Origin of the sequence: Nonomuraea composti (genome assembly GCF_012034275.1) — a bacterium.
Taxonomy (GTDB): Bacteria; Actinomycetota; Actinomycetes; order Streptosporangiales; family Streptosporangiaceae; genus Nonomuraea; species Nonomuraea composti.
In genome coordinates this window covers 56,967-112,936 of the sequence record NZ_JAATEP010000016.1, presented here as the reverse complement: position 1 = coordinate 112,936, position 55,970 = coordinate 56,967, and the positions used below count along the sequence as shown (strand labels likewise).

Sequence of the window (55,970 nt, the reverse complement as noted above, 5' to 3'; positions counted from 1 at the left end):
TGTGGCCGATCGGCGGCCGGCGCCTGGTGCGGGTGCTGCACTGCCTGTTCGCGGTGACCCTCGCGGTCGTCGCCATGCTCGCCTTCTGGACGGGCTCAGGAGCCGGCGACGCAAGCCCGGGCATAGGCATGGGCATGGGCATGGGCATGGGCATGGGCATGGACGGGGGCATGGACGGGGGCGCGGAGCAGGCGCTCACTCTCGCACTCATGACGTCCTGGGTGGGAATCGTGACCGGCCTGTCGTGGTCGTCGTGGCCGGCGGCGGCGGGCGGGCGCACGAACGTCCCTCACCGGCGCCGCCTGACGGGCGCGCTGCTCGGCGCGCTGGCGGGCCTGCCCGTCGGCGTGCTCGGCGGCCTGGCCGGGCTGCTCCTGACCGGCGGCCGGGTGTTCGACCTGAGCTTCGCCGTCGTCGCGGGCGGCACCGGAGGGCTGACGCTCGGCACGGCCATCGGGCTGACCGCCGCCGGCCGGCTCGGGGCCGAGCGGATGACCGTCTCCGAGGCGATCCGCGCCGAGCCGATCACGCTGACGGGCTTCGGGTTGTGCGGCGCGCTCACCGGGCTGGCGCCGCTGCGCCTGGCCCACGCCGGACCGGCGGCGCTGGTCGTGGGGGTGAGCGGCGCGTTCGTGCTGGCGTTCGCGCTCGGGGTGGTCTTCAAGATCGCCACCGGCGGGTGGAGCATGGACGCCGAGCTGGCCCACCCGCGCGAGGCCCTGCACCGCAACCCGGTGATCGGGCTGGTGTTCGGCCTGACCGGCGGCGTCGCGGCCTTCCTGGTGTTCGTGATGAGCCGGGGCCTGGCCGAGTCGCTGGCGTGCGCGCTGGTCGGCGGCGTCGCGTTCGGCCTGAGCTTCGGCGCCCTCGCCTGGACCCGCACCATGATCGGCCTGACCGTCGCCGCCACTCGCGGCCTGCTGCCCCTGCGGTTGTGGAGCTTCCTCGACTGGGCCTGCGAGGCCCGCCTGCTGCGCGTCAGCGGCGCCACGTACCAGTTCCGCCACCGCGAGCTCCAGGACTTCCTGACACCTCCCGAGGAGGGGTGACGCGTCGGCCATCAGCCCCCAGACGCTCGATCACGGTAAGTGATTGACCGATGATTTTCCGTGATGCTAATTTGCTGGATGCCGCCGAGACGTCCCGCTTCCCCAGGTGGAGGTGAGGTCTGTCCGGCGCCGGGCACCATCACGGCGGCACGCCTTGACCCGAGAGGAAGCATGCACACCGCCTACCTCGTCGTCACCGTCATCACGATCGTCGCCAACGCCGTGATCGCCGTTCTCGACTTCGCGCGGGCTCCCTGGGTCCTGGCCAACTCCACCGCCGTGAACGTCGACCCGTCCTGGGTCCCGCTGCTGGGGGCGCTCAAGGCCGCCGGCGCCGCCGGCCTGGCCCTCGGGATCATGGGAGTCCCGTACATCGGCCTCGCCGCCGCGATCGGGCTCGTGCTGTTCTTCCTCGGCGCGCTCGTCGCCCACGTCCGTGCCGGGGTCTTCCACAACATCGCCGCGCCAGGGGCCTATTTCGCCCTGGCCGCCGCGTCCGCCGTCCTCGCCGCAAGACAGTGACGAGGCGGTTCCCCCAGCGCTGCTCGCTTGGTGTCGTCGCCCGGCCCCCGGCGCAGTCCTGACTCAGTCGCCGTTCGGCGTCTCCAGCCGCTCGGGGATCTTCGCGAGCGGATATCTGCGCCAGAAGAACGCGTCCGCCGCATGCTGGTCGGCGGCGAAGTTGACCGCTTCGACGATGCGGCCGGCCCGGATGCGGAAGGCCAGCGCCCAGAGAATGTCCAGGCCCTCCGGCTGCGTGCTCCAGCCCCGGTGCAGGTCGATCACCCAGTCGCCGTCGGCGGCGAGGGCTATCGGGTCGGCGCGGAAGCCCGCGCGGGCGAGCTGGGCGAAGAACGCCAGCACCTCGTCGGCGCCTCGCTTGGTTCCGGCGAGCGGATGGTGCCCCGGGATGGTCCACACGATGTCGGCGGCGAAGAAGCGCTCACGCAAGGCGGTCAGGTCGTTGCGCGCATATGCCGCGTAGTAGTCGCGGATCAGCTTGACGTTGGGGTGCTCCTTGGCGGGTTTCGCCTCGGCCGAAGAGGGGCTGCCCACGGCCGCCAGGGCCAGGCCGGCGGCGCCGACGCCCACGGTCCGCAGCAGGGTGGCTCGGCTCAGTTCGGTCACAGAAACCTCCTGGTGTGAAGTTTCTTCATGGTGGCGAGGCCGGCAGGCCGGTGGCCAATACCTGTGTCCATAGCCATCGGCTATGGCTCCATCACCGTCAGCCGGCCACCCGGCCCTGTCTGGCGGAATTCGCGCACACGTTCGGAGGATCGCGGATCCCCCGACAAGCGGTCTCTGCACCCGCGCCCGCCGGCACGGCACCCTCGAAGCATGAACATCTCCGGAAACACCATCTTCATCCCCGGCGCCACCAGCGGCATCGGTCTCGCGCTCGCCCTCGCCCTCCAGGCCAAGGGGAACACCGTCATCGTCGGCGGCCGGCGGGCCGACCTGCTGGAGCGGATCGCCGCCGAGCACCCCGGCATCGACACCGTGCGGATCGACACGACGGACGCGGCGAGCATCGAGGCCGCCGCCAAGCACGTCCTGGCCCGGCACCCCGAGCTGAACGTGCTGGTCACCATGGCCGGCATCATGCGGGTCGAGGACTGGCACCGGCCCGAGTCGTTCCTGGCCTCCGCCGAGGAGGTGGTGACGACCAACGTGGTCGGCCCGATCCGACTCATCGCCGCGTTCGTCGAGCACCTGCAGACGCGGCCGGACGCCACGATCGTCACCGTCTCCTCCGGGCTCGCGTTCGCGCCGCTCAAGGTGACGCCCAGCTACAACGCGTCCAAGGCGGCGATCCACATGCTCAGCGAGTCGCTGCGACTGCAGCTCGCCGACACGAACGTGAAGGTGACGGAGCTGGTGCCGCCGTCCGTACGGACCGCGCTGCTGCCCGGGCAGGAGAGCAGCGAGTTCGCGATGCCGCTGGAGGAGTACGTGGCGGAGGTCGTCGAGCTGCTGGAGACGCGCCCGGACGCGAAGGAGGTGCAGGTCGAGCGGGTCAAGTTCCTGCGGTACGGAGAGGCGCGCGGCGACTACGACCAGGTCGTCGCGACCCTCAACGCCGCCGACCCGCACGGCAAGTAGCCCCTCCCCTTCCTGTTCCTGTTCCTGTTCCTGTTCCTGTTCCTGTTCCTGTTCCTGGACGAGCCCGCCTGCCCGGACAGCCTGCCCCGGACCGCGTCACAGTGGCCCCTCACAGGGCCAGCGCCGCCATGAACGCCATGCTGGCCGCCATCCCGGCCGAGCACGCGTCCCGGCCCAGCGCCCTGCGGTCCCCGCCCCGTTCCAGCAGGACGCGGGCCAGCCGGGCACCGGTCCAGCCCAGGCCGATGAGCAGGGCCACCGCGCCCAGCGACCCGCCCGCGTGGGCGTGCCCGGACCACGAGCCGTCGAGCCCCGGCCCGCCGAGCGCCGCCAATACCAGGAGCACCGACATGAGCACGAAGTCCTGAAGGTGGTGGCCGACCTCCGCCCGCCGGGACGGAGCGCCGCACAGCCAGCCGGCGACCAGCAGCGCGAGCACCGCGACGACGACGAACACCCCGTCCAGGTGCCCGGCCGCCATGCCGAACGCCATGACGACGTACGGCCACCTCTTCCCGGCGCCGGCACGCCAGGACGGCAGCAGGGCCGGGGCGAGGGCCAGCACGCAGCCGGCCCCCACCACCATCGCGTGGAGGACGGGGTCCGAGCCGAGGTCCGCCCAGCGGGTGTCCACGGTGCACTCCTTGCCGTCGCCGATGGTCACACCCCTAGGACAGGACGAACGTACCGAGCCGTGACGGGACGGCGCGCGACCGGATCACCATGATCCAGCATCGCGAGGCCCTCTGCCTCGCCTACCGGCCGCCCGGCAGCCGCGCGTCGTCCGGCCGGCGCTCGCGCATCGCGGCGATGGCCTGCCGCACGTCGGGCTCGATGACCAGGGCCTGCCGCACGCCGGTGATCTCCAGGACGCGTGCGGGCAGCTCCTGCACGTCGGCCAGGCGCAGCACGCCGCCCTGCGCGCGCACGGCGGCCTGCAGCCGCAGCAGGACGTGCAGGCCCCGGCTGTCCAGGAACGTCAGCCCGTGCAGGTCCAGCACCATGCCGGCGCCGAGCCGGCAGTACCGCTCGGCGTAGGACTGCAGCTTGTCGGAGTTGCTGGAGTCGAGCTCGCCCGCCACGGTGATCAGGACTCCTCCGGGCAGCTCCCGGCAGCTCAGGATCAGGGGAGACATGACGCCCTTCCGGCCCGCGATCGTTGCTCCTGGAGCCCAAGACTGAACGCGGTCGTGCCTGTCGGATCTTCCAGCATGGGCTCCATCGTGACGATCTCGCGGCGGAACCCCGGACGGTTCCTCTGACCTCACTCTTGGCCTTACGGCCCCGCCCCGTCTGCACACCAGACGAAGAACGCGCCCCGCTGCCTGTCCAGCAAGCGAAGTCGGCCACCTCGTTTCACGGCTATCCGACCGGGGAGCATACGGCTGTCCGGGCGCGCGGCCAGCCGTACGGGGGCGCGCCGCCAGCCGTACGGGGCGCGGGGCTAGCCGGCCGAGGAGCGCAAGGTGTCGCTGGGCGCGCGTCCGTACGCGGCCTTGTAGGACAGCGCGAAGCGGCCCGGGTGGAAGAAGCCCCAGCGGGCCGCGACCGCGGCCACCGTCGTCGCCGCCGGATCGCCGGCCAGCAGCTCGGCGTGCGCGCGGGCCAGCCTGGCCTGGCGCAGGTAGCCCAGCGGGGTGGTGCCCAGGTGCTGGCGGAAGGCGTACTGCAGGGCGCGGGCGCTGACCCGGGCGGCCGCGGCGATGTCGTCGATGCCGATCGGCGTGCCGGCCCGCTCCTCGATGAACGCGATGGCGCGGCGCAACGTCTGCGAATGGGCGTCGCGGCGGTCGGCGCCGGTCGCGTCGGAGGCGGCGTCGGTGGCGGCGGTGCTGGGCAGGGCCGTCAGGACGCTCGCGGCCAGGAGCTGCCCGGCCGCCGAGACCACCAGGGGCTCGCCCGCCACCGCCGCGTTCCCCAGGACGTCGTCACGCAGGTAGGCGATCGTGCGCTGCAGGTGCCGGCCGGCGGCGGCGGACACGGGCCGGTGCCCCAGCAGCCGCACCGGCCCCGGGCCGTGCTCCGGCGACGTGCCGGCCACCGACTGCAGCAACGCGTCGTCGAACATCACGATGTTGTACCGCGACCGGCGGACCTCGCCCGCGTAGGGCCGGTCCGGCGGCGCGAACAACACCGCGTCACCCGGCCCGAACACCTCCTCCTCCTGGCCCGCGACCTGCTGCACGATCGACCCCGACTCCACCACGCACAGGCACACCTTGCCCAGCGGGTGCACGTCGTAGCTCATCGCGCACTCCAGCCACAGCCGGTCGACGCTGACCGAGCCCAGCACCTCACGCGAGATCCGGGTACGCGGCCCGGCCACGTCGGACCCGATGCTCATCCTGGCGTAGGCCTTGCTGAGGAACTCCTCGGTCTGCCCGAGATCGCGGCTGTCGAAGGTCAACGGCTCCATGACACGCTCCGCTCGCCGTCCTCATTACGGCCGTGGCAGCCGCGACCGCCTCCCGGGGGCGCGAGGTCGGCTGCACGAACGGCCATACGGTGATGGTAGTCCGGCCACGACGCCACGGTCAGGAGCACCGCTCGGGGACGTACTCGCCACCGGGATGTACTCGGCACGGCGGTCAGGGGCACCGCTCCAGGACGTACTCGGCGACCTGGGCGTGCGTGGCGTACCAGACGCCCTCGTGCGCGTCGATGTGCTCCAGCAGCTCACGCAGCGCCACCATGCGGGAGCGGTGCCCGATGACGTGCGGGTGCATGGTGAGCTGGAACAGCCCGCCCTCCTCCAGCGCGGCGTCGAACTCGTCGCGCCAGACCCCGGCCACCTGCCGCGGCGGCGTGGACCACCGTAGCCCGCCCCGGTGCTCGATCGTCAGGTACGGGACGTCGTCCCTGATCCACTCCACCGGGATCTCCACCACGCCGGTCGGCTCACCGTCGGCCAGCAGCTCGTACGGGTCGTCGTCCGCCATCAGGGACGAGTCGTAACGCAGCCCCAGCTCGCGCGTGATCGCCAGCGTGTGATGGGAGAACTCCCACGCGGGGGTGCGGATGCCGACGGGCCGGGTGCCGGTCAGCTTCTCCAGGGTGTCGGCGGCGCGCAGGGCCAGCTCGCGCTCGTCGGCCGGGTCGAGCATTGTGTTGCTCTCGTGGATCCAGCCGTGCATGCCCACCTCGTGCCCGGCGGCCACGTAGCTCCGTACCTCCTCCGGGTGCAGGAGCGCCGAGACCGCCGGCATGAAGAACGACGCCGGGACGCCGAAGCGCTCCAGCAGGCGCAGCACCCGTGGCGCGCCGACGCGCGAGCCGTACTCGCCCTGGGCCAGCTTGCCGGGGCCGGTCTCGCCGTGACGTAACGGGATCGTCTCGTGATCGGCGTCGAACGACAGCGCGACGGCCACCCGGGCCCCGCCCGGCCAGGACGCGGGTCGCAGGGAACGCCCGGCACGCACCCGCGCCACATGGGCACGCCAGGTCGGCTCGTCCCACTGCCAGGGCTGCTGGTCGGCGGTCATGCGCGTTCTCCGTTCCGTGCGGCACACCGGCCCCGCGGGCCGCCACCATCGACGCCCCGCGGGCTCGCAAGGGAGCTTACGTGCCCGGCCCCCGACGCAGAAGCCACCCCGAAACGGCAGGGCGGTGCCGCACACCCCGGCGTGTCCCGCAGCACCACACCACCCAAGGACGGGCGCGCGTCAGCGGGCCGGCATCAAGGTCCGCTTCCGCGACGCGTAGACGTCGTCGATCAGCCGGTATGCGCGTGCCTGCTCGGCCGTGAAGATGCGATCCCGTTCGATGTCCTTCCTGATCTCCAGCACGCCCCTGCCGGTGTGCCGGGCGAGGATCTCCTCCTGCTGGTCGCGCATCCGCAGGATCTCGCGGGCGTGGATCTCCAGGTCGCTGCCCTGGCCGCGCCCGCCCTCGGTGCGCGGCTCGTGCAGGAGCACGCGGGCGTGGGGCAGGGCGGAGCGTTTGCCGGGCGTGCCGGCCGCCAGCAGGACCGCGGCCGCGGAGGCGGCCTCGCCGATGCAGACGGTGTGGATCTCGGGGCGGACGAACTGCATGGTGTCGTAGATGGCGGTCATCGCGGTGAACGACCCGCCGGGCGAGTTGATGTAGAGGCTGATGTCGCGGTCGGGGTCGAGCGACTCCAGCGTCAGGAGCTGCGCCATCACGTCGTTGGCGAGGGTGTCGTCGATCGGCGCGGCCAGGAACACCACGCGGTCCTCGAACAGCTTGTTGTACGGGTTGACCTCTTTGGCCCCGTAGGAGGTGCGTTCGGTGAACGAGGGCAGCACGTATCGGCCGCTCATGTCAGTTCATCCCTTCGGCGATGTGGTCGACGATGCCGTATTCGAGGGCCTGCCGGGCGGTGAACCAGCGGTCGCGGTCGGAGTCGGCCTGGATGCGTTCGAGCAGCTGGCCGGTGTGGTGGGCGATGATCTCGGCCATCCGCCGCTTGGTGTAGAGCATGTTCTCGGCCTGGATCTGGATGTCGCTGGCCGAGCCCCCGATGCCGCCCAGCGGTTGGTGCATCACGACGCGGGCGTTGGGCAGCGCGTAGCGTTTGCCTTTCGTGCCGGCGGTCAGCAGCACCTGGCCCATCGACGCGGCCAGGCCCATCGCCACCGTCCGCACGTCGCAAGGAATGAACTGCATCATGTCGTAGAGCGCGAGGCCCGCCTGCACGCTGCCGCCCGGTGAATTGATGTAAAGCGTTATGTCTTGCCGTGGGTCTTCGGCGGCCAGCAAAAGCAGCTCCCCGCACAGCCGGTTGCAGATCTCGTCGTCGACCTCCTGGCCGAGGACGACGATCCGCTCCTTCAGCAGGCGCCGGCCGAGCTGGTCTGGCCAGGCCGCACGCTGGGTCTCCGTCATGACGGGTGCTTCCTTTCTCCGCGTGCCTTTCTTCGGAAAACGCTAGACCCGGCCGGCCGTGACAAAGGAAAGCTTTCGCTGGCGGCGCATTTCCCTGAAAGCGCATTACTCCCAGAGCGAATTTCCGTCGACATACAATCGCGGATGTGAGAAGGAGCCTTGCCCGTCGCTGGACGTGCCTCGTCCTGGGCGGGGCGCTGCTGATGCCGTACATGATGGTCGGCGTGCTCGTCGCCGGCCTCGCGCGCGGCGAGTCGGCGAACCTGCTGCTGCCCGTCCAGGTCGGCGTGTTCGCCGCGGTGCTGCCCGTGGTGGCGGTGACCGGGCTGTTCCTGCCGGTGCGCGGGCTGTCGGTGAACGCGGCGCAGGGCCTGCTCGGGGCACGCGTGGAGACCCCGCCGCCGCGGCAGCAGGGGCGGTCGTGGCAGGAGCGGCGGCGCACGGCGGCCTGGTTCACGCTGCACCTGGCGGTCGGCGGGGTGGTGAGCGGGTTCACGCTGGCGGTGGTGCCGTTCACGATGGTCACGCTGGTGCTGCCGTTCACGGGGCAGTCGACGCCGGTGCTCGGCCTTCCCGTCACGCCCGGGTGGAGCGCCATCGGGTGGGCGGTGGCGGGGCTCGCGCTGCTGGCGGCCCTGGTCGCCATGGCCGCCGGCGCGGGTGAGCTGCTGGCGCGGCTGGCGCCCGTCCTGCTCGGCCCCACCCCCGCCGAACGGCTGGCCGCCGCCGAGGAGCACGCCCGTACGCTGGCCGAGCGCAACCGGCTGGCCCGCGAGCTGCACGACTCGGTCGGCCACGCGCTCAGCGTCGTCACCTTGCAGGCCGCCGCGGCGGGCCGGGTCCTCGACCGCGACCCCGCCACCGCCAGGACGGCGCTGGCCGCCATCGAGCAGTCGGCCCGCACCGCCTTGGAGGACCTCGACCACGTGCTGGGCGTCCTGCGCGACGACGGCGCCGGATCGCGCGGCGGGCCCGCGCCGCAGGGGACGCTGGAGGACCTCGACGAGCTCATCGCCTCCTCCGGTGCCCGGGTGCTGCGAGAGGTGGGCGACCTGTCCGGGGTGCCCGCCGTCGTCTCGCGCGAGGCGTACCGCATCGTGCAGGAGGCACTGACCAACGCCCTCAAGCACGGCCGCGGCCCGGTACGCCTGACCGCCGCCGTCGAAGGGGACGACCTGCGCCTGGAGGTCACCAACGACGGCGGGAGGAGCGCCCGCGCCCGCACGGGCGGCAGGGGCGTGGCCGGGATGCGGGAGCGGGTCCGGCTGCTGCGCGGCACGCTCGACGCCGGCCCCACGGAGAGCGGGACCGGGTGGCGGGTCGCGGCCCGCCTGCCGCTACGGTCGCACTCATGACCCTGCGCGTAGTGATCGCCGACGACGAGGACCTCATCCGCGCCGGCCTGCGCATCATCCTTGACAGCGAGCCGGACCTGGAGGTGGTCGGCGAGGCGGCCGACGGCGCCGCCGTGCTGCCCGTGGTACGCCGGGAGCGGCCCCACGTGGTGCTGATGGACGTGCGCATGCCCGCCCTCGACGGCATCCGCGCCACCGAGCGCCTGCTCGCCCTGGACGACCCGCCCAAGGTGCTGGTGGTGACCACGTTCGAGAACGACGACTACGTCTACGACGCGCTGCGCGCCGGCGCGTCCGGTTTCCTGCTCAAACGCACCAGGCCGGACGATTTGGTGCAGGCCGTCCGGCTGGTGGCGGCGGGTGAGTCCTTGTTGTTCCCTGCCGCGATCCGGGCGCTGGCAGGCCGCCGCCCCCAGGCCCGGGTGCCCGGCATCGACCGGCTGACCGGTCGCGAGGGCGACGTGCTGCGGCTGATGACCAAGGGCCTGTCCAACCACGAGATCGCCGCGGAGCTCGTGGTCAGCCAGGAGACGGTCAAGACGCACGTGGGCAACGTGCTGGCCAAGCTGGGTGCGCGCGACCGCACCCAGGCGGTGATCGCCGCGTACGAGTCGGGGTTCGTCTCCCCCACCGGGTAGCCCGTCACCCCCACCGGTCGGTTCGTCTCCCCACCGGTCGGTCCGTCCGGCCCACCGGTCGGTTCGTCTCCCCCACCGCCCAGCGGGCTAGAGGGTGATGCCACCGCGCCGCAGCAGCTCGGCGGCGGGCAGCAGGGTCGCCTCCGTGGCGGTCAGCCCCGCCCCGGCGAGGGCGCGGTCGACCAGGTTCAGGCCCACCGCGTATCCCGCCATGTCGGGAATGCCGCGCGGCTCCTGCCCGAACCTCTGCATCGGGCCGTCACCCAGCACGTACGCGGACGTGTGCTGCATCCCCTCCAGCCAGAAATCGGCGGTGATCTTCTCGTACGCCCTCTCGTACGCCTCACCGGTCACCATCCCCGACCACGGCCCCATCGCCTCCGGCCCCGACAGCTCCCGTACGAACGCCTCGGCCAGCCCCTCGGCGATCACGTGCTCGCCCACGGTCACGGTCACCGGGTTCCACTCCACGTTGGTGAAGCGGATCTTGTGGTGGAACTCGTGCACCGCCAGGTGCCCGATGCGCCCGATCACCTCTTCCGACGGCCAGGCCAGCAGGTACAGCCACTCGGAGCCGCCGCCCATGCCGTAGTAGCCGCGGGAGGTCTTCATGAGGTGCTCGTTGTCGGGGTTGCCCATCATGAACATGACCTTGATCACGTCGGGCTGCTTGGCCGCGCTCAGCCGCTCGGAGGCGCGCTCCAGCTCGCGCCGCACCTGGCCGAGCACGTCCTGCTCGATCATGGCGCGGACGGCCGGCAGGTAGCGCGGGTCGTCGACGTCGACCCGGAAGCCGCCGCCGGAGTGGTGGATGTCGACGAGGTCGCCGGGCATAGGGATCGCCGCGCGCGTCGGCGCCATGATCTCCCGCAACGCGTCGGGCCGCCGGTCGAGCGGCAGCTCCAGCAGCTCGGCCATCGCCGTCAGGGTGTCCTGAATGATGATTTCCATGCCGGGGACGCTAAAGCCTCACGTTACGTGAGGCTCAAACCATTTACGCCTCACAGCGGCGACTCCTCGCCCGGATCCTCCCCCGGCGACCGTCCCGGCGTGTTCTGCCCGCTCTCCGACGGCGACGGCGACTGCGACGGCGAGGGCTGCGGCACCGGCGTCTCCGGCGTCGGCGGCGGCGTCGGCACGAAGACCGTCGGCGGCAACTGCCGCGGCTGCTGCTCGGTGTCCTGCCGCCCGAACAGCAGCAACAGCAGGATCGCCGTCACGAGCAGGAGCAGCAGCACCAGCGCCAGCGCCGCCAGCAGCACCCGCTTGCGCGTCTCGGTCAGCGGCAGCCGCCGCCTGGCCGGCCCCGGCAGCGCCGGCGCGCGGTCGGTCAGCCAGTACGGCACGAAGTCCGGCCCGTGCGCCTCCCCGATGAACGTCCCGCCCACCATGACCGGCTCCAGGAACCACTCGGCCCCCGGCCGCCCCGGCGCGTACGGCACCGCCACCCACGGCGCCCGCCCGCCCTCGAACGCCAGCACCTCGGGCGCGCCCTCCAGCACCGCCCCCCGCTGCCGCCCGGACCGCCCTAGCCAGCCCCGCATCCCGGACCGCTCCCGGCCGCCCGCCTCCCGGATCGCGGTGACGAACCGGTCGCGTGCGGCGGCGTCGTAGGCCGCGCCCCGCGTCAGCACCGCCAGCGACACGGCACGCCCGTCGGGCGCCTGGCCCAGGTACACGAACCCGGCCGGCGCCGCGTGCAGGCGGGCCTGCACCACGTAGGGCCCCAGCCGGGGAGGATCACCGAACTGCAGGGGACTTGCCACGTTTGCCATGAAAGCACAGACGTGGCGTCGTGCACGTTTGCGGCGCGTTTGGTGGAATGGCGTCATGAGCGTCGCCGAAGAGTTGCCAGGCGGAACCGACGCGGCACTGCTGCGTCAGAGTCTCGACGAGGTCCGGCGGGTCATCGTCGGGCAGGACCACATGGTCGAAAGGCTCCTCGTGGCCCTGCTGGCGCGGGGGCACTGCCTGCTCGAAGGCGTCCCCGGCGTCGCCAAGACCCTCGCCGCCGCCACCCTGGCCACCGTCGTGGGCGGTACGTTCGCCCGCATCCAGTTCACCCCCGACCTCGTGCCGAGCGACATCGTCGGCACCCGCGTCTACCATCCCTCCAACGAGAAGTTCGATGTCGAGCTCGGCCCCGTCTTCGTCAACTTCCTGCTGGCCGACGAGATCAACCGCGCCCCCGCCAAGGTCCAGTCGGCGCTGCTGGAGGTGATGGCCGAGCGCCAGGTCACGCTCGCCGGCGTCACCCACCCGCTGCCCAGGCCGTTCATCGTGCTCGCCACGCAGAACCCGATCGAGTCCGAAGGCGTCTACCCCCTGCCGGAGGTGCAGCGCGACCGGTTCCTGTTCCGCGTGCGCGTCCCCCACCCCAGCGCCCACGAGGAGCTGGAGATCCTGCACCGCATGAGCGTCCGGCCGCCCGTCCCCGAGCGGGTGCTCGACCCCGACAAGCTGCTGGCCCTCCAGGAGGCGGCCGAGCAGGTCTCGGTGCACCAGCTCGTCGCCGACTACGTCGTCCGGCTCGTCATGTCCACCCGCGCCCCCGCCGAGTACGGCCTGGCCGACCTCACCGAGACCATCGAGATCGGCGTCAGCCCCCGCGCCACCCTCGGCCTGGTCTCGGCCGGCCGGGCGCTCGCCCTGCTGCGCGGCCGCGACTACCTGCTGCCCGACGACGTACGCGACGTCGCCGTGGACGTCATGGCGCACCGCCTGATGCTCACCTTCGACGCCCTGGCCGACGGCGTCGACCCCGAGACCGTCGTCAAGCAGATCCTTCAGGCCGTGCCCCCGCCCCTCGTCGTCTGGAACCAGAACCGTTGAGCCCCACCACCGCAGAGCAGGCCCTGCGCCGCCTGGAGCTGACCGTCACCCGCCGGCTCGACGGCCTGCTGCACGGCGCCCACCAGGGCCTGCTGCCCGGCACCGGCAGCGAGGCCGGCGACAGCCGCGTCTACGTGCCCGGCGAGGACGACGTGCGCCGCATGGACTGGAACGTCACCGCCCGCACGACCGTCCCGCACGTGCGCGACCTCATCGCCGACCGCGAGCTGGAGACGTGGGCCCTGGCCGACCTGTCGCCCAGCATGGACTTCGGCACCGCCGAGACCGACAAGCGCGACCTGGTCGTGGCCGCCGTCGGCGCGATCGGCTTCCTGTCCAGCCGCATGGGCGACCGGTTCGGCGCGCTGGTCATCCACGACGAGTTCGTGCACCGCATGCCCGCCCGCACCGGCCGCCCCGCCCTCTACGGGCTGCTGCACTCCCTCATGGACGCCCCGCGCGGCAGCGTCGTCCCCGACCCGCCCGACCTCGCGGAAGGCATCGAGATCCTGTCCGCCACCCGCCGGCGGCGCGGCATGCGGCTGATCGTCTCCGACTTCCTCGACGCCCGCCCCGACCTCGACCCCGACGCCGAACGCCCCTGGGAGCGCCCCATCCGGCGCCTGGCGGCCCGCCACCAGGTGCTGGCCGTCGAGGTCATCGACCCCCGCGAGCTCGAGCTGCCCGACGTGGGCCGGGTCGCGTTCGCCGACCCCGAGACCGGGAACGTACGCGAGGTGCACCTTTCGCCCAAGATTCGGCGCGCGTACGCGGAGGCCGCCGCCCTGCAGCGCGAGGGCACCCGCCTGGCCCTGCGCCGCGCCGGCATCGCCCACCTCGTGCTGCGCACCGACCGCGACTGGGTGTTCGACGTCGCGCAGTTCGTGCTGCGCCAGCGCCGCATGAGCCACCTCGCCCACCGGAGGCCCACCGCATGACATTCCTCGCCCCTGGGTGGTTGTGGCTGTTCGTGCTGGTGCTGCTGCTCGTGGCCGGCTACATCGCGTCGATGTTCGCCCGCCGCCGCTACACCGTGCGCTTCACCAACCTCGCCCTGCTCAACCTCGTCGCCCCCGCCGGCCCCGGCTGGCGCCGCCACGTCGCCCCCGCCCTGTTCCTCGTCATGATGTCGCTCCTGGTCATCGGCGCCGCCAAGCCCGCCGACCAGGTCCGCGTGCCCCGCGACCGCGCCACCATCATGATCGCCCTCGACGTCTCCCTGTCCATGGACGCCGACGACGTCCAGCCCGACCGCATCAGCGCCGCCAAGTCCGCCGCCCAGGCGTTCGCCAAGGAGCTGCCCGACCGCTTCAACGTCGGCGTCGTCTCCTTCGCCCGCTCCGCCAACGTCGTCATCTCCCCCACCACCGACCACCAGGCCGTCGTCACCGCCATCGGCAACCTCACCACCCGCCCCGGCACCGCGATCGGCGAGGCCGTCTTCAACGCGCTGGAGTCGGTGCGCTCCTTCGACCAGCAGGCCGCCACCGACCCGCCGCCGGCCGCCATCGTGCTGCTCTCCGACGGCGACAACACCTCCGGCCGCTCCGTGAACGAGGCCATCGAGGCCGCCCAGCAGGCCCGCGTCCCCGTCTCCACCATCGCGTACGGCACCCAGGAGGGCACCGTCGACATCGACGGCCGGCCCGTGAACGTCCCGGTCAACAAGCAGACCCTGCAGTCGCTGTCCGACGGCACCAGCGGCCGCGCCTACACCGCCGAGTCCGGCAGCGAGCTGCGCGAGGTCTACGAGCAGATCGGCACCTCGCTCGGCTACAAGCTGGTCAACCAGGAGATCACCCAGTGGTTCATCGTGGCCGCCATCCTGGCCGGGCTGCTGGTGGCGGGCGCGGCGGTCCTGTTCGGCTCGCGGATCCCGTAACGTTTGGCGACGTGGCCCACTATTTCTCCGAGCAGCCGTCGACCGCGAGCAGGCCGGGCTCCGTCGATCTCGTCCTGCCCGACCTGCACCTGCGGCTGGAGACCGACAGCGGCGTGTTCTCCCCCGACCGGGTGGATGTCGGCACGCGGGTGCTGCTGGAGAGCGTCCCGCCGCCGCCGCAGGAGGGCGACCTGCTCGACCTGGGCTGCGGCTACGGGCCGATCGCGCTGACCATGGCCAAGCGGGCGCCCAGGGCGACGGTGTGGGCCGTCGATGTGAACCGGCGCAGCCTGGAGCTGACCCAGCGGAACGCCCAGGCCGCTGCCCTTGACAAAGTAAGGTCAGTACATATTGATGAAGTGCCAGATGAAGTGAAATTTCGGGCCATCTGGTCTAATCCTGCGATCCGGATTGGGAAGCAGGCACTGCACGACATGCTCACCAGGTGGCTCACCCGGCTCACGCCCGACGGCGTGGCCTACCTGGTCGTCCAGAAACACCTCGGCTCGGACTCCCTGCAGCGCTGGCTCGGCGAGCAGGGCTGGCAGGCCTCCCGCGAGGCCAGCCGGGCCGCCTACCGCATCCTGAAGGTGACCCGATGAGAAGGCAGCTGCGCCCCACCGACGTCAAGCGGCTCAACCGCACCTGGCGCAGGAACACCCACCACCGTCTCGGCCTCATCATCGAGTCCGTCACCGGCCCGTTCAACATCGGCTCGATCTTCCGCAGCGCCGCCGCGTTCGGCGTCGACGAGATCTGGCTGGCCGGCAACGCGACCCCGCCCACCAACCCCAAGGCGGGCAAGACCGCGCTCGGCACCGAGCGCCTGGTCGACTGGCACGAGGCCGTGCCCGCCGTCGAGGCCGTCAAGGCCGCGCGGGAAGAGGGCTACGCGGTGCTCGCGATCGAGCTGACCGCCGAGGCCGTGCCACTGCACCGCGCCGACCTGGCCCGCGACGTGTGCCTGGTCGTCGGCAGCGAGGACCACGGCTGCTCCCCCGCCCTGCTCGACGCCGTCGACGGAGCCTGCTACATCCCGCAGGTCGGGCGGGTCGGCTCGTTCAACGTCGCGGTCGCCGCCGCCATCGCGCTGGCCGAGGCCCGCCGCCAGGAGTGGCAGAATCTCCCTGATTCGTAACCGCACCGTTCACCCGGGAAGGGCATACTTCAGGACGTGCTGAGCCGTCGTTTCGCCTTCCTCGACCACCCCGGCCCGCTGCCCTTCGCCCACCGCGGCGGAGCGGCGGAAGGCGCGGAGAACTCCGCCGCCGCGTTCGAACGGGCGGTCGCGCTCGGCTACACCTACCTGGAGACCGACGCGCACGCCACCTCCGACGGCGTGCTGCTCGCCTTCCACGACCACACGCTCGACCGGGTGACCGACCACCGCGGCCGCATCTCCGAGCTGCCCTACAAGACGGTCAAACGCGCCCGCATCGCCGGCGTCCACGAGATCCCGCTGCTGGAGGACCTCCTCGGCACCTGGCCGGAGATCCGCTTCAACATCGACGTCAAGGAGGCGGCCGCCATCGCCCCGCTCGCCGAGGCGATCAGGCGCACCAACTCCTACGACCGGATCTGCCTGACCTCCTTCTCCGACGAGCGGCTCGTGCTGGCCAGGGCCGCGCTGGGCCGGGAGGTGTGCTCGGCGCTCGGGCCGCGCGGCGTGGCCGCGCTGCGGGCCGCCGCCACCACCTCCGGCTACGGCCGGCTGCTGACCCGCCTGTCGCGCGCCGGCGTGCCGTGCGCGCAGGTGCCGGTCGGCTTCCGCGGGCTGCGCGTCACCACCCGGCGCCTCATCCGTACGGCGCACGCCATCGGCATGCAGGTGCACGTGTGGACGGTCAACGACACCGCCCGCATGGAGCACCTGCTCGACCTGGGCGTCGACGGCATCATGACCGACAACGTCACCGGCCTGCGTGACGTGCTGGAGCGCCGGGGCCAGTGGCATCCCGGCCGCCTGGCCGCCTGAGCATCCCCCCTTACCGCGCAGAGGAGCGACCCGTCACCATGCCCGTATCCGCACCCCCCGCGGCCCTCGACGACTCCCCCGGCGCGCGCCGGCGCGAGCAACGCGGCTGGTACTTCTACGACTGGGCCAACTCCGCCTTCTACACGGTGGTCATCTCGGTCTTCCTCGGCCCGTACCTCATCCCGGTCGCCAAGACCGCGGCCTGCGCCAAGGACTTCCCCACCGTGGCGTCCGGCACGTGCCTGGACACCTTCGACGCGCTCGTCCTCCGCCATCCCGACCTCGGCTACGTGGACGTGCTCGGCGCCGACATCAGGCCCGCCGCGTACTTCGGGCTGATCACCACGATCGCGGTGTTCCTGCAGATCCTGGTGCTGCCGGTCGTCGGCGCGCTGGCCGACCACACCGGCCGCAAGAAGGAGCTGCTGGGCGGCTTCGCCTACGTCGGCGCGCTGGCCGCGATGTGCCTGTTCTTCGTCGAGGGCGACCGCTACCTGCTCGGCGGCGCGCTGTTCATCCTGGCGAACCTGGCCTACGGCGCCTCCGTCGTGGTCTACGACTCGTTCCTGCCGCAGATCTCCACGCCGGAGGAGCGCGACGGGGTCTCCTCGCGCGGCTGGGCCATCGGCTACCTCGGCGGCGGCCTGCTGCTGGCCCTCAACCTCGTGCTCTACCTCCAGCACGAGAGCCTCGGCCTGGCCCAGGGCATGGCGGTGCGGATCTGCATGGCCTCGGCGGGCCTGTGGTGGGCGACGTTCACGATCATCCCGTTGCTGCGGCTGCGCAACCGGCCCGTGCCCGCGCACGAGAGCACCGCCTTGCGCTCGGTCGGCGGCAGCTTCCGCCAGCTCGGCCGCACCCTCGCCGAGCTGCGGCGCTACCCGCTGACGCTGCTGTTCCTGATCGCCTACCTCGTCTACAACGACGGCGTGCAGACGGTCATCGGCAACAGCGCCGCCTTCGCCTCCGAAGCGCTCAAGCTGTCGCAGGACGTGCAGATCACGGCGATCCTCATGGTGCAGTTCGTGGCGTTCTTCGGGGCGCTGCTGCTCGGCCGGCTGGCGCGCAGCTTCGGCACCAAGCGGACGGTGCTGGCGAGCCTGGTGCTGTGGACGGCGATCGTCGCCATGGCCATGTTCGTGGCCGAGGGGCAGGCGCTGCAGTTCTACCTGATGGCGTTCGCGATCGCGATCGTGCTGGGCGGCACGCAGGCGCTGTCGCGCTCGCTGTTCTCGCTGGTGATCCCGCGGGGGCGGGAGGCCGAGTACTTCAGCCTGCTGCAGATCAGCGACAAGGGGTCGGCGTTCATCGGCTCGCTGACGATCACGCTGGCGCTGCAGTTCACCAACAGCTACCGGATCGCGATCCTGTCGATGGTTGTCTTCTTCGTGATCGGGTTCGTCCTCCTGGCCGTCACGAACCTGCCCAGGGCCATCCGGGCGGCGGGCAACGAGGTCCCCGGCCGCATCTGAGGAGAGTCCACCCATCCGAACAGAGAGCACCGCTCTTGACTTCACCACGCCCTTGGCGAGAGCATTGCTCACATAACGGAGCAACGCCCTCTTCAAGGAGCATTGATGTCCCCCAAGCTCACCTCCGCGGCCTTCGCCGCCGGCGGCCTTCTCTTCCTCCTCTACCCCGCCCTCCGCCCCTCCGGCGACGACGCCACCGCCATGGCCTCCGCCGGGTGGGTGGCCGGGCACGCCGCCGCCATGATCGGGTTCATCCTGCTCGGGCTGGCCGTGCTCGGACTCCACCAGGCGCTCGGCGACCGTCTGTCGCTGCGCGCCGCCATGGTCACGTGGATCGGTGCAGGGCTGACCCTGCCGTACTACGGAGCGGAGGACTTCGGCCTGCACGTCATCGCCCAGCGCTCCCTCCGGGACGGCACACCGGCGCTGATGGAGCTGGCCGCGCAGTTCAGGTACGGGCCCGTCCCCATGACCATGTTCGCCGCCGGACTCCTTCTCTTGGCCGTGGGCACCGTCATGGCCGCCGTCGCCATCGGACGCTCCGGGGTGCTCACGAAGTGGAGCGGCACGGCACTGGCCCTCGGCTTCGTCCTGTTCATCCCCCAGTTCTTCGGCCCTTACCCGCTGCGCGTCGCCCACGGCGCCCTGGTCATGGTGGGCGGGTTGTGGGCGGCGACCGCCCTGTGGCGAGCCAGCGCCACCACCGACCACTGAGCCCCCTCAGCGCCTACTACGGCAGGCCGACCGCCGGCTCAGGCCGCGCTGCGGCACGCCGCCCCGCCCGTCGAGAACGCGCACTGCGGCGGGCCGACCGCCCGCAGGCCGGGCTACGGCGGGCCATGCCCCGGCCCAGGCCCACTACGGCAGGGCGCCCCACCCGCGCAGGCCCCACTGCGGCAGGTCCACCCACCCACTCAGGCCACACTGCGGCAGGCTGACCCGCCCGCGCAGGCCGCCCCACCCCCCGGCCCGCTGAGACCGAGCGTCACGTGGGCCGGTCACCCCGCTCAGGGCCGGGCTGGAGCGGGACGGGTGCCGCAAGCAGGCGCTCGTGGGCTCAGGTGACGTTGAGGACGATCTTGCCGCGGTTGCGGCCCTGCTCGCCGCGGCGGTGGGCCTCGGCGGCGTCCGCGAGGGGGAAGACGTCCTCGACCTCGACGTCCAGCTCGCCCTTGTCGATCAGCTCGGCGATCCGGGCGAGCGCCGCGCCGTCGGGCTCGACCAGGATGCCGGTGGCCCGCACGCCCCGCTCGCGGGCACGGCCGATCAGCTCGGGCGCCACGCCGGACGGCACCGCCACCAGCAGCCCGCCGGGGCGCAGCACCTCCAGCGACCGGGTGCTCGTCCGGTCGTGCCCGTCGCCGACCAGGTCGATCACCACGTCCACGTCCCGCACGGCGTCCTCGAAGCGCGTGGTGGTGTAGTCGATCACCTCGTCCGCGCCGATGGAGCGCAGCCAGTCGTGCTTGGGCGCGGAGGCCGTGCCGATCACGTACGCGCCCGCGTTCCGGGCGATCTGCACCGCCAGATGGCCGACACCGCCCGCCGCCGCGTGGATCAGCACCCGTTGCCCGCTCGCGACGGCCGCGGTGTCGACGAGCGCCTGCCAGGCGGTGAGGGCGGCCAGCGGCGGGCCGCCGCCTGGACGTGGCCGACGGTGGCGGGCTTGCGGGCGAACTGCCGGCTCGGCGCGGTGACGTACTCGGCGTACGCACCCGCCTGGCGGGGGAACCAGGGCATGCCGAACACCTCGTCGCCCGGCTCGAAGATCGTCACCCCGAACCCGGTCTCCTCGACGACGCCGGAGACGTCCCAGCCGAGGATGAACGGCGGCTCGCCCAGCACCCCGGCCATGCCGCCGCCCGCGCGGGTCTTCCAGTCCACGGGGTTCACGCCGGCGGCGTGCACCCGGACCAGGATCTCGGTGGGCAGCGGGACGGGCTTGGGCACCTCGGCGAGACGCAGCACCTCCGGGCCGCCGTGGGAGTCCTGGACGATCGCGCGCATGGTGGCTGACATGGGTGATGCTCCTTGCTCGTTCAGTACGGCCAGGCTCCGTTCCGCCTGGCCGCAGCCGAAGCTACCCAACAGGTGGTAGTAACTCGCAAGGGCGACTGCTATCTTTTGGAAAGTAATATCCCCCTGAGGAAAGGTTCCGGCCATGGCGTTGACCTGCGGCTCCGGCCTGCACGACCGGCACGACGTCTACGCGGCGCAGTGCCCGTGCAGAGACGTGCTGGACATGCTGGCCAACAAGTGGTCGGCCCTGGCCGTGGGCGCTCTGGAGGAGGGGCCGCAGCGCTTCGGCGCACTGCAGCGCCGCCTCGAGGGCGTCAGCCCCAAGGTCCTCACCCAGACGCTGCGCCGCCTGGAGGAGCACGGCTTCGTCGACCGCACGATCTACCCGGCGGTCCCGCTGCACGTCGAGTACTCCCTCACTGACCTGGGCCGCGGCGTGGCCGCCCCGCTCGGCGCACTGCGCTCCTGGGTGGAGTCCCACCTCGACGAGATCCACCACGCCCGAGCGACCCCGAGCTGACCCCGCAGCAACCACCCCCTTGTCCACCGTCGGAACCCCGGTACGGCGTGGACCGCGGCCCTCGTCCTCCGACGGAACCCGACCACGGGGCGACCTGCCACCTCGTCGACCCTCGGCGATTACCTACGAGGCGGCCGGCCACTTTGCCCTCAAGCGAACTGGCTACGGGGCGACCGCCCCCTTGTCCACCAGCGGGAGCGTGAACGAGCGTGCCGCCGCCGTCCCGGCCGCGCCCGCGTCCGGTCCGCACACCGCCTCCAGGAGGTGATCGGCGAACGCGTAGTCGATGGGGTGCAGGATGATCTGACCGTTCTCGTCCAGGCGCTGGTAGTGCCGGAGGTTGGTGCCGAGGGAGACCTGGCGGGTGCTGTCGGGGTTGTAGAACGAGAAGGTGTCCATGCCGGGAACGCTCCCGTCATGCCCCCAGAACCGGCCGCACGGCAGGTCGAGCGGGAAGAGCCCGAGCCCGTACTGGGCCAGCCCTCCGGCCAGCGTCCGCACGGGCACCGTCGTGCGCATCTCGGCCAGCAGCCGCGCGTCGAGCAGTTCGCCGCGCAGCAGCAGCCGGAAGAAGCGACTCAGGTCCTCCATCGTCGAGGTGAGGGCGCCCGCCGTGCCCGCCCACGACATGGTGTAGACGCTGTACTCCTTCGGCGGGTCGAAGAGCCCGTACAGCGCCTCGTACGCCTTGGAGTGCGGGCCCGGGATGTGCGGCGTGCGCGGGAACGCGGTGTGCCGCAGCCCGGCGGGACGGATCACGTGGTCGGTGATGTACCGCTCGGCGCTGACCCCCGTCACCCGCTCCAGCAGCAGGCCCGCGATGGTGTAGTTCGTGTTCGAGTACGCGCCGGGCAGCGCTCCCGGCTCCCCCGTCGCGGGCGCCTCGAGGCCCAGCCGTGCCAGCTCCTCGGGCGGGAAGGTGCGGAAACGGTTGGTGTCGAGGCTCTCGACGGTCGGGAACACCACGTCGGTGCTGTTGGCGATGTGACTGGTGTGGTTGAGCAGCATGCGAACGGTGATCCGCTGCCCCCGCTCGCCCGGCACCACATCCGGTAAGTAGCGGCCGATGGGAGTGTCGAGGTCGATCCTGCCCCGGCCCACCTGCTGCAGGACGGCCACGGCGGTGAACGTCTTGGTGATGCTGCCGACCCGGTGCACCATGTCAGGCCGCACCGGCCGGCCGGTCTCGACGTCGGCGACCCCGGCGGCACCCTTCCAGCTCTCGCGGCCGTGCACGACATGGGAGTAGATGCCGTACATGCCGGCCGCATGCACGGCCTCCAGGGTCTCGCGCAACCGCGCCCGATCAAGCCCGCCGTCTTGAGGGGAGGCGTTCCGCGCGGCGCCGTTCTGCGTGGCGGTGTCCTGAGCATTGGTGTCCTGAGCGGTGGCGGCCGTGGCCGGCACGGCCGTGAGCAGTGCGGCGGCGAGGGTCGCGGCCCCGAGCCGCGAGGCGAATGTTCTGCGTCGGAGCATGGTCATGCGGCCAGCATGGACCTCGGCCCGCGCGCAGGTCAGTGTGCTCTGTCACCGGTGCGACATGACAGCGGTCATGCCGCCTCTCGGCACGCAGGCCACTGGGCGAGCGCGCCCATCGCGAAGCCAGCGCGCCGAGGCGATCGTCAGCGCCACGCACGTCTGGCCGCCACGACCACCAGGGCCGCTCCTGCCAGGGTGAGGAGGCCGGTGAAGAGCCATTCGCCCGAGCCGTCCGGCCCGTACACGCGGCTCGCGCGTCCCGTGTCGACGGCCTGGATGGTGCGGCCGGCGGCGAGGGTGGTGCGGTCGCTGCCGTACAGCTCGACGTCGTGCCGCACGACCCGCCCATCCCCCGAGGCGAAGTCGCCCGCCCAGACGCACGACTCGTGTCCGGGATGCTGCACGCAGCGCAGCTCCCGTGCGGTGAACACGCCGTTCACCCCGTCGGCGCGGGCGGCGCGGACGGTGGGGCCGAGCTCGGGCACCGACCAGAACAGCAGCAGCAGCCCGAGGCCGGCCAGGACGAGGGTGAACGCGCTCAGGCGCCGTTTGACCCGCACGGCCTAGTGCGCGACCGCGCAGGTGCAGGTGGCGCCGGCGTGGGCCCGGCGGTGCAGCACCATCGCCACGACCATGGGGGCGAAGACGATCGCGTTGTAGAACAGGTGCAGCTCCATTCTGGGCCAGACGAGCTGGAGGATGCTGGTGGGGACGGGCCGGCCCATCAGGTACACGCCGCTGAGCTTCTGCAGGAGCAGCAGCAGGTGCTCCAGGTGGTGCCACACCTGGATGCCGAGGGAGACGTTCCACCACGTGCGGGCGCTGCCGGTGAACCCTTTGCGCAGGAGGATGAGGCCGACGAGCATGAGCAGCGCGTAGCCGTAGTGCATCCACTCGGAGGTCACGAGCCAGGGGAAGGGCAGGCCGAGCACGCCGCGGGCCTCGGCCAGCGGCCAGCCCCAGGCGTAGACCTGCACGGCCTGCACTAAGTGCTCCGCCCAGTGGGCCACCACGATGACCATGAAGACCGTGAGCGCGGCCTTGTGGTGGCGGCCGTTGAGCGTGGCCGCGTTGATCCCGGTCGTGATCGTCGCCATGTCTCACCTCGTGTTCTCGTCGCGATGGGCGCTGCTTGCGCGTGGCCGCGGTGGCGTCCGTCGCGCACCGCGGCCCAGATGATCTCGGTCCGCACTGGGAGCCGGCTTGCCGCTGCCTTGCAAGCCGCTGAACGGCCTGCCCGGGGCGAGCGGGCGGCGACGGTGAGAGCGATCCCCGAACTCCGAAACCCGGCGGGCGACGGAAGCGCGTCAAACCTCGTCCCGACTCTGGAAAAGAGCCCTTGACAGGACGCATCGAAGAGGCGGACGCTGCGGGAGAGCGCTCTCCAACCCCCTCCCCCCAACGGAAGGAGAGACTCCCGTGCGAGCCTTCAGCATCCCGGTCGTCCTCGCGCTGGTAGCGGCGCTGGCGGCGGCCGTCACCCCGGCGTTCGCGGCCGACGCGCTGCTCTCCGGCGGGCGCCCCGCCACCGCCTCCTCCGCCGAGAGCGCGGGCAACGGCGCCGGCGCCGCCTTCGACGGCACCCGTACCACGCGCTGGTCGAGCGCCGCCGCCGACCCGCAGTGGCTGCAGGTCGATCTCGGCGCGCCCGCTGCGATCTCCCGGGTCGTGCTCGACTGGGAGGCCGCGTACGGCAGAGCGTTCAAGATCCAGACCTCCGCCGACGCCACGACCTGGACCGACGCCTATTCCACCACCACCGGCACCGGCGGCACCCAGAGCATCGGCCTGAGCGCGAGCGGCCGCTACGTGCGCCTGTACGGCACCGCGCGCGGCACCGGCTACGGCTACTCGCTCTGGGAGTTCGAGGTGTACGGCACCGGGGGCGCCACGACCACCCCGCGCCCCAGGCCGACCTTCACCGACGAGGTGACGCACCACGAGTTCCAGGCCAACTGCTCGGTGACGGCGAACCGCCCCGACGACCCCATCGTCTACCCGGGCCTGCCGGGCGCCTCCCACCTGCACACCTTCATCGGCAACCGCACCACGAACGCGCACAGCACGACCGCCTCGCTGCTGGCCGGCGGCACCTCGTGCACGAACCCGCACGACAGGTCCGCCTACTGGTTCCCGAGCTTCTTCGTCGGCGACCGGCTGGTAGAGCCGGCCGGCAACCAGGTCGTCTACTACAAGTCCGGCATCCTGGAGTACTGGCGGGTGCAGCCCTTCCCCCAGGGCCTGCGTTTCGTCGTGGGCAGCCCGGGCGCGACGCTGGAGCAGTTCCGCGACTCGCCCGGTGCCGTCGAGGGTTTCGAGTGCGGCGACCTGACGCGGAGCTGGGACCTGCCCGTTTCGTGCGTGCGGGGCAGCCAGGTGAACGTGCGTTACCAGGCGCCGAGCTGCTGGGACGGCGTCCATCTCGACAGCGCCGACCACAAGAGCCACATGGCCTACCCGGCCGGCGGCTACTGCCCGGCGGGTCATCCGGTGGCGGTGCCGATGCTGGAGTTCAAGATCGCCTTCCCGGCGGACGGCGACCTGTCGCAGGCGCGGCTGTCCAGCGGCCGGGGCTACTCCTGGCACTACGACTTCTTCAACGCCTGGGACGATCCCGCCGTCCTCGACGCGCTGGTGACGCACTGCATCAACGGCGGCCTGCAGTGCGATCCCCGTGGCTACGACCAGTACAAGCCGCACCGTGGCGCCGCACTGACCCCGGACTTCCAGCTCCCCGGCTGACGCAGAGGGAGAGCGCTCTCCAACCCCTGTGCTATAAAGGCGCCATGAGGCAGGAACCCCCGCCGCCCTCCCCCACGCTGGAGGACGTCGCCAAGGCGGCGGGGGTCTCCCGGGCCACCGTCTCCCGGGTTGTCAACGGCATCCGCAACGTCGACTCCGCCCTCCAGGACGCGGTCCGGCAGGCCATCGCCGCCACCGGATACGTCCCCAACCGGGCGGCCCGCTCGCTCGTCACGCGCCGCGCCGGCAGCGTCGCCATGGTCGTCTCCGGCGCCGACGACGAGAGCGCTTCCTTCCCCGTCGAGGTGTTCACCGACCCGTTCTTCGGGCGGGTCGTCGGCGGGATCGTCGGCTTCCTGCGGCCGCGCGGCATCCATCCGCTGCTGATGTTCGCCGAGACGGCCGAGGCCCGCGCGCAGGTGCTCACCGCCCTGCGGCAGGGCGAGGCCGACGGGGCGCTCCTGGTCTCCACGCACGCCGCGGACCCGCTGCCGCGGCTCCTCTCCGAGGCCGGGCTGCCCGCCGTGCTCTTCGCCCGGCCCGCCGAGCCGGTCCCGATCAGCTACGTGGACGTCGACCACCGCGCCGGCGCCAAGCTCGCCGCCGACCATCTCGTCGCCCGGGGCAGGAAGCGGATCGCGACGATCTCGGGGCCGCTGGACGTCCCGGCCGCGCGGGCCCGCCTGGCCGGGTTCCGCGACGCGATGGCCGCCCACGGCCACCCCTTCGTGCCCAGCGCCGAGGGCGGCTTCACCTCCGGCAGCGGCGAGCAGGCCATGGAACGGCTGCTCGCCGAGCATCCCGGCCTCGACGGCGTCTTCGTCGCCAACGACCTGATGGCCCAGGGGGCCCTGCCGGTGCTGCGGCGCCACGGGCTGGCCGTGCCGGACGACGTCGCCGTGGTCGGCTTCGACGACAGCAGCGCGGCCACCGCGTGCCGGCCCCCGCTGACCACCGTCCGCCATCCCGTGGAGGACATGGCAGCAGAGATGGCCCGCCTGCTGCTGGAGCATGTCGAGCAGCCGGAGCACCGCCCCACCTCGATCATCTTCGAGCCTGCCCTGGTGGTCCGCGCCTCGTCCTGACCGCCCCGGGCGGGCATCTCGCCGGATCAGGTGCGGGACGTCGGCGTGGTGGTGCGGTGGCGCAGGCGGGTCAGGGCCAGGCCGCCCACGGCCGTCGCGGCCAGCCCCACCAGCACGGCGAGGTAGCCGCCGACGATGCCGTATCCGGTGCCGGGCCCGCCCTTGGCGGCGGCCACGACCACCGCGCCGATGACCGCGCCCGCCACCCCCGTGGCCAGCGCCGCGACGGACCACGTCCGCGCGGAGCCGCCGCCCGTACGGCGGGCGCGGGTCAAGGCCAGGCCGCCCGCCACCACGCCCACCACCCCCAGCAGCGCGGCGACCAGGGACCACAGGCGGCCGCTGGTCATGCTGTAGGCGGCGACGGGCTCCGGCTGGGCCAGGAGGTTCGCGTCGGTCGCGGCGAGCAGGGAGAGAACGGACATCGGGGGCTCCTTCTCTGGCTGAACGTGACTCCGATGATGTCCGCCGCGCCCACGGCCGGTCGTCCGGCGCGGGTCGGCTTTTCGCGCTGCGGCGAGGGCGGCAGCGGCCTACCGCCGCCACGGCAGGAACGGCCCGGATACCGCGGTCGTGGTAGCCGGGCGGTCGTCCCCCCGCAGGAGTCGCCCGCGCCGCCGTCCCGCTAGGGTGCGCGCATGAGTGCGGTGCGGTCCGGTATCAGGGCCGATGTCTTCGACTGGGCGATCGCGGCCTGCGTGGCGGCGGCGCTGCTGGTCACCGGGCTGTCCGGGCGTCCTTCCACGACGGGTCTCGACCTGCTCGGCCAGGTGCTGCTGGCCGGTGGCGGCCTGGCGCTGGCCGCGCGGCGGCGGGCCCCGGTCGTCGTGCTGGCCGTCACGGGGCTGTGCGCGGTGGGTTACCAGGCGGCCGGTTTCGACGTGCCCGCGGTGGCGTACCTGTTCGCCGTGTACGCGGCCGTACGGGCCGGGCATCGCGTGGCCACGGTGGCGGCCAGCGTCGTCGTCCTGGCGGCGCTGCCGCTGGCGGCCATGGCCGCCGGCCTGCACGACACGGGAGAGGCGTTCGCGCAGGCGCGGGGCGCGCTGGAGCTGGCCTGGCTGGTCGCGGCCGGGGCGGCGGGCGAGGCGCTGCGGCAGGCAGAGCGGCGCGCGGAGGAGGCCGAGCGGACGCGCGAGGAGACCGCGCGGCGCCGCGCCGACGAGGAGCGGCTGCGCATCGCCCGCGAGTTGCACGACTCGCTCACCCACCAGATCTCGATCATCAAGGTGCAGGCCGAGGTCGCCGTGCACGTGGCCCGCCGGCGCGGCGAGCAGGTCCCGGACGCGCTGCTCGCCATCCAGGAGGCCGGGCGGGAGGCCACGCGCGAGCTGCGCGCCACCCTGGAGGCGCTGCGCGAGGACGGCACGAGCCCGCCCCGGGGCCTCGACCACGTGGCGGAGCTGGTCGAACGCGCCCGCACCACGGGCCTGGACGCGACGCTGACGATCGAGGGGCAGCGGCGGCCGGTGCCGGCCGCGGTGAGCCGGACGGTGTACCGCATCGTCCAGGAGTCGCTCACGAACGTCGCCCGGCACGCCGCCGCCACGACCGTGTCGGTACGCGTCGACTGCCGCCCGGACGCGCTGGCGATCCGCGTCGACGACGACGGCAAGGCGACCCCCGCCGCCGCCCCGGTGCCCGGCGTGGGGCTGACCGGGATGCGCGAGCGCGTCACGGCCCTCGGCGGCCGGCTGCGCGCCGAGCCACGTCCCGAGGGCGGGTTCACGGTCCAGGCCGAACTGCCGGTGGAACAGGCACCGCTGGAGCGGACGCCCGGGCTGCCGGTGGAGCAGGGGTCGTGATCCGGGTCCTGCTGGTGGACGACCAGCCGCTCCTGCGCAGCGGGTTCCGCGCGCTGCTCGACCTGGAGAACGACATCGAGGTGGTGGCCGAGGCCGGCGACGGCCTGGAGTGCCTGGCCCTGGCGCGGCGGCACCTGCCCGACATCGCGCTCATCGACATCCAGATGCCGGTGGTGGACGGCATCGAGGCGACCCGCCGCATCGCCGCGGACCCGGCGCTGGCCGGGGTCCGGGTCGTCATCCTGACGAACTACGGCTTCGACGAGTACGTCTTCGACGCCCTGCGCGCCGGCGCGGCCGGGTTCCTCGTCAAGGACATCGTGCCGGAGGACCTGCTGCACGCCGTCCGCGTCGCCGCCCGCGGGGACGCGCTGCTCGCCCCGTCGATCACCCGCCGCCTCATCGACCGGTACGTCACCCAGCCCCTCAGAGCCGTCCCCGGGCCGGGCCTGGAGGAGCTCACCAACCGGGAGCGGGAGGCCGTGGTGCTGGTCGCGCGCGGCCTGTCGAACGACGAGATCGCCGCCCAGATGGCGATCAGCCCGCTGACCGCGAAGACCCACGTCAACCGGGCCATGACCAAGCTGCGGGCCCGTGACCGCGCCCAGCTCGTCATCCTGGCCTACGAATCCGGGCTGGTGTCGCCCGGCTCCTGACCCTGATGCATCAAATGGGTTTGATGTATTATCGGGGCATGGCGAGCTCGCCCACCCCGGCCTTCCTCCGGCTGGCCGCCCACCCGCTGCGGTGGCGGCTGCTGAGCGAGCTGGCCGCGAGCGACTACCGGGTCCGGGAGCTCGTGGGCCTGGTCGGCGAGCCGCAGAACCTCGTCTCCTACCACCTGCGGCTGCTGCGCGACGGCGGGCTGGTCAGCGCGCGGCGCAGCACCCACGACGCCCGCGACAGCTACTACCACCTCGACCTGGCCCGCTGCGCGGACGCGCTGGCAGCCGCCGCCAACGCCCTCCACCCCGCCCTCGCCCCCCTCCTGCCCGGCTCGCCGTCCGCATCCCTGCCCGCGCGTCCGCCGCGCGTGCTGTTCGCCTGTACGGGCAACAGCGCCCGCTCCCCCATCGCCGAGGCCCTGCTGCGGCACCGCACCGGCGGCCGGGTCGAGGCGGTCAGCGCCGGCAGCCATCCCCGGCCCCGGTTGCATCCCGAGGCCGTGGCGGTCCTGAGCGAGCGCTACGGCATCGACGTGGGCGACCGGCGCCCGCGCCACCTCGACACGGTGACCGGCCACCGGTTCGACTACGTGATCAGCCTGTGCGACAAGGTCCGCGAGGTCTTCCCCGACTTCCCCGGCCACCCTCGCCGCCTGCACTGGAGCATCCCCGAGCCGGCGACGGGCGCCGGTTTCGTCCGTACCGCCGAGGAGATCGAGGCCCGCGTCCACCACCTGCTGCCCATCCTGACGTCATCACAGGAGGTCCCGTCATGACCACCGCATCCGACCAGCTGGCCGGCGTCCGCTACCTCGTGGACGACGTGGCCGCCGCCGTCGCCTTCTACACCACGCACCTCGGCTTCACGGTGCGCATGAACGCCGCCCCCGCCTTCGCCGACGTCGTACGCGGCCCGCTGCGGCTGCTGCTGTCGGGCCCGGCCAGCTCCGGCGCCCGCGCGACGCCCGAGGGCACCGCCGCCGGGCGCAACCGCATCCATCTCATCGTCGACGACCTCGACGCGGAGATCGACCGGCTGAAGGGCGCCGGGCTGTCGTTCGTGGGCGACGCGGTCTCCGGCCCCGGCGGGCGGCAGATCCTGCTCACCGACCCCGCCGGCAATCTCGTCGAGCTCTTCCAGCCGGCCCAGGCTCAGGCTCCGGCGGGGCGGTAACGCTCCGTTCTCAACTGAATTGTCGCCCGCCGCATCGGCACTCGTGCTCGAATGGGCGCACTACCGCAGGCCGCGAGCTTGCCCGCCGATCATGTGAAGAACCGAAGCCTCAAGCGCGATTGGATCACCCCGAGGGTGGGAATCCCATCACGGTACCAAGCGTTAGACACCGTGGGAGACAGACCCCCCACGCAAGGGGGCCCTGTAGGAGGCATTTAAACATGGGCGAGCGCGCGCTTCGTGGCACCCGGCTCGGGGCAACCAGCTACGAGAACGACCGTAACACGGATCTGGCCCCGCGCCAGGAGGTGTCCTACACCTGTCCTAAGGGCCATCGCTTCGAGGTTCCGCTTGCCGCCGAGGCTGAGATCCCCGCGACCTGGGAGTGCCGCATGTGCGGCGCGACCGCGGTGCGCGTGGACGGCGAGCAGCCGGAGTCCAAGAAGACCAAGCCCCCACGGACACACTGGGACATGCTTCTGGAGCGGCGGTCCATCGAAGACCTTGAGGAGGTGCTCAACGAGCGGCTCGCGGTATTGCGCGCGCAGCGTCGTAAGAGCGCCTGACTTCCTCTCACGGTGAAACCCCCGGGCCACTGGCCCGGGGGTTCTGCTTTCCCGCCACCAGGTCGGCGAGCTAGCTGACCAGCGGCTGGGTGGCCGATTCCTTCAGCCGGGCGTTGGCCCAGCGGAGCTGGCGCAGCGTCTGGGGGTGGCAGCGCCGGGCGAGCTCCAGCAGCCCGGCCCGCCGGGCGCCCTGGGCGGCCTGGGCGAGCAGCTCCCAGTCGAGGGAGACGCCGGACGCGACCCGGTAGAGGTGCCGCAGATCGGCCAGCAGGACCAGGCCCGGGCCCGGGTCGCGGCCCAGCCAGCCGCCCGCCGCCTCCAGGTCACGCTCGGCGGCGGCCAGGTCGGGCGGCGGGGCAGGATCCAGGTCGAGGCCGTGCTCGCGGGCCGCGACGGCCAGCTCCCGCACGTGATCGTGGCACCAGCGGGCGAGGTCGTGCGCCACGTGGTGCGTCTCGTGGTCGGCCTTGTGCCGTTCGGACAGGCTCAGCAGGACGGCGGCCAGCTCGCTCTCGGAGCGGTGCAGCTCCCGCAGCACCAGGTCGAACTTCATCACGCACCCCCTCGCGCCCCGGAAGCGACGGGGCCGGAGGTGCCGGTCGTGGGCGGCACGCCCGGGGAGGCCGGGCGGGCCGCGGCGGTCGTCGGGGCCGCCGACGGGCGGTCGCCGCGCGCCACCAGCGTGACCCGCGCGGCGGCCGTCTTGAACAGCGGCTGCTTGCTGACCGGGTCCCAGTCGGTGATCGTCAGCTCGTTCGCCGCGCTCCCCGTCCCGTCCCCGGGCTCGTACCCGCCTGGCCCGTCCCAGTAGCCGTAGTGGAACGGCAGGAAGACCACCCCGTCCCGCATGGCGGTGACGCGCAGGCGGGCGCGGGTGCCGCCCCGCGGGGTGGTGATCTCCAGCAGGTCGCCCTCGGCGACGCCGAGCCGGGCCGCCTCCCCTGGCGACAGCTCGGCCCACACCTCGGGCGCGGCCTGCTGGAGCTGGGGTGCGCGGGCCGTCTTCGTCCGGGTGTGGAAGTGGTAGAGGGTGCGGCCGGTGATGAGCCAGAAGGGGTACGGGCCGCCGGGCTCCTCGTGCGGCGGGACGTACTCGGCGGCCTTGATGATCGCCTTGCCGCCGGGGTTGAGGGCCCGGTACTCGGTCTCCGACAGCGGCGCCCCGGTGACGAGGTCGCGCCCGTAGTCCTCGCACCGGTCGGGCGCGCTCCAGAAGCGGCCGTCCTCGTACAGCCGCTCCGTGCCTCCGGGACGGGCGTCGTCGCAGGGCCACTGGATGCCGCCGCTGCCGCGCAGCAGCTCGTACGACAGCCCGCTGTAGTCGCACGGCCGGCCGCGCGAGCACTCCTTCCAGCCCTCGAACGCGCCCTCCGGGTCGCTCCACTTGACCAGCGGCGCCCCGTCCTTGTCCGTCAGCTCCATGCGGCGGGCGAAGTCGAGCAGGATGTCCAGGTCGGAGCGGGCCTGCCCGGGCGGCTCGACGGCCTGCTCCGACAGGTGGACGGTGCGGTCGGCGTTCGTGAACGTGCCGGTCTTCTCCCCCCAGGTGGCGGCGGGCAGCACCACGTCGGCGAGCTGCGCGGTCTCGCTGAGGAAGATGTCCTGGACGACGAGGAACAGCCGCTCCTGCCCCAGGATCGAGCGGATCCGCCGCAGCTCGGGCAGCGACACGGCGGGGTTGGTGCCGATCACGTACAGGAACCGGATCGACCCCTCCTCGCAGTAGCGCAGCATCTGCATGGCGTGCGTGGGCGGCGCGTAGTGCGGGATGTCGAGGGGGTCGACGTTCCAGACGCGGGCCAGGTCGCGCACGTGCGCGTCGTTCGACCAGTTGCGGAAGCCGGGCAGGTCGCCGTCGGCGCCGCACTCGCGAGTGTTCTGGGCCGTCGGCTGGCCGTTCATCTGCAGGACGCCGCAGCCGGGCCGGCCGAGCATGCCGCGTACGAGATGCACGTTGTTGACCTGGACGGCGGCGGCGGTGGCCTGGTGGGACTGGTAGAAGCCCTGAAGGACGGTGGACAGCAGCCGCTCGGCGGTGCCGATGAGGCGGGCGGCCTCGCGCAGGTCCGCCACGGGCACGTCGCAGATCCTGGCCGCCTCCTCGGCGGGGAAGTCGTGCACGCGCTTGCGCAGCTCCTCGAAGCCGACGGTGTGCTCGCGCAGGTAGCGCTCGTCGATCCAGCCGTTCTCGATGATCTCGTGGAGCAGGCCGTTCATGAGGGCCAGGTTCGTGCCGGGCCGGTTGGCCAGGTGCACGGTGGCGGCGCGGGCCACGGCGGTCTCGCGGGGGTCCACGCAGACGAGCGCGGGCGGGTTCGGGCCGGCGAGCCGGTCGAGGATGCGGCTCCACAGGACGGTCTGGGTCTCGGCGACGTTGTGGCCGTACAGGGCGATGACGTCGGCGTGGTCCACGTCGGTGTACGAGCCGGGCTGCCCGTCGGAGGCGAACGACTCCTTCAGCGCGGCGGCGGCCGTCGCCGTGCACAGCCGGGTGTTGCCGTCCACGTGGTTGGTGCCGATGCCGCCGTGCGCGATGAGGGCCAGCGTGTAGTACTCCTCCAGGAAGAGCTGGCCGGTGGTGTAGAAGCCGAGCGCGCTGGGCCCCTGCTCGTCCAGGAGCCGCCTCGCCGTGCCGGTGACGCGCTCCATCGCGGTGTCCCAGCTCGCCTCGACCAGGCGGCCCTGCTCGCGGATGAGGGGGCGGCGCAGCCGGTCGGGCGAGTTTCCGGCCTGCCAGCCGTACAGGTCCTTCGAACCGAGCCGGCCGTGGTTGACGCGGTCACCGGCGCGGCCCCGCACCCCCGCGATCCGGCCGTCCTTGACGGCGATGTCGATGCCGTCGCCGTTGCTGTGCAGGATGCTCGCGCTCTGCACCCAGCGGTCGACGTCCTGCTCGCTCAGGCCGGGCTCCAGGAACGCGTCCACGCGGACGGGCCAGGACTGCCCCGGTCCGTACGGTGTGCGCTCCCCCCACGGCTCGGCGATCCTGTCCGCGTGCGGCATGCGTCCTCCCGGGGGTCGTCGGATCCGGGACGCATGCCCGAAACCACCGGGCCCATACGCGCGGAGCGGCTAGGAGTCGCGCTCCTCGCGGATGACCTCGCCGTGCACGACCCGGCCGCCGCCCTGCGGCTGCGGCACGTCCGCGCCGGGGAAGCCGGAGGAGGTCGGGAAGAGGTTCGCGTACGGGGACGCGGCGGCCAGCTTCTTGATCCGGCGCTCGAAGAACCACGAGCCCAGCCGGCGCATCATCGGCCGGGTGAACGGGATCAGGCACAGGAAGCCGAACACGTCGGTGAAGAAGCCCGGCGTCAGCAGCAGGGTGCCGCCCACCAGGATGATCCCGCCGTCGGCCAGCTCCTTGTCGGGCATCCGGCCCGACTCCAGGGCCGTGCGCAGCGCCCGCCAGGCCCGGCGGCCCTCGCGGCGTACCAGCCAGGCGCCCAGGAGGCTGTCGGCGATGAGCAGGGCGACGGTGGCGGGCCCGCCGATCACCGACCCGACCTGGATCAGCAGCCAGATCTCCAGGACGGGCACGACCAGGAAGGCCAGGAAGAGCAGGAGCCGCATCGTTTCCTCGATTCGCACGCGCGTTACAGCAGGAACAACGCTGGGGGGCCGCCGGGCGTTCCGGACATGGCGGCAAATCAGGGATGTCCCGGACGGAACCCTCAGCCGCGGGGGGTGCCCCTGAGACGCTTGGGCAGGCCGGTGACGCCCCACATGCCGATCCGCCACAGCGCCTCGGACATGATCCGGCCGCTCATCTTGCTCTTGCCGACCGTGCGCTCCACGAACGTGATCGGCACCTCCACCACCCGCAGCCCGTGCCTGGACGTGCGCAGCGTCAGGTCCACCTGGAAGCAGTAGCCCTGCGACTCCACGCCCGACAGGCCCACCTTCTCCAGGGTCGCGGCACGGTAGGCGCGGAAGCCGGCGGTCGCGTCGCGTACCGGAAGGCCGAGCATCACGCGGGTGTAGAGGTTGGCGCCCTTGGACAGCAGCTCGCGCCGCTGCGGCCAGTTGACGATCTCGCCGCCCGGCACGTAGCGGGAGCCGATCGCCAGGTCGGCGCCCTCGGCCAGCGCCTCCAGCAGCCTCGGCAGCTCCTCCGGCTGGTGGGAGCCGTCGGCGTCCATCTCCACCAGGACGTCGTAGCCCTCCTCCAGGCCCCACCGGAACCCGGCGATGTAGGCGGCGCCCAGCCCCTGCTTGCCCGGCCGGTGCAGGACGTGCACGTGGTCGTCATCGGCGGCGAGCCCGTCGGCGACCTCGCCGGTGCCGTCGGGGCTGTTGTCGTCGGCCACCAGCACGTGGGCGTCGGGCACGGCGGCGCGCACCCGCTCGACGATCACCGGCAGGTTGTCGCGCTCGTTGTAGGTGGGCACGACGACGAGCACCCTGCCGAGAGTCTCCATCATCCCTCGTTCCTCATCCGGCCGCTCACCCGCTCGCCGCGCCGCCTGCCACGCCACGCGGCGACCGCGGCCGCCGCGGCTCCCATCACCATCAATGCCCATTCGGGCAGCGCGCCCACCTTGGTGGCAAGCGTTTCCCGCGTGCGTACGGGCACTTCGACCACGTTCATGTCGGCGACACGCTCGCGAGTCTGCCAGGAGACCTTACCGTCAGGCGTGACATATGCCGAGATCCCGGTCGTCGCGGCGGTCACGACGGCCCTGTTGTGCTCGACGGCGCGCAGCTGCGACATGGCGAGCTGCTGGGGCGGCAGGTTGGACAGGGCGTAGGAGGCGTTGTTGGTCTGCACGACGAGCGGGGTGCCGCCGGCGCGCACGGTCTCGCGTACGGTGCCGTCGTAGGCGACCTCGTAGCAGTTGACCGCGCCCACCGTGACGGGGCCCATCCTGAGGTCGCCCGGCTTGTCGCCGGGCACCGACTGCCGGCCGACCAGGCTCGCGCGCTGCCACAGCGCCAGCACGATCTCCTTGAACGGCGTGTACTCCCCGAACGGCACCAGGTTCTGCTTGTCGTAGTAGGCGCCCGGGCCCTTCACCGGGTCCCACACCAGGCTGCGGGTCGCCCGGCGGTCGTCGCCGATCGCCACCACCGCCCCCACCAGCGTCGGCACGCCGACGTCCTGGACCGAGTCCTGGATGACCTGGCGGGCGTACTCGTCGCGGTAGGGGTCGATGTCGGTGGAGTTCTCCGGCAGGACGACCAGGTCGGGCTTGGGCAGCCTGCCCTCGCGCACCGCCTGGGCCAGCCGTTTGGTCTCGTTCGCGTGGTTGCGCAGCACGACGGCGGGCTCGTCGCCGAGCGCGTACATGCCCGTGCCCGGCACGTTGCCCTGCACGATGCCGATGTTGACCGTACGGCCCTCGTCGCCGTACCGGGGCACCGCCAGGCCCAGCAGCGGCACCGCCAGAGCCAGCGCGAGAGGCGCCACCCGCCCGGCGAGCATGCCGGTCTTGCCCTTGGACGTCGTGCGCCCGCCCAGCGGCGCTCTGGCCAGCAGCGCGCCGCACAGCGCCACCGCGAACGACACCAGCGGGACGCCGCCCAGCGCCGCGTACGGGGTGAACAGCGACTCACCCTGGCTGAAGGCGGCCCGCGCCCACGGGAACCCGCCGATCGGCACCAGGCTGCGCGCCCACTCCATCAGCACCCACAGCCCGCCGAACCACAACGGCCAGGCCCGCAACCGGAACACGAGCGCCGCCAGGGCGGCCATGGCGGCGTAGAACAGGCTTTCCGTGCCGACCAGCATGAACCACACATCGTCCCCGATGCTGCGCACCCAGGCGAGGGTGGGCAGCAGGAACACCACGGCGGCCACATACCCGATCCAGGCGGCCCGCCGGGGCCTGGTGCCGTGGAGCGCGGCGGTAATGAGCCCGATGCCCAGGGGCGCGCACAACCACCACCCGAGCGGCGGAAACGCGGCAAACAGCGCCACCCCGCCCGCGACGGCCGCCCCAACCCTCCCGAGCAGCGCCCACCACGGCTCCCGCCGCGCCCCGGCCCCGCCGCCGGGCTCCGCAAGGGGCGCGGAGGCAGGCTCGGCAGCGGCCGACGCGACGGGCCCGGCAGCAGTCGGCGCGGCGGGCCCGACAGCGTGCGCAGAGGCAGGCTCGGCGGCTTGCTGGGGCGAGGTCGAAGGGGCACCTGGGTCGGCGGGAGCGGGCGTCTGGGGCGCCAGGGCGGTGTCCTCGCCCACCAGGGACTGCGCCACCGGCTCCACCCCGGCGGCGGCCTCCGCAGCAGGCTCGGCGGCGGCGAGGGCGGCGGGCTCGGCCGAAGCCGAAGGGCCGCTCGCGTGAGCGGAGGCGGGCGTTGGGGCGGTGGCCGAAGCGCCGGCGGGCAGCGGCGCGCCGTCAGTCGGCGCGTCCGGTGCCGTGGCCGGCGGCGGTGTGCCGTCGGGGGCCGTGTCCGGTGTGGCGACGGCCGTCGGCGTGTCGCCGCGGCCGGCGCCCTGGCCGGTCGCAGGCGTTAGGCCCGTTCTGTCCTGAACCACTCCGGGATCTCCTCGCCACCTCACAACGCGTTGCTTGCGAAAACGCTACCGCCCTCCGGCCGCGCTCGGACCGGCGAGCCGGGAGGAAGATCGAAATGAGGGGGAAGCGGCAGGGTGATCCCGCGGCTGAACGGGACCACCCGGCGCATGTGACGGTCCGGTGGCACGGGAGCGGGAAGAGGGCCCGGAAACCCTTCGGACCGGACCCGTCTCGTCGGCGGCGAGCGCGGAATTCCGTTGTCTACTGGGCTCCCGGACCCGTCCCGGGTCCAACCCCCCGCCCGGTTGGGGTGCCCCGACTCGACGGACCGACGGCCCTGCACCTGGCTGTGTGGACGGAGTCACGCTCCGTCACGGACGCAGGATCCGGCGATGTCAGAGACGGCCAACCGGCCAAGTCCCGTGCTGGACTGCGCAGCAAACTACCGACTCCACCTCAGATGTCAACCGTGTCCCGATCAGCAGGAACATCAAGTTTCCGCAGGTGGGACATGTTCGGCCGGTGGTCGCAAAGCCGGTCAAAGCCCATTTGCGGGCGCCGGAGGACGGCCTGGCAAGCCCCGCAACGCCTGTGACAGCGGGCGTTCGTGGACGACGCCGAGCCGTTGTGTCGCACGCGTGAGAGCAACATACAGGTCGCTCGGCCCTCGTGGCGACTGGGCGGCGATGAGGTCGGGTTCGGCGACGATGACGGAGTCGAACTCGAGGCCCTTGGCGTCGGTCACTCCCATGACGGCGACGGGCGCGTCGAGGGCTTCCGCGCCGCGGGTGCGGCCGGCGCCGGGGGTGACGACGACGGTGCCGGGGACGCTGGTGGCGATCTCCGTTCCGAGCTCGGACAGCAGCGCGTCGGGGACCACGACGGCCACTTTGCCGCCTTCCCCGGCCTCCTGCTTGGCCAGCTCGGGCAGGGCGGAGAGCGGCGCCGCCCAGGGGCGCGCGCCGGCCTCGCGGACCGACGTGGGCGCCTGGAGGGCGGGGTCGATGGTGGCCAGGACGCGGGCGGCGACCTCCATCAGCTCGACGGGGGTGCGGTAGTTGACGGTGAGCCGTTCCTGGCGCCAGCGCCCGGCCACGTACGGGTCGAGCACCTCCGCCCAGGAGCGGGCCCCGGCGGCGGAGCCGGTCTGGGCGATGTCGCCGACGATGGTCATGGACCGGGTGGGGCAGCGCCGCATGACGGCCCGCCACGCCATGGGCGAGAGCTCCTGCGCCTCGTCCACGATGATGTGCCCGTAGGCCCAGGTGCGGTCGGCGGCGGCGCGTTCGGCGGTGGTGAGGTAGGGGCCTTCGCCGCGCTGGCGTTCGGCGAGCCGTTCGGCCTCCATGACGTCGGACAGGCCCGTCAGCTCCAGCACCTCGCGGGCGTAGGCGAGCTCGGCCTCGCGCCGGCTCTCCTCGGCCTGCCGGGCGGCGGCCAGCTCCTCCTCGGCCTGGAGTGCGCTGGCGCGCAGCACCTGCTCGTCGATGTCGCCGAGCAGCTCGGCGGCCTCGTCGAGCAGCGGCACGTCGGACTCGGTCCAGTCGCCGCCGGCGCGCCGCAGCAGGGCCCGTTCCTGCGGGGTGAGGGCGGAGGCGGCGTAGCCGAGCCGTTCGGGCGAGCCGTACAGGCCGAGCAGCAGCCGCTGGGGCGTCAAGTAGGGCCACAGGCGGTTGAGCGCGGATTTGACGACCGGCTCGGTGCGCAGCTCCTCGCGCAGGTCGGCCAGCTCCTCCTCGTCGATGAGCCCCTTGCCGATCTTGCGGGCCTGCTGCCTGGCCAGGGCGGTGAGCAGCGAGCGGACGAACACGGCGCGCGCCTGGTTGTGCGGGCGGCGCGAGCGGATGGCCTTGTTCCTGGCGGCCTCCAGCATGGCGCGGTCGATGGTGAGCGTGGTGCGGCCGATGGTCAGCTCGATGGGCTGGCGGGGAACGCGCTGCCGGTCGCGCACCGCCTTGGCGATCACTTCGGCCATCCGCAGGTCGCCCTTGAGCGCGGCCACCTCGGGCCGCTCGCGGGCGGTGGCGGTGACGCCGGGGTAGAGCTCGCCGACGGTGGACAGCAGCACGTCGGTCTCGCCGAGCGAGGGCAGCACCTGCTCGATGTAGCGCAGGAACGTGAGGTTCGGCCCGAGGATGAGCACGCCGCGGCGTTCGAGCCGCTCGCGGTGGGTGTAGAGCAGGTACGCGGCCCGGTGCAGCGCCACGACGGTCTTGCCGGTGCCGGGGCCGCCCTGCACGACGAGCACGCCGTTGAGGTCGCTGCGGATGACGCGGTCCTGCTCGGACTGGATGGTGGCGACGATGTCGCGCATGCGGCCGGTGCGCCGCTCGTCGAGCGCGGCGAGCAGCGCGGCCTCGCCGTTGAGGGTGGCGCGGTCGTCGTCGGTGAGCGAGTCGAGGTCGAGCAGGTCGTCGTCGACGCCGACCACGGTGCGGCCCTTGGTCTGGAGGTGGCGGCGCCGGGTGACGCCCATGGGGGCGGTGGGGGTGGCGCGGTAGAACGGCTGCGCCACGGGCGCCCGCCAGTCGATGAGCAGGCGGTGCTGCTCGTCGTCGGTCATGCCGAGCTTGCCGATGTAGAGCCGGCCTTCGTCGAGGTGATCGAGCCGTCCGAAAACCAGGCCGCGCTCGACGGCCCAGAGCCGGGCGAGGCGGGAGGCGTACATGTCGGCGAACGTGTCGCGCTCGGACCTGTTCTGCATCGTGCCGACGGCACCCGTGGCCAGCACCTCCTTGAGCTGCCGCTGGGTGCGCTCGCGCAGCGTGTCGAGGCGGTCGTACAGGCGGGTGACGTACGCCTGCTCCTTGGTGAGCTCGGTTTGACGAGTTGCCGCCTGACCATTAATGTGGTTAATGGGACACTCCGGGCCATTCTGCTTGTTGTTACGACAAACGACGACATTAGCATGCCTGTAGAGGCACTCCCATCACTTTCCCCCTTCCCAGGGCCGGGTCACGTCTTGGTTTCACCTCTTGACCGCTGTTCTTCTGTCGACGTATAGGTTAGTAAAGTTTACTAACCCCAGCGCGGGAGGCAGCGGTGAGCGATCCGGTACCGGGGACCCCCAGTCTGCTCCGCGCCATCAATGATCGCGCCGCCCTGCGGGTCCTGCTCGAGCGGGGCCCCCTCACCCGCCCCCAGATCGGCGCGCTCACGGGGCTGTCCAAGCCCACGGCCTCCCAGCTCCTGTCGCGGCTGCAGCAGGCGGGCCTGGTGGTGCTGGACGGCATCAGGGAGGGCCTGCCGGGCCGTACCGCGGAGGTCTACCGGATCAACCCGGCGGCGGCGTACGTGGGCGCGCTCGACGTCACCCCCGACCGCATCGAGGCCAGGGTGGCCGACATCACCGGCACGGTCGTGGGCGAGCACACGCTGCCCACCCCGCGCCGCCCCCACGGCGAGCTCGTCGACCGGCTCAACGCCGCCCTGCTCGGCGCGCAGCCGCCGGACAAGCTGCGCCGCGTCGTCATCGGCGTACAGGCCGCGATGGACCCGACCACCGGCCGGCTCGGGTACGCCGCCGCCAAGGACGTGCCCGGCTGGCACCTGCCCGACCTCGTGCCGACGCTCAGCGCCGGGCTCGGCGTCCCCGTGGACGTGGAGAACAACGTCAACCTGGTCGCGGTCGCCGAGCAGGCGCACGGCGCGGCCCGCGGCCAGCGCGACTTCGTGCTGCTGTGGGCCGACGCGGGCATCGGCGCGGCCGTCGTCCTGGGCGGCCGGGTGCACCGCGGCGCGACGGGCGGCGCGGGCGAGGTCGGCTACATGCCCGCGCCGGGCGCGCCCACGGCCCGCGAGTCCGGCCGCTACGCCGACCACGGCTACCAGGCGCTGACCGGCGGGCAGGCGGTGCTCAAGCTGCTGCGCTCGTACGGCGTGCGCGGCGCCGACTTCCGCCAGGCCGTCGCGAACGCCGTGCGCGCGGCGGCGGGCACCGGCCAGCGGGCCGAGGACGCCAGAGCGGGGCTGCGGGACGTCGCCGCCCGCCTGGCCGTGGGCCTGGCCGCCATCACGGCGGTCGTGGACCCGGCACTGATCGTGCTGACCGGCGGCGCCGTGCTGCCGGGCGGCGAGCTGCTGCGCGAGCTGGTCGAGCACGAGCTGCACGCGCTGACGATCCCCCGGCCGCCGGTGCGGCTGTCCACCGTCGAGGGCAACCCGGTCCTGGCAGGAGCCCTGGACCTCGCGCTCGACGCCGTACGGGAGGAGGTCTTCGGCTCGACCGTCCCCATGTGATCGATGGCAGGAGGCACCCCCCGTGCGCTTCGTCCCCCTGGCTGTCGCCGCGGCTCTCGCGCTGACCGCCTGCACCGCGAACCGGCAGGCCGGGCCCTCGCTCGGCGACCGGCCCCGTCCCTCAGGATCGGCCTCGCAGTCCCTTCCGGCCGCCACGATCGAGCTGTGGCACGGCTTCTCGACCGACGCCGAGGTCAAGGCGTTCGAGCAGGCCATCGCCGGCTTCCGCAAGAAGTTCCCGCAGATCACCGTCAAGGCCGTCAAGGGCGTCCAGGACGACCAGATCACCCAGGCCATCCGCGGCGGCCGGGCGCCCGACGTCGCGGCCTCGTTCACCACCGACAACGTCGCCCAATGGTGCAGGTCGGGAGCGTTCCAGGACCTCACGCCGGTGATCCGGCAGGACGGCGTGGACCTGTCGGTGCTGCCGGCGGTGGCACGTTCCTACACGGCGTTCGAGGGCCGGCAGTGCACGCTGCCGCTGCTCGCCGACGCGTACGGCCTGTACTACAACAAGGCCCTGATGAAGGGCGAGCGGCCGCCGAGGACGCTGAGCGAGCTGACCGCGCTGGCCAAGAAGCTGACGGTCAGGAACGCCAAGGGCGACATCGAGGTGGCCGGTTTCATCCCCAGCGTGCAGTACTACGAGAACAGCCCCAGCCACCTGGCCCCCATGGTCGGCGCGACCTGGTACCACCCCGACGGCACCTCGGCCATCGGCTCCGACCCGGCCTGGAAGAAGCTGCTGACCTGGCAGAAGGAGCTGGTCGACTGGTACGGCCACGACAAGCTGGACACCTTCCGCAAGGGCCTCGGCGACGAGTGGAGCGCCGAGCACCCGTTCTACAAGGGCAAGGTCGCCATGGTCCTCGACGGCGAGTGGCGCAACGCCATGATCGCCAACGAGGCGAAGGACCTCGACTACGGCACCGCCCCGCTGCCCGTCGCCGACGACCGCCCCGACCTGTACGGCAGCGGCTTCACCGCGGGCACCGTGATCGGCGTGCCGAAGGGGGCCGAGCACCCGCAGCAGGCGTGGGAGCTGGTCAAGCACCTCACCACGGACACCGCGTCGCTGGTGACCCTGTCGAACGCGCTGCGCAACGTCCCCACGACGCAGGCGTCGATGCGGTCACCCGACCTCGCCAAGGACGCCAACTTCGCCACGTTCCTCGGCATCTTCTCCCACCCGAAGACCTCGACCCTGCCGGCCGCCGTCAACAGCGTCTTCAACCAGGAGGCCATGGCCTCGTTCATGGCCAAGTGGGAGAAGGGCGGCGTACCGGACCTGGACGCCGGGCTCAAGGGCGTGGACAAGCTGATCGACGACAAGCTGAAGCTGTCCGGAGGCTGACGTGAGCGCGCTCTCCCACGGGCTCCCCCACCGCCGGCTGCGCGACCGGGAGGGCCTGCGGGCCCTCGTCTGGCTGGCGCCGTGGCTCACCGGGGTGGCGATCTTCTTCGTCTACCCGCTGCTGTCCACGGTGTACTTCTCCTTCCACCGCTACGACATGTACACGCTGGAGTTCACCGGCCTCGACAACTACCGCTACCTGCTGCACGACCCCAGGGTGCGCACGTCGGCGGCGAACACGCTGTGGCTGGTGGCCGTCATGGTGCCGGCCACCGTGCTGTTCTCGCTGGCGCTGGCGCAGCTCGTGGTCAGGCTCAAGGCCGGGGCCGGCCTGTTCCGCACGATCTTCTACCTGCCCTCGCTGGTGCCGGCCGCCGCGGGCACGATCACGTTCGTCTTCCTGCTGAACCCGGCCACGGGGCCGTGGAACCAGTTCCTGGCGCTGTTCGGGATCCACGGCCCCGACTGGTTCGGCGACCCGGCCTGGTCCAAGCCGAGCCTGACGCTGCTGTCGCTGTGGGGCTGCGGCCAGCTCATGGTGATCTTCATGGCGGCGATGCTGGACGTGCCGCGGCACCTGTACGAGGCCGCCGCCATCGACGGCGCCGGCCCGTGGCGGCAGTTCCGCAGCGTGACGCTCCCCGCGATCGCGCCCGTCCTGATGTTCTCCCTGGTGACGAACGTCATCTACGCCCTGCAGTACTTCAGCCAGGCCATGATCGCCTCCCGCGTGGCCTCGGGCGTGACGGACTCGCCGGGCAGCTCGTTCACCCCCGGCTACCCGGAGGAGTCGCTGCTCACGCTGCCGCAGTGGCTGTTCCAGGTCGGCTTCCGCGACTACACGATGGGGTACGCCTGCGTGCTCGCCCTCCTCCTGTTCGCCGCCTCGATGATCTTCACGTTGCTCCTGCTGCGGCAGTTCCGCCGGGCCGGGGAGGTGTCGTGAGCGCCACGATCACCACGCCCCGCCAGGTCCTCGCGAGCGGCTCCCGCCGCCAGGGGCTCAGGGCGCGCCGCCGGCGGGTGCTGCTGTGGGTCGCCACGCACGCCCTGGCGGTCGCGCTGGCGCTGATGTTCTTGGCCCCGGTCGTCTTCATCGGCCTGACCGCGCTGATGAGCGACCAGCAGGCGCTGACCAGCGACCTGTGGCCGCACGAGTGGAGCTGGGCGAACTTCGCGGAGGTCTTCGAGAAGTCCGCGCTGCTGCGCTGGGCCGGCAACACGTTCCTGTACGCGACGCTCGCCACGCTGTTCACCGTGGTCTCGTCGGTGCCCACGGCCTACGCGCTGGCCCGCTTCCGCTTCCGCGGGCGCAGGGCGGCGTTCCTGCTGGTCGTCACCGCCATGATGCTGCCGCCGCAGGTCGTCGCGGTGCCGATCTACCTGGTGTGGGCGCGGCTGGGGCTGACCGGGACGCTGTGGCCGCTCATCCTGCCGACGCTGCTCGGGGACGCGTTCTCGATCTTCCTGCTGCGGCAGTTCCTGCTCACGATCCCGCGCGACTACACCGACGCGGCCCGGGTGGACGGCTGCACGGACCTCATGACCCTGCTCAAGGTGATCCTGCCGATGGCCAGGCCCGCGGTCGCGGCCGTGGCCCTGTTCCAGTTCTTCTACTGCTGGAACGACTACTACGGGCCGCTGCTGTACGCCGGGGTCGAGCAGCGGGACCTGACGCTGTCGCTCGGCCTGGCGACATTCAAGGCGTTCCACAGCGTCCAGTGGAACCTCACCATGGCGGCCACCCTGCTGGTGACCGCCCCGGTGATCGTCGTGTTCTTCCTCGCCCAGCGGGTCTTCATCGAGGGCGTGACGTTGACGGGGGTGAAGGGTTGAGACTCGCGGTGGTCGGGGGCGGCTCGACGTACACGCCGGAGCTGGTGGACGGGATCGCGCGGCTGCGCGAGGAGCTGCCGGTGACGCACCTGGCCCTCGTCGACCCGGACGCGGCGCGGCTGGAGCGGGTGGCGGGCATGGCGCGCCGGATGCTGGCCCACGCCGGGCATCCGGCGCGGGTGCTGGCCACCTCCTCGCTCGCGCGCGGCGCGGAGGGGGCGGACGCGGTGCTGTTCCAGCTCAGGGTGGGCGGGCAGGCGGCCCGCGACGTGGACGAGCGGCTGCCGCTGCGGTGCGGGTGCGTGGGGCAGGAGACGACGGGCGCCGGCGGGCTGGCCAAGGCGCTGCGTACCGTGCCGGTCGTGCTGGAGCTGGCCTCGATCGTCCGCGAGGTGGCCCCAGCGGCGTGGATCGTCGACTTCACGAACCCGGTCGGCATCGTCACCCGGGCGCTGCTCGACGCCGGGCACCGCGCCATCGGCCTGTGCAACGTCGCCATCGGCTTCCAGCGCCGCTTCGCCGCCTGGCTCGGCGCCGACCCCGCGCGCGTCGCGCTCGGCCACGTCGGTCTCAACCACCTGACGTGGGAGCGGTCGGTCACCCTGGACGGCGCGGAGGTGCTGCCGGAGCTGCTGCGCGCGCACGGGCCGGAGCTGGCCGCGTCGCTGGGCCTGCGGCCCGGGCTGCTGGCCCGGCTCGGCGCCGTCCCCTCCTACTACCTGCGCTACTTCTACGCCCACGACGAGGTGGTACGCGAGCAGCGCGCGAAGCCGACGCGCGCGGCCGAGGTGGCGGAGATGGAGGCGCGGCTGCTGGAGCTGTACGCGGACCCGGCCGTGGTGACCAAGCCCGACCTGCTGTCGCGGCGGGGCGGGGCGTTCTACTCGGAGGCGGCCGTCGCGCTCGTCGCCTCCCTGCTCGGCGACCGGGGCGACACCCAGGTGGTGAACCTGCGCAACGCGGGCACGCTGCCGTTCCTGCCGGACGAGGCGGTGATCGAGGTGCCGGCGGCCGTCACCGCGTCGGGGGCCGTGCCGCTGCCGGTGCCGCCCGTGGAGCCCCTGTACGCGGGGCTGATCGCGCACGTGTCCGCGTACGAGACGCTGGCCCTGGAGGCGGCCCTGCACGGCGGCGCGGACCGGGTCAGGGACGCCCTGCTCGCCCACCCCCTCATCGGCCAGGACGAGCTCGCCGAGGAGCTGACGGGCCTGCTGCTGGAGGCCGGGCGGGAGCACCTGCCGTGGGCGGTGGGCTAGTGCGCCTGGTGCTGGCCGTGGACGGCGGCAACAGCAAGACCGACGTGGCCGTGGTGTCGGAGCACGGGCAGGTGCTGGCCGCCGCCCGGTCGGGGCCGTTCCTGCCGCAGCGGGACGGCGTGGCGGCGGCGCTGGACGTGGTCGCGGCGGCGCTCGGCGCGCTGCCGGACGGGGTGCCGCGCACCGGGTTCGCCCACGTGTCGGCCTGCCTGGCGGGCGCCGACCTGCCCGTGGAGGAGGAGGCACTGGCCGCCGGGTTCGCCGCGCGCGGGCTGGGCGCAGACGTGGTGGTGCGCAACGACACGTTCGCGCTGCTGCGGGCCGGAGCGTCGGCGCCGTGGGGAGTGGCCGTGGTGTGCGGCGCCGGCATCAACGCGGTCGGCGTCTCCCCCACCGGCGCCGTCGCCCGCTTTCCCGCGCTCGGCCGCATCAGCGGCGACTGGGGCGGCGGGCAGGGGCTGGGCGCGGAGGCGCTGTGGCACGCGGCCCGCGCCGAGGACGGCAGGGGCGCGCCGACCGCGCTGGCCGGGCTGGTGGCCGCCCACTTCGGCGCCGCGACCGTGGAGGAGGTCGTGCTGGGCCTGCACTTCGGCCGGATCGACGAGGAGAGCCTGCACGAGCTGTCGCCCGGCGTGCTCGCGGCGGCCCGTGACGGCGACGCGGTGGCCACGGCGCTGGTGGAGCGGCAGGCGGAGGAGGTGACGGTGCTGGCCGAGGTGTGCCTGCGGCGGCTCGGCCTGCTCGGGACGCCGGCCGAGGTGGTGCTGGGCGGCGGGCTGCTGACGGCCGGGGACCCGCTGCTGACCGGGCTGCTGGACGAGCTGTTCGCGCGACGGGCGCCGCTCGCGCGGCTCGTGGTGGCGCGGCTGCCGCCCGTCATGGGGGCGGGGCTGCTGGGGCTGGAGCGGCTGGGCGCCGGGAAGGCCGCCCTGGCGCGCCTGCGCTCCTGCTACCTCACCGGCGCGCCGGGATGAGTCGCCGCGCGGTCAGGCGAGGGCCACCGGACGGGTGCGCGCCGGGATGAGTCGCCGCGCGGTCAGGCGAGGGCCACCGGACGGGTGCGCGCCGGGATGAGTCGCCGCGCGGTCAGGCGAGGGCCACCGGACGGGTGCGCGCCGGGATGAGTCGCCGTGCGGTCAGGCCGGGCCGTCGGGCTCGCCGGACGGGTCCGCGCCGTCGGGGTCGACGTTGGGCGCGCGGTGCTCGTAGGGGGTGCTCAGCACGACCGTGGTGCGGGTCGAGACGTTGGCCGAGGCCCTGATCTGCTGCAGCAGGTCTTCCAGCGCGGCCGGGGAGGCCACCCGCACCTTGAGGATGTAGCTCTCGTCGCCGGCCACGCTGTGGCACGCCTCGATGGCGGCCAGGTGTGCCAGCCGCTCGGGCGCGTCGTCGGGCGCGGCCGGGTCGATCGGCTTGATCGACACGAACGCCGTCAGCGGCAGCCCCACGGCGTCGTGGTCGATGATCGCGGCGTAGCCGCGCACGACCCCGCGCTTCTCCAGGCGGCGTACGCGCTGGTGCACCGCCGACACGGACAGCCCGGTCTCCCGGGCGAGGTCGGTGAAGCTCATGCGGCCGTCGCGGGCCAGCAGCGTGACGATCCGGCGGTCGATCTCCTCCATCGCATCAAAGGTAGCCGGTCATGGTCACGACATGGTCCCGACCGGGGAGGCTCCTCTGCGCATCGCGTGCTCGACCAGGGTGATGAGCACCTCCCTGCCGGAGTCGCGGCGGCGCGCGTCGCAGCGCACGATCGGGATGTCCGGCTCCAGGCCGATCGCCGAGCGCACCTCGCCGACGGTGAAGGGCGAGACGCCGTCGAAGCAGTTCAGGGCCACGATGAACGGCTGGTCGCGCTTCTCGAAGTAGTCGACGGAGGGGAAGCAGTCGTCCAGCCGCCGGGTGTCGGCCAGCACGACCGCGCCCAGCGCGCCCATGGCCAGCTCGTCCCACACGAAGAAGAAGCGCTCCTGGCCCGGGGTGCCGAACAGGTAGAGCATGTAGTCGTTGCGGATCGTGATGCGGCCGAAGTCCATCGCGACGGTGGTGGTGAGCTTGCGCTCGACGCCGGACAGGTCGTCGACGTGGGTGCCCGCCTGGGTGAGCGCCTCTTCCGTACGGAGAGGCCTGGTCTCCGACACGGCGCCGACCATCGTGGTCTTGCCCGCACCGAATCCCCCCGCGATCAAGATCTTGATCGCGGTCGGCAGCCGCCAACGGTCTATGCGACCGAATTCCATCCAGCACCGCCCGTACCTATCCCGCGCATGCGCGGCCCCGCCCCTGAGGTGCCGGTCAGTGGCACCTGTCAAGGTTCGCCTGAGAGGGGTCGATCCACATGCCTGGCATCGAGACACCCTAGCAACGCCACATTTTCCACTCAAGCCGCAATCTTTTACAAGAAACAAAATGTCACGGTTTGTCGCCTCAAGCCACTTTTTTCGCGGATCTAACAAGGTTGGTGTCAAGTTTGTCTGTCATGGAATCAGACGAGTCCTTTAGGTAACCCGCTGGTAGTCCGAAATACCGGTGACACCCGCCTGGAAACCGAGGCGTCTGCGCAGGTAGGAAGCCGTACGCGGGCTGTGTGCGCACACCGGCCCGATACGCCGCTCCGCCGCCCGCGCCAGCTCCGCCATCGCGGCCGCCACGTCCACGCTGTCCACGCCCAGCGCGAGCACGTTCAGATCGCCCCAGCTCAGATCCCTGCGGTAGGAGGCGACGTCGCCGAGCAGGTGCAGGTAACGCTGCACCTGCCGGCTGACCGCGCACAGCTCCTCCAGGTGGGCCCTGGCCCAGTCGTCGGCGGTGTAGATCCAGTGCGACAGGTCCACGAAGCACGAGCCGCGGCTGTCGGCGTTGTCCACGTAGCGGGCCAGGGTGGGCACCGTGTTCGTGTCGCGCCACACCCAGGCCGTGGCCATGCCCGCCAGCGTCCGGTCGAGCTGGTCGCGCCAGACGCCCCGCAGGTCGCCGAAGTCGCCGGTGGTGGCCAGCTCGTCGCGCAGGTCCGCCAGGAACCGCGTGGCCGGCGAGCGCGGCACCGCGCCCTCCGCGACCGACAGGCACTCCCTCGTCAGGCGCTCGACCTGCTCCCGGGTGGCCGCGGCGCGATCGACGAGCCGCTCCACCGCCGTCACCCACAGGGCCGCCCTGTTGGCCACCTTCAGCCGGTCCGCACGGACCCACGGGGCACTGAAGGCGGTCGCCAGGGTCAGCGAGCTGAAGAAGTCGGCGCCGAAAGCCGCACCCGGGAACAGGCCGGCGTACATCTGGGCGCACCGCCGCAGATCCCTGCCGCACTCCGCGGCCAGCGCGCACGTCCTGCCGACCTCGAACGCCTCGTCCAGCTCGCCGTCGCGCATCCCTACGCGTCCCGCATCCTGGGCCGCTCGATCGGCTCGCGGACCATCGGCGACGTCCCCCCATACCCGGATACACACCTGTGGGGCAATTGTTTCATGATCGTGATCTACCGATCAAGGTATCAGCTGAGTGACCGATCAGTCTGCTTCGCCCGCCGGGAACGACACCTCCGGCCCGTACGCGGCCAGCTTGGCGGCCAGCGCCACCCGCGACCCGATGCCCAGCTTCGTGTAGATCTTGCCCAGGTGGTACTCGACCGTCTTCACGCTGATCAGCAGCTCCCTGGCGATCTGCCGGTTCGTCAGCCCGCCCGCGACCAGCGTGGCCGTGCTGAGCTCCTGCGGGGTGAGCCCGAGCCGGACCGTCGCCGGCGGCTCCAGCCCGCACGCCTCCAGCTCCTGCGCGCACCGCTCCGCCAGCGGGCGTGCCCCCAGCCGGTCGAAGATCGCCCGTGCCGCCCCCAGCCGCTCGGCCGCCGCCCTGCGCCTGCCGGTGCGGCGCAGCAGCCTGCCCAGGTCCAGCAGCGTCCGCGCCTCCTCCAGGGGGCACACGCCCTCCTCGACCAGCTTCAACGCGCACCCGAACGCCTCCTCGGCCTCGGTTGGAACGTTCCGCGCCGCCAGGACCAGCCCACCGAGCCTGACCCGCTCCGCCTGCCTGCGCCGCCGCTCTCCAGACCCGTCGCGGCCCCGCTCGCCCAGCCGCCCGCTGCCCGGCTCAGCGGCGTCATTCGCCTCCAGCCGCCCGCCCCCGTCCGGCCGGCCCTGGTCGGGGGGATCCAGCCGCCCGTCCCCTCCAGGCCGGTCCTGGTCGTACGCTTCCAGTGCTCGCTCCGCCTCCTCCAGGCGGCCGTCGGCGACCAGCGCCTCCACCCTGGCGGGGCGCGGATCCGGGACGAAAGCGCCGGCGCCCGGGCACGAGACCCCGGCCGGGAGGTCGGCCGCGCCGAGCAGGGCCATGGCTAGGTCCGCCTGCCGCTCGCCCATCGCGTGCCGCATGCCCCGGGCCGCCGAGACGGCCGCCACCGCGTGAGCGAGGGCGCGTTCGTGCTCGCCCTTGGCTTCCAGCGGCGCCACGCAGGCCGCGTCGAGGAGCGGCAGCAGCCAGCGCTGCCCCAGCGCGAACGCCTCCGCCAGGGCCGACTCCGCGTGCGCCACGGCCTCGTCCCAGCGCGCCAGCTCGTGCTCGGCGACCGCCAGCAGCGCCGTGGCCAGCAGCCGGTGGTGCGGCAGCCCCGCCGCGCCCGCGGCGGTCACGGCCCGTTTCAGCACGGCGCACGCCTGGCCCGCCTCGTCGAGGGCCAGGTGCGCCACGGCTTCGGCGAGGCTGCCGGAGGGCGCGCCGGCGCCGGGTGCCCCGCCCAGCGCCAGCACGTCGTACGGCCTGGCGACCGGCCCCGCGATGGGCTGCTCGATCGACAGGCGCGCCCAGTGCGCCGACTCCGCCCGGTTCCCGGTGACCAGGTGCAGCCAGGCGAGCTGCTCCGCCACGTCGGCGGCGAACCCGGGCTCCGCGTTCCGCCACGCCTCGCCCAGCAGCTCGGACGCCTCGTCGAAGCGCCCGGCGGCCAGCGCGAGCCGGCCCAGCACGTACCGGCGCACCGGCCGCGGGTCGGCGTTGCGCGCGGCGGCGAGCTCGGCCGCGCGGATCACGTCGCCCCCGACGAGGACGTGCTCCAGAACGGCCGTGCGCAGCTCGTCACGCCGCCCCGGCGACTCGGTGAGACCGGCGGCCAGCTCCAGGTGGGCGGCGGCCTCCTGCCACAGCCCGTGCTGCGCCGCCTTGGCCGCGAACCCCGCCAGCTCCTCCGCCAGCGCCTCGTCCGGCCCGTCCGCCGCGGCGGCCCGGTGCCGCAGCGCCGCCCCGCCGTCGTCGTCGGCCAGCCGGGAGGCGGCCAGGTGCAGCCGCGCCCGCGCGCCCGCGCCGATGCCGTCGTAGGCGGCGGCCCTGGCCAGCGGCTCAGGGAAGTCGACCAGGCGGCCGGGCAGCTCGCGCAGCAGCCCGGCCGCGACGGCTTCTTCCAGCGTGTTCAGCGGCTCGTCGATCCCCGTCGCCACGGCCGCCGCCACGCGCAGCGGGCACGGCCCGCCCATGACGGCACAGGCCTCGACCAGCCTCCGCGTGGCGGGGGCGCAGTCGTGCAGGCGGCGGGCGAAGGGCCGCCGATAGCTCTCGGGCGCTGGCAGCCGCACGCCGGGGTCGGCGAGCACCGCCGGCGGCAGGACGGCGAGCAGGGCGCGGGCGTGCAGCGGGTTGCCCAGCGTGTGCTCCCGCAACCGCCTCGCCGCCTCCACCACACCCGCGGGCCGCGTCCCGTTCGACCGCAGCGGCTCCGCTCGCGTCCCGTTCGATCGCAGCGGCTCCGGTCGCGGCGTGTCCGGTCGCGGCGCCTCAGGCCGTGGTACTTCCGGCGGCGTGCCCGTGAGCGACGCGTACGTCCCGAGTCCTCGATGTCCGGCCGTCAGGGTGGGGTCGGTGGCGAGTTCGGCCAGGTCGGCGGGGCTCAGGCCGTCGAGCGTGACGAGCAGCGTGCCGTCGGCGGCGAGCAGCCGCCGCAGGCCGTCGGGCAGCCACGGGTCGGCCAGGTCGCGGCACGCCACCAGGACGAGCACGCGACCGGCCCGCAGGTGCCGCAGCACGTAGCTGAGGGCCCGCAGCGACGCCCTGTCCACCCATTGCGCGTCGTCGACGACCACCGCCAGCGTCCCGAGCGCCGACAGGCGGGCGACGAGGTCGCACACCGCGTGCCCGGCCACGCACGGATCCACCTCGTGCGCCGTCCCGCTCCCCCATGCGGCGAGCCCAGGTGCCGCATCCGGCCCCTCGACCGGACGCCGACCGGCTGTATCCATCCCGCCGATCGGCCGATGGTCCGCCGCGCCGGTTTCTCCGCCCGGAGCCTCGCTCGTTCCGGAGTCCAGCAGGGCCGCCTCGTCCATGAGCTGGCGTATGACGCCGAGCCGGAGCTCCCGTTCGCTCTCCTCGCCGCTCACCGCCAGCACCCGCACGCTCGCCTCCCCGCCGAGCGCGTGGTGGATGAGCGCGGTCTTGCCGATGCCCTCGGGTCCTTCGACCACGGCCCTCCTGGCGGCTCCTGTGCCTGCCGCGCGCAGTTCCGCGCGCAGTGAGGCGAGCTCCGCCGTTCTGCCGACGAACATGCGCCCTCCCTCCGCCGGCCCTCAGAATCCCAGAGTGGCGGAGACCGCGCCTGATACACGTCGGACCGCACCTCAGGCCGGGAGGGGCGTGATTTCAGTGCGGCAGCCGGCCCCACACGGCGGTGGCGTCGTCGTGACGCTTGCCGCGCGCCGGCCCGCGCGCCGCCTCCAGCTCCCGCACGGCCCCGATCACCGCCTCCGGGCCGCGCCCGGCCAGTACGTCGAGGAGGCACTCCCAGCTCCACCCGTACCAGTCGCACAGCCGCGTCACCCCGTCGGTGCACACCCCGACCCCGCGCACCTCGCCGGCGTCCAGCTCGCCGGTGACGCTCTGCCTGGCCGCCTCGGGCCGGGCGCCCGCCACCCAGAACCCGCCGGGCGCGTTCCGCATCCGCCGGACCAGCTCCAGGCTGTACGGCCGCCCGCCCGGCAGCCGTTCCAGCCGGTCGTCGCTCACCGCCTCGGCCGTGCCGTCCGCCCGCGCGAGCGCCACCGTCGAGTCGCCCAGCACGAGGTACTCGACCCGCGCGCGGGCCCGCACGAGGGCGACCGTCGCGGACGGCGAGTCGGGGTTGCCGAGGTCGCAGGCTCCGCCGTGCGCCGCCCGGGTCTCCTCGATGGCCGACTCCAGCACCGCCGCCAGGGACGCCCCGTCGTCGGCGGCGAGGCGGGCGGCCAGCGCTCCCCCGAGCCGCCCCACCAGCCAGGCGACGTCGTGCACGCAGCCGCTGTCGACCCCGGCCGCGGCGGTGGCCCCGTCGAGGACGATGATCCAGGACGGCCCGGCGATCACCAGGTCCTCGTTGGGCCGCTCCGGGCCGGGCCTGGTGGCGAACGTGATCTCCGCGAACATGACAGCGACTGTGCCACAGCCGCCCACCCCGCCCGCGCGCCACGCCCCCAACACGCCCGCACCCCGCCCCCCATGCCCGCATCCCGCCGGCGGCGTTCGCGACAGGGCCAGGTCCGGACGGCGCGGACGCGCCGAGTAGGGGCGCGTCCGGGGTGCAGGCGTGGCGTGCCGCCCAGGGTCTAGACGATCACCAGCTCGCGCGGCGTCTCGTTCATCCGCTCGCCACCGCTCTCGGTGCACACCACGATGTCCTCGATCCGGGCCCCGTGCCGCCCCGGCAGGTAGATGCCGGGCTCCACCGAGAACGCGAACCCGGGCTCCAGCGGCTCGCCGTTGCCGGCCACGATGTACGGCTCCTCGTGCGTCTCGATGCCGATGCCGTGCCCGGTGCGGTGGATGAAGTACTCGCCGTAGCCGGCGTCGGCGATGATGCGGCGGGCGGCGGCGTCGATGGACTCGCACGACACCCCGGGCCGCACCGCCGCGCAGGCCGCCTCCTGGGCCTGGCGCAGCACCTCGTAGTAGGCGGCGAACTCGGCCGGCGGCTCGCCCACGCTGTAGGTGCGGGTGGAGTCGGAGCAGTAGCCGTTGTGGAGCTGGCCGCCGATGTCGACGACGACCGGCTCGCCCGCCTGGATGACGCGGTCGGACACGTCGTGGTGGGGGCTGGCGCCGTTGGGGCCGGAGGCGACGATCACGAAGTCGACCGTCTGGTGCCCGGAGGCGAGGATCGCCTCGGTGATGTCCCGGGCCACCTCGCGCTCGGTGCGCCCGGCCCGCAGGAACTCGGGCACCTGCCGGTGCACGGCGTCGATGGCCTGCCCGGCCTCGCGCAGCGCCGCCGCCTCGGCGGGCGACTTGCGCATGCGCAGCTCCCGCAGGACGCTGCCGGCCAGCACCTGCTCGGCCTCGGGCAGCACCTCGCGGAAGCGCAGCGACGACATGGCCCACATCCGGTCGGCCAGCCCCACCTTGCCGACCCGGCCGAGGCGCGCCGCCGCGATCGCGTACGGGTCGTCGGTCTCGTCCCACGCCACGAACTCCAGCCCCAGCCGCGAGGCGGGCGACGCCTGCGCGGCGGGCAGCTCCAGGCGGGGCACCATCATGTACGCCTCCCCGGACGCGGGCACCACGAGGCACGTCAGCCGCTCCAGCGGCTTGGCGTCGTAGCCGCTGACGTAACGCAAATCGGGGCCGGGCGTGAGCAGCAGGGCGTCGAGGCCGGCCTTGGCGGTGGCCTCCTGGACGGCGGCGAGACGGGACACGGGATACAGGTCTGAGGACGTCACAGGCTCAATCTACTCCGGACGGGACGCCCAAAATCCGCTCCTAAAATCCACGGAAAATCGCACCATGTACCAAGCCTCCACTACACACCGTTCACGATCGATCACGTAGTGTGGGGCCAATTGTCGGATTCCATCGCGCGTCGAGAGTGAGACACATGGTCGACGTCATAGGCGCGGCCGAGCTGCTCGGGCACGAGAGCGACGCCGAGATGCTCGCCGTACGGCTGGCACACGCCCAGCGGCTCGGCAACATGGGCTGGGCCGAATGGCACCTGCACACAGGGGAGACGATCTGGTCGGACCAGGTGTACGTGATCTTCGGCCGCGACCCGGGCGAGGGCCCCATCGCCCTGCCCGACCTGGCCGAGCACGTCGAGCCCGGCGACGTGGCCACGCTCGACCGCCTGATGTGGTCGGTCATGCAGAGCGTCGAGCCGGTGCAGGCGGAGTTCCGCATCCGCCGCGGGCCCGGCTCCGCCGACCTGCGTGACCTGCGCGTCGTCCTGGAGCCGCTGACGGGGCCGGAGGGCACGATCGGCATGCACGGCGTCATCCAGGACATCACCGGCCGCCGCCGCGCCGAGCGCATGGTCTCGGAGTCGCGCCGCCAGCTCCTGGAGGCCCGCGAGCGGGCCGCCGAGGACCGCCACGTCATGCTCGCGCTGCGCGAGGCGATCCTGCCCGAGCCGGACGGCTGCCTCGACCTGCCGCGGACGAGGATCGCGGTCCGGTACGTACCGGCGGAGAAGACCGCGAACCTGGGCGGCGACTGGTTCGAGGCCGCGCCCGCCCCGGACGGCCGCCAACTCCTCGCCATCGGGGACGTCTCCGGCCACGGCCTGCCCGCGATCTCCCGCATGGCCCAGCTCCGCCACGCCCTCGTCGGCCTCGCCATGACGGGGCAGGCCGCCAACCGGCTGCTCGACTGGCTGAACGAGCTCGTCCTGCACCAGCTCAAGGACACCACCGCCACCGCGATCATCGGCCACTTCGACCCGCGGACGCGGGTGTTCGCGTGGGGCCAGGCGGGCAACCTGTCGCCCATCCTGGTGCGCGACGGCGTGGCCAGCCAGCTTCCGCAGCCCAGGGGCGTGCTGCTGGGGGCGGCGTCCGGCAGCCCGTACGAGCTGGCGACCACCCGGCTGCAGCCGGGCGACCTGCTGCTGATGTTCACCGACGGGCTGGTGGAGCGGCGCACCCGCGACATCGACGTGGGCCTCGACCTGGCCATGTCGGCCGCGCGCAAGCTGGAGGGCCACGACCTGGACGGCGGGCTCGACCGCCTGCTCGCCGACATCGGCGGCCCCAACCCGGAGGACGACGCCTGCCTGCTGGCGGTGGGGGTGCTGGGCGGGCCCGAGTGAGGGGGCCGGGCTGAGGCGGCCAGAGAGACGGCCGGGCTGAGGCGGCCGGCTGAGGGGGCCCGCCGGCCTGCGGGAAGTGCCACCATGGACGGGTGCTGATGCTTCTGGACACCCCGTCCCTCTACTTCCGCGCCTTCTTCGGCATCCCGGAGTCGATCAAGGCTCCCGACGGCTCGCCGGTCAACGCGGTACGCGGGCTCATCGACATGATCGCCACCCTCGTGCGCCAGCACCAGCCCGCGGCGCTGGCGGCCACCATGGACGCCGACTGGCGGCCCGCGTTCCGGGTGGCGGCGATCCCGACGTACAAGGCGCACCGCGTCGCGCACGGCGACACCGAGGAGGTGCCGGAGGCGCTCGTCCCGCAGATCGCGGTCATCCAGAACGTGCTCGACGCCCTCGGCATCGCCCGCCTCGAGTCGCCCGGCTACGAGGCCGACGACGTGATCGGCACCCTCACCCACCGGGCCGGCGACGGCGCCGTCGACATCGTGACCGGCGACCGCGACCTGTTCCAGCTCGTGGACGACTCCCGTCCCGTGCGCGTCCTCTACACCGCGCGCGGCATCCGCAACCTGCAGATCGTGGACGAGG

53 protein-coding genes and 2 pseudogenes (2 of these 55 cut by a window edge) are annotated in these 55,970 nt (G+C 72.9%); 29 read left to right on the top strand and 26 right to left on the bottom strand.

What is annotated here, in order from left to right; genetic code table 11:
* Window positions 1-1,049, top strand: the 3' portion of a protein-coding gene (locus tag HCN51_RS23380) for an NACHT domain-containing protein (RefSeq protein WP_168011590.1). The gene continues 1,648 nt to the left of window position 1, outside the view; the window shows 1,049 of its 2,697 coding nt (coding positions 1,649-2,697); the start codon falls outside the window, past its left edge; its stop codon occupies window positions 1,047-1,049.
* A gap of 171 nt (window positions 1,050-1,220) precedes the next feature.
* Window positions 1,221-1,571, top strand: coding sequence for a DoxX family protein (locus HCN51_RS23375; protein WP_168011589.1), 351 nt, complete (start codon window positions 1,221-1,223; stop codon window positions 1,569-1,571).
* A gap of 63 nt (window positions 1,572-1,634) precedes the next feature.
* On the opposite strand, the gene HCN51_RS23370 is transcribed toward HCN51_RS23375, so the two are convergent.
* Window positions 1,635-2,177, bottom strand: coding sequence for a nuclear transport factor 2 family protein (locus HCN51_RS23370; protein ID WP_168011588.1), 543 nt, complete (start codon window positions 2,175-2,177; stop codon window positions 1,635-1,637).
* Window positions 2,178-2,387: 210 nt separating this feature from the next.
* Here HCN51_RS23370 and HCN51_RS23365 point away from each other — a divergent pair, with 210 nt between their 5' ends.
* Complete coding sequence (locus HCN51_RS23365; protein ID WP_168011587.1) at window positions 2,388-3,152, top strand: SDR family oxidoreductase; 765 nt, start codon at window positions 2,388-2,390, stop codon at window positions 3,150-3,152.
* Between the two features lie 109 nt (window positions 3,153-3,261).
* Here HCN51_RS23365 and HCN51_RS23360 read toward each other — a convergent pair whose 3' ends face one another.
* From HCN51_RS23360 to HCN51_RS23335, 6 genes and pseudogenes are all read right to left on the bottom strand, one after another.
* Window positions 3,262-3,816 carry a hypothetical protein gene (locus tag HCN51_RS23360; RefSeq protein ID WP_168011586.1) on the bottom strand — a complete coding sequence of 185 codons (555 nt, stop codon included), beginning with the start codon at window positions 3,814-3,816 and terminating at the stop codon, window positions 3,262-3,264.
* Between the two features lie 91 nt (window positions 3,817-3,907).
* Window positions 3,908-4,288 (bottom strand): STAS domain-containing protein, encoded by a 381-nt coding sequence (locus tag HCN51_RS23355; protein WP_168011585.1) that lies wholly within the window; start codon window positions 4,286-4,288, stop codon window positions 3,908-3,910.
* Window positions 4,289-4,596: 308 nt separating this feature from the next.
* On the bottom strand, window positions 4,597-5,568 hold the full coding sequence (locus tag HCN51_RS23350; RefSeq protein ID WP_168011584.1) for an AraC family transcriptional regulator: 972 nt from the start codon (window positions 5,566-5,568) through the stop codon (window positions 4,597-4,599).
* 172 nt (window positions 5,569-5,740) lie between these two features.
* Window positions 5,741-6,634 carry a polysaccharide deacetylase family protein gene (locus HCN51_RS23345; protein WP_168011583.1) on the bottom strand — a complete coding sequence of 298 codons (894 nt, stop codon included), beginning with the start codon at window positions 6,632-6,634 and terminating at the stop codon, window positions 5,741-5,743.
* A 180-nt stretch (window positions 6,635-6,814) separates the two neighbouring features.
* Window positions 6,815-7,432 (bottom strand): ATP-dependent Clp protease proteolytic subunit, encoded by a 618-nt coding sequence (locus tag HCN51_RS23340; protein ID WP_168011582.1) that lies wholly within the window; start codon window positions 7,430-7,432, stop codon window positions 6,815-6,817.
* A 1-nt stretch (window position 7,433) separates the two neighbouring features.
* Window positions 7,434-8,003: pseudogene (locus tag HCN51_RS23335) on the bottom strand (ClpP family protease); the annotation flags it as partial.
* Between the two features lie 140 nt (window positions 8,004-8,143).
* Here HCN51_RS23335 and HCN51_RS23330 point away from each other — a divergent pair.
* A complete protein-coding gene (locus HCN51_RS23330) occupies window positions 8,144-9,352 on the top strand; it encodes a sensor histidine kinase (RefSeq protein ID WP_346433760.1) in 1,209 nt (402 codons plus the stop codon).
* A complete protein-coding gene (locus HCN51_RS23325; RefSeq protein ID WP_168011580.1) occupies window positions 9,349-9,990 on the top strand; it encodes a response regulator transcription factor in 642 nt (213 codons plus the stop codon). Before HCN51_RS23330 ends, HCN51_RS23325 begins: the two co-directional genes overlap by 4 nt.
* Before the next feature lie 87 nt (window positions 9,991-10,077).
* On the opposite strand, the gene HCN51_RS23320 is transcribed toward HCN51_RS23325, so the two are convergent.
* Complete coding sequence (locus HCN51_RS23320; protein ID WP_168011579.1) at window positions 10,078-10,941, bottom strand: DUF2268 domain-containing putative Zn-dependent protease; 864 nt, start codon at window positions 10,939-10,941, stop codon at window positions 10,078-10,080.
* 50 nt (window positions 10,942-10,991) lie between these two features.
* A complete protein-coding gene (locus HCN51_RS23315; protein WP_206067564.1) occupies window positions 10,992-11,765 on the bottom strand; it encodes a hypothetical protein in 774 nt (257 codons plus the stop codon).
* 55 nt (window positions 11,766-11,820) lie between these two features.
* On the opposite strand from HCN51_RS23315, the gene HCN51_RS23310 reads away from it, so the two are divergent.
* From HCN51_RS23310 to HCN51_RS23275, 8 genes are all read left to right on the top strand, one after another.
* On the top strand, window positions 11,821-12,822 hold the full coding sequence (locus HCN51_RS23310; RefSeq protein WP_168011577.1) for an AAA family ATPase: 1,002 nt from the start codon (window positions 11,821-11,823) through the stop codon (window positions 12,820-12,822).
* Window positions 12,819-13,760 (top strand): DUF58 domain-containing protein, encoded by a 942-nt coding sequence (locus HCN51_RS23305; RefSeq protein ID WP_168011576.1) that lies wholly within the window; start codon window positions 12,819-12,821, stop codon window positions 13,758-13,760. Before HCN51_RS23310 ends, HCN51_RS23305 begins: the two co-directional genes overlap by 4 nt.
* Window positions 13,757-14,704 carry a VWA domain-containing protein gene (locus HCN51_RS23300; protein WP_080040236.1) on the top strand — a complete coding sequence of 316 codons (948 nt, stop codon included), beginning with the start codon at window positions 13,757-13,759 and terminating at the stop codon, window positions 14,702-14,704. The genes HCN51_RS23305 and HCN51_RS23300 overlap by 4 nt, the downstream gene beginning before the upstream one ends.
* A gap of 11 nt (window positions 14,705-14,715) precedes the next feature.
* Window positions 14,716-15,306: a methyltransferase gene (locus HCN51_RS23295; RefSeq protein ID WP_168011575.1), complete on the top strand. Its 591-nt coding sequence runs from the start codon at window positions 14,716-14,718 to the stop codon at window positions 15,304-15,306.
* Window positions 15,303-15,842 carry a TrmH family RNA methyltransferase gene (locus HCN51_RS23290; protein ID WP_080040238.1) on the top strand — a complete coding sequence of 180 codons (540 nt, stop codon included), beginning with the start codon at window positions 15,303-15,305 and terminating at the stop codon, window positions 15,840-15,842. The genes HCN51_RS23295 and HCN51_RS23290 overlap by 4 nt, the downstream gene beginning before the upstream one ends.
* A 36-nt stretch (window positions 15,843-15,878) precedes the next feature.
* A complete protein-coding gene (locus HCN51_RS23285) occupies window positions 15,879-16,679 on the top strand; it encodes a glycerophosphodiester phosphodiesterase family protein (protein WP_168011574.1) in 801 nt (266 codons plus the stop codon).
* A 38-nt stretch (window positions 16,680-16,717) separates the two neighbouring features.
* A complete protein-coding gene (locus HCN51_RS23280) occupies window positions 16,718-18,151 on the top strand; it encodes an MFS transporter (RefSeq protein WP_168011573.1) in 1,434 nt (477 codons plus the stop codon).
* Between the two features lie 105 nt (window positions 18,152-18,256).
* Complete coding sequence (locus tag HCN51_RS23275) at window positions 18,257-18,865, top strand: hypothetical protein (RefSeq protein ID WP_168011572.1); 609 nt, start codon at window positions 18,257-18,259, stop codon at window positions 18,863-18,865.
* A 343-nt stretch (window positions 18,866-19,208) separates the two neighbouring features.
* Here the strand turns inward: HCN51_RS23275 and HCN51_RS23270 are convergent.
* Window positions 19,209-20,158 (bottom strand): annotated as a pseudogene (locus HCN51_RS23270) (NADP-dependent oxidoreductase).
* A 154-nt stretch (window positions 20,159-20,312) separates the two neighbouring features.
* Here HCN51_RS23270 and HCN51_RS23265 point away from each other — a divergent pair.
* The gene (locus HCN51_RS23265) at window positions 20,313-20,690 is read left to right on the top strand and encodes a winged helix-turn-helix transcriptional regulator (protein WP_168011571.1); all 378 of its coding nucleotides are present in this window, start codon (window positions 20,313-20,315) and stop codon (window positions 20,688-20,690) included.
* Between the two features lie 162 nt (window positions 20,691-20,852).
* Here the strand turns inward: HCN51_RS23265 and HCN51_RS23260 are convergent, their stop codons facing one another.
* From HCN51_RS23260 to HCN51_RS23250, 3 genes are all read right to left on the bottom strand, one after another.
* Window positions 20,853-22,172 carry a serine hydrolase domain-containing protein gene (locus HCN51_RS23260; protein WP_240973159.1) on the bottom strand — a complete coding sequence of 440 codons (1,320 nt, stop codon included), beginning with the start codon at window positions 22,170-22,172 and terminating at the stop codon, window positions 20,853-20,855.
* A 140-nt stretch (window positions 22,173-22,312) separates the two neighbouring features.
* On the bottom strand, window positions 22,313-22,729 hold the full coding sequence (locus HCN51_RS23255) for a hypothetical protein (protein ID WP_206067562.1): 417 nt from the start codon (window positions 22,727-22,729) through the stop codon (window positions 22,313-22,315).
* Window positions 22,730-22,732: 3 nt separating this feature from the next.
* A complete protein-coding gene (locus tag HCN51_RS23250) occupies window positions 22,733-23,266 on the bottom strand; it encodes a hypothetical protein (RefSeq protein WP_168011570.1) in 534 nt (177 codons plus the stop codon).
* Between the two features lie 322 nt (window positions 23,267-23,588).
* Here HCN51_RS23250 and HCN51_RS23245 point away from each other — a divergent pair, with 322 nt between their 5' ends.
* Both HCN51_RS23245 and HCN51_RS23240 read left to right on the top strand, forming a co-directional pair.
* Window positions 23,589-24,911, top strand: a complete 1,323-nt coding sequence (locus HCN51_RS23245; protein WP_168011569.1) for a DUF1996 domain-containing protein — start codon at window positions 23,589-23,591, stop codon at window positions 24,909-24,911.
* A 44-nt stretch (window positions 24,912-24,955) separates the two neighbouring features.
* Entirely contained in the window at window positions 24,956-25,996 is a 1,041-nt protein-coding gene (locus HCN51_RS23240; protein ID WP_168011568.1) for a LacI family DNA-binding transcriptional regulator, read from the top strand.
* A gap of 26 nt (window positions 25,997-26,022) precedes the next feature.
* Here the strand turns inward: HCN51_RS23240 and HCN51_RS23235 are convergent, their stop codons facing one another.
* Window positions 26,023-26,421 carry a DUF6223 family protein gene (locus HCN51_RS23235; RefSeq protein WP_206067560.1) on the bottom strand — a complete coding sequence of 133 codons (399 nt, stop codon included), beginning with the start codon at window positions 26,419-26,421 and terminating at the stop codon, window positions 26,023-26,025.
* A 213-nt stretch (window positions 26,422-26,634) separates the two neighbouring features.
* Here HCN51_RS23235 and HCN51_RS23230 point away from each other — a divergent pair, with 213 nt between their 5' ends.
* The 5 genes from HCN51_RS23230 to HCN51_RS23210 all read left to right on the top strand — a co-directional run bounded on the left by HCN51_RS23230 (window position 26,635) and on the right by HCN51_RS23210 (window position 30,206).
* Entirely contained in the window at window positions 26,635-27,801 is a 1,167-nt protein-coding gene (locus tag HCN51_RS23230; RefSeq protein WP_168011567.1) for a sensor histidine kinase, read from the top strand.
* Window positions 27,798-28,457 carry a response regulator gene (locus HCN51_RS23225; protein ID WP_080040247.1) on the top strand — a complete coding sequence of 220 codons (660 nt, stop codon included), beginning with the start codon at window positions 27,798-27,800 and terminating at the stop codon, window positions 28,455-28,457. The genes HCN51_RS23230 and HCN51_RS23225 overlap by 4 nt, the downstream gene beginning before the upstream one ends.
* 38 nt (window positions 28,458-28,495) lie before the next feature.
* Window positions 28,496-29,242: an arsenate reductase/protein-tyrosine-phosphatase family protein gene (locus HCN51_RS23220; protein WP_168011566.1), complete on the top strand. Its 747-nt coding sequence runs from the start codon at window positions 28,496-28,498 to the stop codon at window positions 29,240-29,242.
* On the top strand, window positions 29,239-29,640 hold the full coding sequence (locus HCN51_RS23215) for a VOC family protein (RefSeq protein ID WP_168011565.1): 402 nt from the start codon (window positions 29,239-29,241) through the stop codon (window positions 29,638-29,640). Before HCN51_RS23220 ends, HCN51_RS23215 begins: the two co-directional genes overlap by 4 nt.
* A 221-nt stretch (window positions 29,641-29,861) precedes the next feature.
* On the top strand, window positions 29,862-30,206 hold the full coding sequence (locus tag HCN51_RS23210; protein WP_043625492.1) for an RNA polymerase-binding protein RbpA: 345 nt from the start codon (window positions 29,862-29,864) through the stop codon (window positions 30,204-30,206).
* A gap of 70 nt (window positions 30,207-30,276) precedes the next feature.
* On the opposite strand, the gene HCN51_RS23205 is transcribed toward HCN51_RS23210, so the two are convergent.
* The 6 genes from HCN51_RS23205 to HCN51_RS23180 all read right to left on the bottom strand — a co-directional run bounded on the left by HCN51_RS23205 (window position 30,277) and on the right by HCN51_RS23180 (window position 39,509).
* Window positions 30,277-30,759: a hypothetical protein gene (locus tag HCN51_RS23205; protein ID WP_168011564.1), complete on the bottom strand. Its 483-nt coding sequence runs from the start codon at window positions 30,757-30,759 to the stop codon at window positions 30,277-30,279.
* Window positions 30,759-33,209 carry a molybdopterin oxidoreductase family protein gene (locus HCN51_RS23200; protein WP_168011563.1) on the bottom strand — a complete coding sequence of 817 codons (2,451 nt, stop codon included), beginning with the start codon at window positions 33,207-33,209 and terminating at the stop codon, window positions 30,759-30,761. Before HCN51_RS23200 ends, HCN51_RS23205 begins: the two co-directional genes overlap by 1 nt.
* 69 nt (window positions 33,210-33,278) lie before the next feature.
* Window positions 33,279-33,794 carry an FxsA family protein gene (locus HCN51_RS23195; RefSeq protein ID WP_346433759.1) on the bottom strand — a complete coding sequence of 172 codons (516 nt, stop codon included), beginning with the start codon at window positions 33,792-33,794 and terminating at the stop codon, window positions 33,279-33,281.
* An 83-nt stretch (window positions 33,795-33,877) separates the two neighbouring features.
* Window positions 33,878-34,627 carry a polyprenol monophosphomannose synthase gene (locus HCN51_RS23190; protein WP_168011562.1) on the bottom strand — a complete coding sequence of 250 codons (750 nt, stop codon included), beginning with the start codon at window positions 34,625-34,627 and terminating at the stop codon, window positions 33,878-33,880.
* The gene (gene lnt, locus HCN51_RS23185) at window positions 34,624-36,681 is read right to left on the bottom strand and encodes an apolipoprotein N-acyltransferase (RefSeq protein WP_346433758.1); all 2,058 of its coding nucleotides are present in this window, start codon (window positions 36,679-36,681) and stop codon (window positions 34,624-34,626) included. The genes HCN51_RS23190 and lnt overlap by 4 nt, the downstream gene beginning before the upstream one ends.
* Before the next feature lie 518 nt (window positions 36,682-37,199).
* Window positions 37,200-39,509 carry a HelD family protein gene (locus tag HCN51_RS23180; protein ID WP_487353030.1) on the bottom strand — a complete coding sequence of 770 codons (2,310 nt, stop codon included), beginning with the start codon at window positions 39,507-39,509 and terminating at the stop codon, window positions 37,200-37,202.
* A gap of 194 nt (window positions 39,510-39,703) precedes the next feature.
* On the opposite strand from HCN51_RS23180, the gene HCN51_RS23175 reads away from it, so the two are divergent.
* The 6 genes from HCN51_RS23175 to HCN51_RS23150 are packed head-to-tail and all read left to right on the top strand — an operon-like array spanning window position 39,704 to window position 46,320.
* Window positions 39,704-40,900 (top strand): ROK family protein, encoded by a 1,197-nt coding sequence (locus HCN51_RS23175; RefSeq protein ID WP_168011561.1) that lies wholly within the window; start codon window positions 39,704-39,706, stop codon window positions 40,898-40,900.
* A gap of 22 nt (window positions 40,901-40,922) precedes the next feature.
* Entirely contained in the window at window positions 40,923-42,254 is a 1,332-nt protein-coding gene (locus HCN51_RS23170; RefSeq protein WP_168011560.1) for an extracellular solute-binding protein, read from the top strand.
* 1 nt (window position 42,255) lies between these two features.
* A complete protein-coding gene (locus tag HCN51_RS23165; RefSeq protein ID WP_168011559.1) occupies window positions 42,256-43,200 on the top strand; it encodes an ABC transporter permease subunit in 945 nt (314 codons plus the stop codon).
* Window positions 43,197-44,090, top strand: coding sequence for an ABC transporter permease subunit (locus tag HCN51_RS23160; RefSeq protein WP_168011558.1), 894 nt, complete (start codon window positions 43,197-43,199; stop codon window positions 44,088-44,090). Before HCN51_RS23165 ends, HCN51_RS23160 begins: the two co-directional genes overlap by 4 nt.
* Window positions 44,087-45,346 (top strand): 6-phospho-beta-glucosidase, encoded by a 1,260-nt coding sequence (locus tag HCN51_RS23155; protein WP_168011557.1) that lies wholly within the window; start codon window positions 44,087-44,089, stop codon window positions 45,344-45,346. Before HCN51_RS23160 ends, HCN51_RS23155 begins: the two co-directional genes overlap by 4 nt.
* Window positions 45,331-46,320 (top strand): N-acetylglucosamine kinase, encoded by a 990-nt coding sequence (locus HCN51_RS23150; protein WP_346433756.1) that lies wholly within the window; start codon window positions 45,331-45,333, stop codon window positions 46,318-46,320. The genes HCN51_RS23155 and HCN51_RS23150 overlap by 16 nt, the downstream gene beginning before the upstream one ends.
* A gap of 162 nt (window positions 46,321-46,482) precedes the next feature.
* Here the strand turns inward: HCN51_RS23150 and HCN51_RS23145 are convergent, their stop codons facing one another.
* The 6 genes from HCN51_RS23145 to HCN51_RS23120 all read right to left on the bottom strand — a co-directional run bounded on the left by HCN51_RS23145 (window position 46,483) and on the right by HCN51_RS23120 (window position 54,012).
* Window positions 46,483-46,968: an Lrp/AsnC family transcriptional regulator gene (locus HCN51_RS23145; protein WP_168011556.1), complete on the bottom strand. Its 486-nt coding sequence runs from the start codon at window positions 46,966-46,968 to the stop codon at window positions 46,483-46,485.
* Between the two features lie 24 nt (window positions 46,969-46,992).
* Window positions 46,993-47,586 carry a GTP-binding protein gene (locus HCN51_RS23140; protein WP_080040261.1) on the bottom strand — a complete coding sequence of 198 codons (594 nt, stop codon included), beginning with the start codon at window positions 47,584-47,586 and terminating at the stop codon, window positions 46,993-46,995.
* Between the two features lie 258 nt (window positions 47,587-47,844).
* Window positions 47,845-48,711: a terpene synthase family protein gene (locus HCN51_RS23135; protein ID WP_168011555.1), complete on the bottom strand. Its 867-nt coding sequence runs from the start codon at window positions 48,709-48,711 to the stop codon at window positions 47,845-47,847.
* A 138-nt stretch (window positions 48,712-48,849) separates the two neighbouring features.
* On the bottom strand, window positions 48,850-51,870 hold the full coding sequence (locus HCN51_RS23130) for a helix-turn-helix transcriptional regulator (protein ID WP_168011554.1): 3,021 nt from the start codon (window positions 51,868-51,870) through the stop codon (window positions 48,850-48,852).
* Window positions 51,871-51,964: 94 nt separating this feature from the next.
* On the bottom strand, window positions 51,965-52,723 hold the full coding sequence (locus tag HCN51_RS23125) for a protein phosphatase 2C domain-containing protein (protein WP_168011553.1): 759 nt from the start codon (window positions 52,721-52,723) through the stop codon (window positions 51,965-51,967).
* A gap of 179 nt (window positions 52,724-52,902) precedes the next feature.
* Complete coding sequence (locus HCN51_RS23120; RefSeq protein ID WP_168011552.1) at window positions 52,903-54,012, bottom strand: M24 family metallopeptidase; 1,110 nt, start codon at window positions 54,010-54,012, stop codon at window positions 52,903-52,905.
* A gap of 155 nt (window positions 54,013-54,167) precedes the next feature.
* On the opposite strand from HCN51_RS23120, the gene HCN51_RS23115 reads away from it, so the two are divergent.
* The gene (locus HCN51_RS23115; RefSeq protein ID WP_168011551.1) at window positions 54,168-55,376 is read left to right on the top strand and encodes a PP2C family protein-serine/threonine phosphatase; all 1,209 of its coding nucleotides are present in this window, start codon (window positions 54,168-54,170) and stop codon (window positions 55,374-55,376) included.
* Window positions 55,377-55,474: 98 nt separating this feature from the next.
* On the top strand, window positions 55,475-55,970 hold the 5' portion of the coding sequence (locus HCN51_RS23110) for a 5'-3' exonuclease (protein WP_168011667.1). It continues 401 nt past the right edge of the window; the window shows 496 of its 897 coding nt (coding positions 1-496); its start codon is at window positions 55,475-55,477; its stop codon lies off the right edge, out of view.

Bases quoted from the DNA above. Each gene is read 5' to 3' on its own strand.
- HCN51_RS23125 (WP_168011553.1), bottom strand. From the start codon at position 52,723: ATGTTCGCGGAGATCACGTTCGCCACCAGGCCCGGCCCGGAGCGGCCC.
- HCN51_RS23205 (WP_168011564.1), bottom strand. From the start codon at position 30,759: ATGAAGTTCGACCTGGTGCTGCGGGAGCTGCACCGCTCCGAGAGCGAG.
- HCN51_RS23210 (WP_043625492.1), top strand. From the start codon at position 29,862: ATGGGCGAGCGCGCGCTTCGTGGCACCCGGCTCGGGGCAACCAGCTAC.
- HCN51_RS23265 (WP_168011571.1), top strand. From the start codon at position 20,313: ATGGCGTTGACCTGCGGCTCCGGCCTGCACGACCGGCACGACGTCTAC.
- HCN51_RS23320 (WP_168011579.1), bottom strand. From the start codon at position 10,941: ATGGAAATCATCATTCAGGACACCCTGACGGCGATGGCCGAGCTGCTG.
- HCN51_RS23350 (WP_168011584.1), bottom strand. From the start codon at position 5,568: ATGGAGCCGTTGACCTTCGACAGCCGCGATCTCGGGCAGACCGAGGAG.
- HCN51_RS23115 (WP_168011551.1), top strand. From the start codon at position 54,168: ATGGTCGACGTCATAGGCGCGGCCGAGCTGCTCGGGCACGAGAGCGAC.
- HCN51_RS23235 (WP_206067560.1), bottom strand. From the start codon at position 26,421: ATGTCCGTTCTCTCCCTGCTCGCCGCGACCGACGCGAACCTCCTGGCC.
- HCN51_RS23315 (WP_206067564.1), bottom strand. From the start codon at position 11,765: ATGGCAAACGTGGCAAGTCCCCTGCAGTTCGGTGATCCTCCCCGGCTG.
- HCN51_RS23365 (WP_168011587.1), top strand. From the start codon at position 2,388: ATGAACATCTCCGGAAACACCATCTTCATCCCCGGCGCCACCAGCGGC.
- HCN51_RS23200 (WP_168011563.1), bottom strand. From the start codon at position 33,209: ATGCCGCACGCGGACAGGATCGCCGAGCCGTGGGGGGAGCGCACACCG.
- HCN51_RS23250 (WP_168011570.1), bottom strand. From the start codon at position 23,266: ATGGCGACGATCACGACCGGGATCAACGCGGCCACGCTCAACGGCCGC.
- HCN51_RS23230 (WP_168011567.1), top strand. From the start codon at position 26,635: ATGAGTGCGGTGCGGTCCGGTATCAGGGCCGATGTCTTCGACTGGGCG.
- HCN51_RS23140 (WP_080040261.1), bottom strand. From the start codon at position 47,586: ATGGAATTCGGTCGCATAGACCGTTGGCGGCTGCCGACCGCGATCAAG.
- HCN51_RS23340 (WP_168011582.1), bottom strand. From the start codon at position 7,432: ATGAGCGGCCGATACGTGCTGCCCTCGTTCACCGAACGCACCTCCTAC.
- HCN51_RS23280 (WP_168011573.1), top strand. From the start codon at position 16,718: ATGCCCGTATCCGCACCCCCCGCGGCCCTCGACGACTCCCCCGGCGCG.
- HCN51_RS23145 (WP_168011556.1), bottom strand. From the start codon at position 46,968: ATGGAGGAGATCGACCGCCGGATCGTCACGCTGCTGGCCCGCGACGGC.
- HCN51_RS23240 (WP_168011568.1), top strand. From the start codon at position 24,956: ATGAGGCAGGAACCCCCGCCGCCCTCCCCCACGCTGGAGGACGTCGCC.
- HCN51_RS23215 (WP_168011565.1), top strand. From the start codon at position 29,239: ATGACCACCGCATCCGACCAGCTGGCCGGCGTCCGCTACCTCGTGGAC.
- HCN51_RS23190 (WP_168011562.1), bottom strand. From the start codon at position 34,627: ATGATGGAGACTCTCGGCAGGGTGCTCGTCGTCGTGCCCACCTACAAC.
- HCN51_RS23300 (WP_080040236.1), top strand. From the start codon at position 13,757: ATGACATTCCTCGCCCCTGGGTGGTTGTGGCTGTTCGTGCTGGTGCTG.
- HCN51_RS23135 (WP_168011555.1), bottom strand. From the start codon at position 48,711: ATGCGCGACGGCGAGCTGGACGAGGCGTTCGAGGTCGGCAGGACGTGC.
- HCN51_RS23345 (WP_168011583.1), bottom strand. From the start codon at position 6,634: ATGACCGCCGACCAGCAGCCCTGGCAGTGGGACGAGCCGACCTGGCGT.
- HCN51_RS23325 (WP_168011580.1), top strand. From the start codon at position 9,349: ATGACCCTGCGCGTAGTGATCGCCGACGACGAGGACCTCATCCGCGCC.
- HCN51_RS23260 (WP_240973159.1), bottom strand. From the start codon at position 22,172: ATGACCATGCTCCGACGCAGAACATTCGCCTCGCGGCTCGGGGCCGCG.
- HCN51_RS23130 (WP_168011554.1), bottom strand. From the start codon at position 51,870: ATGTTCGTCGGCAGAACGGCGGAGCTCGCCTCACTGCGCGCGGAACTG.
- HCN51_RS23220 (WP_168011566.1), top strand. From the start codon at position 28,496: ATGGCGAGCTCGCCCACCCCGGCCTTCCTCCGGCTGGCCGCCCACCCG.
- HCN51_RS23275 (WP_168011572.1), top strand. From the start codon at position 18,257: ATGTCCCCCAAGCTCACCTCCGCGGCCTTCGCCGCCGGCGGCCTTCTC.
- HCN51_RS23375 (WP_168011589.1), top strand. From the start codon at position 1,221: ATGCACACCGCCTACCTCGTCGTCACCGTCATCACGATCGTCGCCAAC.
- HCN51_RS23310 (WP_168011577.1), top strand. From the start codon at position 11,821: ATGAGCGTCGCCGAAGAGTTGCCAGGCGGAACCGACGCGGCACTGCTG.
- HCN51_RS23290 (WP_080040238.1), top strand. From the start codon at position 15,303: ATGAGAAGGCAGCTGCGCCCCACCGACGTCAAGCGGCTCAACCGCACC.
- HCN51_RS23355 (WP_168011585.1), bottom strand. From the start codon at position 4,288: ATGTCTCCCCTGATCCTGAGCTGCCGGGAGCTGCCCGGAGGAGTCCTG.